Origin of the sequence: Massilia sp. UYP32 (assembly GCF_050434365.1) — a bacterium.
GTDB lineage: Bacteria > Pseudomonadota > Gammaproteobacteria > Burkholderiales > Burkholderiaceae_D > Telluria > Telluria timonae.
Genome location: NZ_JBNDIK010000015.1, coordinates 57,672 through 113,550 on the forward strand (window position 1 = coordinate 57,672; position 55,879 = coordinate 113,550).

The window sequence follows — 55,879 nt, forward strand, 5'->3', positions numbered from 1 at the left end:
GCGCTGACGTCGACGACGTCGAAGCTCTTGCCGTAATCGGTCGAGCGCAGGATGGCGGTGCGGCCGCCGTTCAGGTAGGCGATCCCGGCCAGCAGCCACACATTGGCGGCGTTGTCGGGGTCGATCGCCAGCGCGTCGATGCCCAGCAAGCCCGTCTGGTCCTCGCCCACCCAATCGAGCAGCGGCGTCCAGCGGCCCTCCGTGGCGCGCCACAGGTAGGCGCCGCCGACGTCGGTGCGGGCGTAGGCGATGCCCGGTTCGCTGCGGCTCGGCACGATCGCGGTCACGAAGCCGCCGCCGCCGATGGCGACGCTGTCCCAGACATAGCCCGCGCCGTTCGGGACGACGGGGGCGGCCAAGGCTGCGGCGGCGACGCACACGGCCGCAACCACACCCAGGACCCTGCGCCAACCCATGCCGGGTCGGCGGGCGATCGTGGTACGCATCATGTCTCCTGCCTGTATTTATTATTGGCTTGCTGGCAACCATGCTAATCAATACAGGGGGCGCTTGCAACAAAAATGTTCGCGCTAACAGAAAACGTTATCATTTGGGCTGATTGTTTTATCGCCGATCCCGCAGCAGCGTCTGATTGCGTATGACATCAACGACCCAACCACTTCCAACCAGGAGACCCACAATGAATATCAGCGGCGAAATGATCATCGGCCACCAGATCCTGCGCGGCGGCGCCGGCGCCGTGCGCGCCTACGACCCCGCAAAGAAGCAAGACCTGGAGCCCGAGTTCGGCCTGGCGACGCCGGCCGACCTGGCGCGTGCCTGTGAACTGGCCGATGCCGCCGTCGAGCCGTATCGCGCCCTGCCCCTGGAGCAGCGCGCACGCTTCCTGGAGACGATCGCCCAGCGCATCCTCGACCTGGGCCCGACGCTGATCGAGCGCGCGTCGCAGGAAAGCGGCTTGCCGGCGGCCCGCCTGGAGGGCGAACGTGGCCGCACCGTGAACCAGCTGCGGCTGTTCGCCAAGGTGGTCCGCGACGGCCACTTCCTGGAAGCGACGCTGGATTCGGCCCTGCCCGAGCGCACGCCGCCGCGCCCAGACCTGCGCATGCGCAAGATTCCGCTCGGCGCGGTCGCCGTCTTCGGCGCCAGTAACTTCCCGCTCGCGTTCTCGGTGGCCGGTGGCGACACCGCATCAAGCCTGGCCGCCGGTTGCCCGGTCGTGGTCAAGGCCCACAACGCCCACCTCGGCACGTCGGAACTGGTGGGCAAGGCGGTGCTGCAGGCGGCGCTCGAATGCGGCATGCCGGAAGGCGTGTTCTCGCTGCTGATCGGCGAAGGCAACGGGATCGGCGGCGACCTCGTGAGCCATCCGGCGATCCGCGCCGTCGGCTTCACCGGCTCGCGCGCGGGCGGCCTGGCACTAAGCCAGATCGCCGCGAAGCGCAAGGAACCGATTCCCGTGTACGCCGAAATGAGCAGCATCAACCCGGTCTACCTGCTGCCGGGCGCGCTGGAGGCCGGCGGCGCAAAGCTGGCCGGCGCCTTCGTCGATTCGCTGACCCTGGGCGTCGGCCAGTTCTGCACCAACCCGGGCCTGGTGATCGGCCTGGCCGGCCCGCAGTTCGACGCCTTCCGCGACGCCGCCGCCGCCGCGCTCCAGCTCAAGCCCGCCGGCACCATGCTCACGGCCGGCATCCATCAAGCCTATGACAACGCCATCGGCAAACGCGCGGGCGTGGGCGGCGTGCAGCTGGTGGCGAACGGCAGCCAGGAAGGCCCGGGCTGCGCCGCGCGCGCCGCCCTGTATCAGTGCGACGCCGCGACCTTCCTCGCCAACCCGGCGCTGGAAGAAGAGATCTTCGGACCGGTTTCCTTGATGATCGCCTGCCGCAACGAGGACGAGATCCTGGCCGTGACGCGCCACCTGGAAGGCCAGCTGACCGCCACCGTGCACGCCGTCGACAGCGACCATGCGCTGGCCGGCGCCCTGCTGCCGCTGCTGGAGCGCAAGGTGGGCCGCATCCTGTTCAACGGCTTCCCGACCGGCGTCGAGGTGTCGTACGCGATGGTCCACGGCGGGCCGTTCCCGGCGACCTCGGATGCGCGCAGCACCTCGGTCGGCGCGACCGCGATCGAGCGCTTCCTGCGGCCGGTGTGCTACCAGGACGTGCCGGCCGGCCTGCTGCCGGACGCGCTCAAGGACGGCAATCCGCTCGGCCTGGTGCGCCTGGTGGATGGTGAAGTGAAGCTCGCGTAATCACCAACGACGTGGCCGCGTGTCAGCGGGTATTGCTGCGCGTGGCCACGTCCAGCCACACGGCCAGGGTCAGGATCAGGCCCTTGACGATCATCTGCCAGTAGGCGTCGACGTCGAGCATCGACATGCCGTTATCCAGGCTGGCCATCACCAGCGCGCCGACCAGGGCGCCATGCACGGTGCCGGCGCCGCCGCGCATCGAGGTGCCGCCGATGAAGCAGGCCGCGATCACGTCCAGCTCCGCCGACACGCCGGCCGAGGGCGAACCGGCCGCCAGGCGCGCGGTGTTGATCAAGCCCGCCAGCGCGCACATCAGCCCCATGAGGCCGAAGATCCACAGCTTGACCTTGCGCACGTCGATGCCGGACAGGCGGGTCGCCTCCATATTGCTGCCCACCGCATAGATGCGGCGGCCGAACACGGTCTGGCGCGCGATGTAGCTGAACACGCCCAGCAGGGTCAGGAGGATCAGCACCGGCAGCGGAATGCCTTCATAGCTGTTGAAGGTCGAGATCAGGCCCACCAGCACCACGCCAACGAGAAGCACGCGAAACACCGAACGCCACAGCGCGATCACCGGCAAGCCGTGGCGCGCCTGGTTGACCCGCTGGCGCCAGGCCAGCACGCCGGCCAGCGCGAACAGCAGCACACCCAGCCCGATGCCCCATGCCGGCGGCAGATAGGCCTGCCCGATCTGCTCGAAGCCGGGCGAGACCGGCGCCACGGTGGCGCCGTCCGTCAGGCCCAGCACCACGCCGCGGTAGGCCAGCATGCCCCCGAGCCCGACGATGAAGGAGGGTATGCCGGCATAGGCGGTGAGATAGCCGTTGAGGAAGCCGCACAGGAGGCCCGCGCCCAGCACCACCGCGATCGACAGCGGCAGCGGCATGCCGTGGGTGACGTCGAGCACCGCCGCCATCCCGCCCAGCAGGCCCAGGAGCGAACCGATCGACAGGTCGATCTCACCGGCGATGATGACGAACACCATGCCGCAGGCCAGGATGCCGGTGATCGACATCTGGCGCATCAGGTTCGAGACGTTGCGCGCCGAGGTGAAGCCGCCCTCGGTCATCCAGTGGAAGAAGGTCCAGATCAGGGCGACCGCCACCAGCAGCGCCAGGATCTTGTATTGGGTGAACAGCCGCTTGAGTGTCGTTGTATCCATGGGTGTTATTTGCTTGTCAGGCCTGGCCCAGGGCGGCGGCCAGCACCGTCTCCTGGCTCAGGCCATCGTTGAGAAAATCGCCGCGCAGCCGGCCTTCCTGCAGCACCAGCACGCGGTCGGACACGCCCAGCACCTCGGCCAGCTCGGACGAGACCATGACGATGGCGATGCCCTGCGCCGCCAGCTCCAGCATCAGGCGGTAGATCTCGAACTTGGCGCCGACGTCGACGCCGCGCGTCGGCTCGTCGAGGATCAGCACCTTGGGGCCGGTCAGCAGCATCCTGGCCAGCACCGCCTTCTGCTGGTTGCCGCCCGAGAGCGCCGTGATCGGCAGCGCGGGGCTGGCCGTCTTGAGCGCCAGGCGAGCGATCTGCCCGCCAATCGCGCTGGCCTCCTCGCCGTCGTCGATGCGGCTCAGGTGCGCGTAGCGCTGCAGCACCGACAGCGTGATGTTCTCGCCCACCGACAGGTCGCGCACGATCCCGTGGTGCTTGCGGTCCTCGGGCACCAGCGCGAAGCCGGCGCGGATCGCCTTCAAGGGGTCGGAGGTGTCGACTTGCCGGCCATCGAGCCAGACCTCGCCCTCGTGGCGGCCCGGATAGGCGCCGAAGAGCGCGGTCACCAGCTCGGTGCGGCCGGCGCCGACGATGCCGGCGATGCCGAGGATCTCGCCGCGCCACACCTGGAACGAGACGTCGTCCACCTTCTTGCGGCGCGGGTTCTCCGGGTCATAGCAGGTGATGTGGCGCGCCTCCATCACCACTTCGCCGATGGCATGTGGCAGCGACGGATACATCTGGTTCATCTCGCGCCCGCACATCTGGGCGATGATCCGGTCCACGCTCATCTCGGGCATCGGCGTGGTGGCGATATGCTTGCCGTCGCGGATGACGACGATGGTGTCGCAGATGGCCGCCACCTCCTCGAGCTTGTGCGAGATGTAGACGCAGGCCACGCCGCGCGCCTTCAGGTCGCGCACGGTCTCGAGCAGCACATCGATCTCGGAAGCGCTGAGCGAGGCCGACGGCTCGTCCAGGATCAAGAGGCGCGCGTTCTTGTTCAGCGCCTTGCCGATCTCGATCAGCTGCTGGTGGCCACCGCCGTAGTGCTTCACCGGCAGCACCACGTTCACGTCCGGCAGGCGCAGGCCGCGCAGGATTTCCTCGGCGCGCCGGTTCATGGCCGGGTAGTCGAGCCGGCCGCCCGGCAAGGTGATCTCGTTCCCCAGGAAGATATTCTCGGCCACCGACAACTCGGGCACCAGCATCAGTTCCTGGTGGATGATGATGATCCCGGCCTCTTCGGTCTCGCGCACCGAGCGCGCACGCAGGGGCTGGCCGTCCCACAGGATCTCGCCATCCCAGCTGCCGTGCGGGTAGACCGCCGACAGCACTTTCATCAGGGTCGACTTGCCGGCCCCGTTCTCGCCGCACAGGCCGACGCACTCGCCCGGCCGGATCGCCAGGTCGATGCCGTCCAGCGCCGGCACCCCGTCGAATCGCTTGGCGATTCCCTTCATTTCAAGCAGATAGCCCGACATCGCACCACTTCCCAAGGCGTGAAAAAATCCCCGCACCGCCGAAGCAAGTACGGGGAAAGGAGAGATTCGCGCTTATTTGCCGGCCAGCTGGCCCTGGGTATAGAAGCCGTCCTTCACCAGCAGGTCGACGTTCGACCTGGTCAGCAGGATGGGCTTGAGCAGGACGGTGCTGACCTGCTTGTAGCCGTTATTGAGCTGGGCGTTATAGGCCGGCTTCTCATTGCGCACCAGCTGCACGGCGAGGGTGGCGGCGCTGGTGGCGATGGTCTTGAGCGGCTTGTAGACCGTCATCGCCTGGCTGCCGGCGATCACGCGCCGCACCGCGGCCAGGTCGGCGTCCTGGCCCGACACCGGCACCTTGCCGGCCAGCTTCTGCGCGGCCAGCGCCTGGATCGCGCCGCCGGCGGTGGCGTCGTTGGACGCGACCACGGCGTCGATCTTGTTGCCGTTGGCGGTGAGCGCATTCTCGACGATCGACATCGCCTCGGAGGCGCTCCAGTCCTTGACCCACTGGCGGCCGACCACCTTGATGTCGCCCTTGTCGATCAGCGGCTGCAGCACCTTCATCTGGCCTTCGCGCAGGATCTTGGCGTTGTTGTCGTTCGGCGCCCCGCCCAGCAGGTAGTAATTCCCCTTCGGTGTCAAGCCGACGATCGACTGCGCCTGCAGCTCGCCCACCGCCTTGTTGTCGAACGAGATGTAGGCGTCGACGTCGGCATTGAGGATCAGGCGGTCGTACGACAGCACCTTGATTTTCGCCTTCTTCGCTTCGCGGATCGCGTTGTTCAACACCGTGGCGTTGTAGGGGACGATCACCAGTACGTCAACGCCGCGCGAGATCAGGTTCTCGATCTGGGCGATCTGGCGCTGCTCGCTGGCGTCGGCCGACTGCACGTAGACCTTGGCGCCGAGCTTTTCGGCCGCGCCGATGAAGTAATCGCGGTCGCGCGTCCAGCGCTCCAGCCGCAGGTCGTCGATCGAGAAGCCGATCTTGGGGTTCCTGGCGTCGGCCATGCTCGGCGCCGATGCGAACAGCAGCGCGCTGCCGAGTGCGATGGCGATGCCCATCTTCGTGAAGCCTTGTTTCATCGTTGTCTCCTTTATTGTCGGCGCGCTCGCTTGCGCGGCGCGCCGTATTGACATTCCATTCGAGTCAGGCGCCGTACCAGCCCGCGTCGACGAAGTATTCGCGGCCGCTGCAGCGGCGCGCATTGTTCGACGCCAGGAACAGCGACAGCGCCGCCACGTCCTGCATTTCGACTCTCGCCGGCAGGCATTGGCCGGCCAGGATACGGTCTTCTTCGGCAGGGGTATGCCACAACGCTTGCTGGCGCGGGGTGCGCACGGCGCCCGGCACCACGGTGTTGACGCGGATATGGTCAGGCCCCAGGTCACGCGCCAGGGCGCGACTGAGGCCCTCGATCGCGGCCTTGGCCGTCATGTACAGCGCCAGCTCGGTGTGCGGCAGGTGCCAGGAAATCGAGCCGACATTGAGGATCACGCCGCCCTGCTGGCGCCGCATCGAACCGGCTGCCGCCTGGGCGCAGAAGAACTGGTGACGCAGGTTGACCGCCATCCGGTCTTCCCAGTACGCCGGCGTCACGTTTTCGATGCGGTGGCGGTCGTCGTTGGCGGCGTTATTGAGGAGGATGTCGATGCCGCCGGCCTCCTGCTCGATGGCGACGAAGCTCGCGGCGAGCGCATCGAGGTCGGTCAGGTCGCAGTGCAGGAAACGCGGCGCATGCGGCGCGGCGTGAAGCGCTGCGGCCAGCGCCTGGCCCGCGGCATCCGCGATGTCGAGGAACCAGACCCGCGCTCCCTGGCCGGCGAAGGCCCGGACCAGTTCGCTGCCGATCCCCGAGCCGCCCCCGGTGATCACGACCCGCTTGTCGCGCAGGTCCGGATAGGTCGCGTAGACCTGCGTCGGGGCGCCCGGCGTAGGGTCGGCATGTGCCGTCATGGTCGTCTCCAGATTATTCTGAGTATGATGGATGCGAAGAACAGCCCCTTAACAGGAGTGTTAGCGCAATCATCCCAGTCTAATGGGCGCCTTCGACGGTTGTCAACGAATTATTGAAATGGATTTCACAGCCCCGGGATGTGCCGGATATCAGCGCGCTTTCGCCACCGACGGCAGGCGTGCCGGCGGACGGATGCGCGGGGCGGCGTCGGACTGGCGACGCACCAGCTCGAAGTCCATGTGGGTCTGTTCCGGCTCGGCCGGTTCGTCTTCGCGCAGCGCGCGCACCCGGCGCACCAGCGCCTGCACCGCCTCGCGCGCCATGCCGGCGATCGGCTGGCGCACGGTGGTCAGTTCCGGCCAGATCGTGGTGGCCATGGCGGTATCGTCGAAGCCGGTGACGGTGAGATCGCCCGGCACGTCCAGGCCCAGCCGGTGCGCGACCGCCACCGTGGCCGCCGCCATGTCGTCGTTGCTGGCGAAGATCGCCGTCGGCCGTTCCGGCAACCCCAGCAACTGCTCGGCCGCGTCCAGGCCCGAGCGGTAGGTGAACATGCCCTGCACCACCAGCTCGTCGGAGGCGTCGGCGCCCTTCTCGGCGATCGCCGCGCGGTAGCCGTCCAGGCGGCGCGCGCTGGCGGTCTGGTTCGGATGGCCGACGATGAAGCCGATGCGCTGGTGGCCCAGCGCGATCAGGTGCCGCGCCATGTAGCGCGCCGCCTCGTAGTCATCGATGCTGACGGCGCCGACGCCGGGGGCCGGCGAGCCGCAGGCCACGACCACCGCAGGGATTCCCGCCTTGGCCACGCACTCGAGCACGGCCACGCTGTCGCACAGCGGTGGCGGCAGGATCACGCCATCCAGGCCGTTATTGATCAGGCGCTGCGTATGCTCGATCTCGTGGTTGCCGGCCTCGCACTTCTCGACGAACAGCTGGACATTGTTGAGGCCCGACTGGTTGAGCAGGCCGACCAGGAATTCGCTCAGGTAGGCGGCGCTCGGATTGCTGTACAGGAAACCGACGCGGATCGGCTTGGAGCCTGCCAGGTTGCGCGCTTCCTGGTTCGGGGTGTAGTTCAGCGCCGCGACCGCCTCGGCCACCTTGCGCCGCGTGCTTTCGCGCACCAGGCTCTTGCCGTTCATGACCCGCGACACGGTCATCGCGGACACGCCGGCGAGCCTGGCCACGTCCACCATGGTGGGCTTGCCCTGCTCCATCGATTCGCGGACGGCCTCGATGCTCGTTTTGCTCATGTCGGTGAATTTCTTTAGAAGTTAGTAATGTTGGCCGATGTTAGCATAGTTACGGATTTGCCATCGGGACCTGTTCCGATTTTGCCGGTAAGGGTTGATTCCTAAGCGAAACAGGGAGAATGTGCGCGGCGTTTGCGCTAACATGCGCGCCACGAGTTGCGATCATATCGCTAGCCGCGCTGCGCCGCGAGCGCCTCGCTGGCCGCCGCCCGACCCTCTTCCATATGGCGCGCGATCGACAACGCCGAAAAATCATAGTCGCGCGCCGCCGTCTCGCATTCGCTCCCCTTGCGCACGATCCGGGTGATGCTGGGCGCGGCATCCTTGTCGCCCATCAGCTGGATATAGGTGGGCCACTGGCGCACCTGCTCGGCCTGCTCCGGCGAGGTGGCGTAGGCCAGGATGCCCTCGACCAGCTTGCGAAAGTCGCGCACCAGCGATTGCTCGGCGCTGTCGCGCCGGATGCGTTCGGCGAACACGATCTCGTCGCGCCGCCCCAGCACTTCCATCAGGCTGGTGGGCAGCAAACCTGTCTCTGGGTACAGGTCGACGATGAAAATGCGCTTGCGCGCCGTGCCCGAATGCTCCAGCAGCAGTTCGAGCGGCGAATTGCTGATGATGCCGCCATCCCAGTAGTGCTTGCCGTCGATGGTGGTCCAGGGAAAGCCCGGCGGCAGGCTGCCGCTGGCCAGGATGTGGTCGGCGCTCAGGTCGTCGACGTAGCTGTCGAAGATTTCCAGGCGCGCCGTCTCGACATTGACCGCGCTGACCAATAGTCGTACCGCACTCGATTTCAGCGCCCCGAAATCGACGTAGCGTTGCAACAGTTCCTTGACCGGGGTCGGGTCGTAGAAGCTGGTCCAGGAGAGCGGCTCCATGCCCGCGAACATACTCGTCAACATGCCGCTCCAGCGCGGCCTGAAGAAGGCCGGCACGCCGAAAGCGAGCGTCTGCCACGAACCGAGCAGGCGCCGCGCCCGGTCGTCGAGCAGCGCGTGCGCCGCCTGCGGCACGTCGAGCGACAGGCGGCGCCAGAAATCCTCCAGCGCGGCGGCGGCATGGCCCGGATTGGCGGCCATGATGACTCCATTGAAGGCCCCGATCGACACCCCGGCGATGACGTCGGGCTGGATGCGCGCGTTCGAGCGCCCGCGCCACGCCGCATTCGAAGGCGCCCAGCGCGCCGCCGCCCTGCAGGATCAGCGCGGTCTGGCTGGGAATGCGGGTGATGGAGAAATCGGGCTCGTGCAGGCGCTTGCAGGCCCAGCCGATATTGGTGCGGTAGCGGATCAGCGACTCGATCGCGCGCGTCTCGATCGCCGGCCGCCCCGTGGAAAACAGGGCGCGCGGCACCTCGTGGTCCAGATACAGGCAGGCCCAGGAGCGGGTCTCGGGGCGGCCCAGCCGGGCATGCTGGTGGCCGGCCTCGGGATGGCCCAGGAACTGGAAGCCCTGGCCGAACAGCTCGCAAGAGAAATACGGCACCTCGTCATAGCGCAGCCGCATGCCGAGCATATTGCGCGCCGCAAGCCGCCCCTGCTTGACCGCATTGTCCCAGTGCTCGATGCGGTGGCGCAGGCGAAACACGGGGTCGGTGAAATTGGCGACGTCGCCCGCCGCCCACACCAGCGGATGCGAGGCTTGCAGGTACTGGTCGACGCACACGCCGTCGTCCAGCGCCAGGCCGCTGCCTTCCAGCCAGCCGAGGTCGGGCGCGACACCGATGCCGACGCCCACCAGGTCGCACGGCAGCCGGCGCCCGCCCTCGGTGACGACCATCTCGACCTGCCGCTCGCCATGGAAGGCGGCGACCGTATCGGCCAGCACTTCCACGCCCTGGCCGGCGTACAGCGCGCGCAGGTAGTCGCTGATGCCGTGGTCGTGCAGCTTGTCGAACAACATGCCGTGGCGCGCCAGCACGGTCACCTGCATACCCTTGCGCGCGAAGGCCGCCGCCATCTCGAGGGCGATGAAGCCGCCGCCGACCACCACCGCCCGCGCCGCGCCCTCCATCGCGCCGCGCAGAAGCCGCGCGTCGCTGGCCGTGCGCAGGTAGTGGATGCCGGGCAGCCCGGCGCCCGGCACCGCGAGATGCACGGGACGCACGCCGGTGGCGACCAGCAGCCGGTCGTAGCGGATGGCGCCGGCGAGGTCGGTGCGCACCAGCTGGGCGTCGGCGTCGAGGCTTGTGGCGCGCACGCCGGACAGCAGGGTCACGCCATTGTCGTGGAAGTATTCAAGCGGCAGCACCGTCGCCAGTGGCGGCGCGGCGTCGCCCTCGAGGAAGCGGGTCGAGAGCTGCGGCCGGTGATAAGGCGGGTCGCGCTCGTCCGCCACGATGACGATGGCGCCTTGCGCGCCCTCCTGGCGCAGCGTCTCGGCGGCAGTGGCGGCGGCCAGGCCGCCGCCGAGCAGCAGATAGCTCGCATGCCGCCCGTGGCCCTGCGCGGCCGGCTCCCCGGACTGTGACTGATCGGCCATCGGCCATCCTTTCGCAAACGGCGTCGATGCGGTTTGGACCGCGGCCGGGCTGCGGCGTTCGCTCGACCTCGAACGAAGATGGTTCCATGCTGACAACGCGCCACGCGAGGCATGACGCGCAGGCGCCATCTCGCTATAATCTCGTCCTTCGCCCCAAAGGAAAACCCATGTCCCTGCTTGCCCACGAGCTCGAATTGCTCTCGCCCGCCAAGACCGCCGAGATCGGCCGCGAGGCAATTCTCCACGGCGCCGACGCCGTGTACATCGGCGGACCGGCCTTCGGGGCGCGCCACAACGCCAGCAATCCGCTGGAAGACATCGCCGCGCTGGTCAAGTTCGCCCACGGCTACCGCGCGCGCATCTTCGTGACCATGAACACGATCATGCACGACAGCGAACTCGACCTGGCGCGCAAGCAGATCTGGCAGCTGTACGAGGCCGGCGTGGATGCGCTGATCATCCAGGACCTGGGCCTGCTCGAACTCGACCTGCCGCCGATCCAGCTGCACGCCAGCACCCAGTGCGACATCCGCGGCGCCGAGAAGGCGAAATTCCTGGGCGACGTCGGCTTTTCGCAGCTGGTGCTGGCGCGCGAGCTGACGGTCGAGCAGATCCGCAAGATCCACGCCGCCACCGACACGCCGCTCGAATACTTCGTGCACGGCGCGCTGTGCGTGGCCTATTCGGGCCAGTGCTATATCTCGCACGCCGACACCGGCCGCTCGGCCAACCGCGGCGACTGCTCGCAGGCCTGCCGCCTGCCCTACACCCTCTCCGACGGCCAGGGCCGCGTGGTCGCCTACGACAAGCACCTGCTGTCGATGAAGGACAACGACCAGAGCCGCAACCTGGAAGCGCTGGTCGATGCCGGCATCCGCTCGTTCAAGATCGAGGGGCGCTACAAGGACATGGGCTACGTCAAGAACATCACCGCCCACTACCGCCTGCTGCTGGACGAGCTGCTCGAGCGCCGTCCGGAGTTCGCGCGCGCCGCCAGCGGCCGCACCCGCGTGATGTTCACGCCCGACGTCGACAAGAACTTCCACCGCGGCCACACCGAATACTTCGCCCAGGGCCGCCTGCCGGACATCGGCGCCTTCGATTCGCCCAAGTATGTTGGCGTGGAACTGGGCATCGTGGCGCGCCTGAACGGCGACAGCTTCGACATCGTCACCAATGCGCCGATGGCCAATGGCGACGGCCTGAACTACATGAACAAGCGCGCCACCTGCGGCATCCAGGCCAACCGCGCCGAAAAGCTCGGCGAGGAACCGGACGGCCAGCGCTGGCGCGTGTTCCCGAACGAGCCGATGCCGACCCTGGCCGGCCTGAAGGTGGGCACGGTCATCCACCGCAACCGCGACCACCAGTGGGAAGCCACGCTCAGTAAGAAGTCGTCCGAGCGCAAGGTGGCGATCGACCTGATCCTGAGCGAAGTGCCGGGCGGCCTGCGCCTGGACGTCGTCGACGAGGACGGCATCGCCTCCAGTGCCGAGGCCATGCTCACACTGGAGCCGGCCCAGCAGGCGGCCCAGGCCGAAGCCGGGCTGCGCGCCAGCCTGGCCAAGCTCGGCAACACGATGTTCGAGGCCGGCCACGTCGCGCTGCAGCTGAGCCAGCCGTGGTTCGTGCCGAGCGCCGCCATCAACGCCCTGCGCCGCGACGCCATCGCCGCGCACGAGGCGGCGCGCCTGGCGGCCTGGGAGCGCCCGCAGCGCAAGGCGCCGGCGGAACCGCCGCCGGTCTATCCGGAAACCCAGCTCAGCTACCTGGCCAACGTCTACAACGACAAGGCGCGCGCCTTCTACCACAAGCACGGCGTGCAGCTGATCGACGCGGCGTATGAAGCGCACGAGGAAGCCGGCGAGGTTTCCTTGATGATCACCAAGCACTGCCTGCGCTTCTCGTTCAACCTGTGCCCGAAGCAGGCCAAGGGCGTGCAAGGCGTGCAGGGCCAGGTGAAGGCCGAGCCCATGACCCTGGTCAGCGGCGACGAGAAGTACACGCTGCGCTTCGATTGCAAGCCGTGCGAGATGCACGTGGTGGGCGCCATGAAGACGAACATCCTCAAATCGCCGCCGCCGTCGAACGTGGCCTACACCCCGCTGACCTTCCATCGCCAGCGTCCGCGCGAGCAGGCGCCGAAAGCGTAGAAACGTCGTTCCCGCGAAGGCGGGAACCCAAGTGCTGCAACGTCGTCGCAGCGCTGACAGAAATGTGGTTCCCGCCTTCGCGGGAACGACGGCCGGGCTGCTCATCGCTTGATGGTATTGCCCCGTTACACCATTTTCACTTCCGGAGGATCGTGCAATCCGCGGCGACTTTTCGGCATGGGCGGCGCGGGCGTGCGCGTCCATACTGGCTCCACTGTCCACACAACGGAGCCCACCATGAAAGACCAACTGTCCAAAGTCGTCCTGATCACCGGCGCCAGCAGCGGCATCGGCGAAGCCACCGCCCGCCATCTCGCCGCGCTCGGCCACCGCGTGGTGCTGGGTGCGCGCCGCACCGAACGCCTGGTGGCGCTGGCGGCCGACATCCGCGAAGCCGGCGGCAAGGCCGACGTCGCCCAGCTCGACGTGACGAGCCTGGAAAGCATGCGCGAATTCGTCGACTTCGCCCTCGAGCGCCATGGCCAGGTCGACGTGTTGATCAACAATGCGGGCGTGATGCCGCTGTCGAAGCTCGATGCGCTCAAGATCGACGAATGGAACCGCATGATCGACGTGAACATCCGCGGCGTGCTGCACGGGATCGCCACCGTGCTGCCGGGAATGCAGGCGCGCCGCAGCGGCCAGTTCATCAACATCGCCTCGATCGGCGCCTACACCGTCAGCCCGACGGCGGCCGTCTACTGCGCCACCAAGTTCGCGGTGGCCGCCATTACCGAGGGCCTGCGCCAGGAAGTCGGCGGCGACATCCGCGTAACGCTGGTCTCGCCCGGCGTGGTGGAGTCGGAACTGGCCGATTCGATCTCGGACCCGCTGGCGCGCGACACGATGCGCGAATTCCGCAAGGGCGCCATCAAGCCGGAAGCGATCGCGCGCGCCATCGCCTTCGCCATCGAGCAGCCGGCGGACGTCGACGTCAGCGAAATGATCGTGCGGCCGACGTCCAGCCCCTACTGATCCGAAGCCGAGTCAGGACGGGATCTTGAGTCCCTTCCTGACCGAGGGGCGCGCCAGGAAACGCTCCAGCGCGTCCCTCACATTGCCGAAGTCTTCGGCGCCGATCAGGTCTTCCGCCTCGTAGAAGTTCAGCAAACCATTAATCCAGGGGAATACCGCGATGTCGGCAATGGTGAAGTCGTTGCCCGCGATCCAGGTATGCTGCGCCAGCTGGGCGTCGATCACGCCGAGCAGGCGGCGCGATTCGGCCACGTAGCGGTCGCGCGGGCGCTTGTCCTCATAATCCTTGCCGGCGAACTTGACGAAGAAGCCGAGCTGCCCGAACATCGGCCCGACACCGCCGATCTGGAACATCACCCACTGGATGACGCGGTAGCGACCCGCCGCATCGTGCGGAATCAGCTTGCCGCTCTTCTCGGCCAGGTAGAGCAGGATCGCGCCCGATTCGAACAGCGCCAGCGGCTGCCCCTCCGGGCCGTCCGGATCGAGGATGGCGGGAATCTTGTTGTTCGGGTTCAGCGACAGGAAGGCTGGCGAGTTCTGCTCGTCCTTGGCGAAGTCGACCTTGTGCGCCTCGTACGGCAGGCCGATCTCTTCGAGCATGATCGGGATCTTGACGCCGTTCGGGGTCGGCATCGAATACAGCTGCAACCGCTCGGGATGGGCGGCCGGCCATTTCTGGGTGATGGGAAAAGCGGAAAGCTTGGTCATGTCGTTGGCGCCTCATCGAGCACCGCCGTGGCGGCAGAGTTCTACGATACCAAAGATTCAATGCGCCCGCTGCGCACTTGGCTGCAGCGGGCGGCATCGCATCGATCAGCCGAACAGCTTGTTGGCGGTCTTGGCGATGAGTTCGCCCTGGTGGCGGGCGCCGCCCAGGTCCTTCTCGCTCGGCTGGCGCTGGCCCTGGCCACCGGCGATGGTGGTGGCGCCATAAGGGCTGCCGCCAACGATCTCGTCCAGCGTCATCTGCTCCTGGTAGCTGTACGGCAGGCCGACGATGGTCATGCCGAAGTGCAGCAGGTTGGTGATGATCGAGAACAGCGTGGCTTCCTGGCCGCCGTGCTGGGTCGCGGTGGAGGTGAAGGCGCCGCCCACCTTGCCGTTCAGGGCGCCACGCGCCCACAGGCTGCCGGTCTGATCGAGGAAGGCCGCCATCTGGCCCGGCATGCGGCCGTAGCGGGTCGGCGCGCCGACGATGATGGCGTCGTAGTGCTCCAGGTCGGCGACGGTGGCGACCGGCGCGGCCTGCTCGAGCTTGAAGTGGGCGCCCTTGGCGACGTCTTCGGGGACGGTCTCGGGAACCCGCTTGACGTCGACGGTCGCGCCCGTGCTGCGCGCGCCCTCGGCGACGGCGTTCGCCATCGTCTCGATGTGGCCATACGTCGAGTAATACAGTACCAGTACTTTTGCCATCGACTGCCTCCATGTGTGGGATTCGGGACGGCCATTGTAGCGACAATGGCCGAATGCCCGTTTTCGGGACCACATGGATTGTGCAGGCGCGAGCGCCTCTCGCGCACTAGGGCTTAAGAAGGATCAGATCCAGTAGATGAAGGCGGCCAGCGCGACGACGAGCAGCACGCGGGTGATGTTGTAGGCGGTCTTGTTCCAGGCCTTGAAGCGGCGGCGGTACTGCCCGGCATAGAAGGAAATGCGGAACAGCTTGCTCACCAGGCCGACCTGGTCGCCGGTTTCATTCGGCGAGGCGGCGGCAGTCATCACGGTGCGGCCGAACCAGCGGTTGAAAGCCTGCATCCAGCGGTAGCGCATCGGGCGCTCGACGTCGCAGAACAGGATCACGCGGTCGCTCTCGCTGCCGTTGATCGCCCAGTGGATGAAGGTTTCGTCGAACACGACGCCCTGGCCGTCGCGCCAGCTGTGGCGCTCGCCGTCGACGTCGATGAAGCAGCGGTCATCGTTCGGCGTGGCCAGGCCCAGGTGGTAGCGCATCGAGCCGGCGAACGGGTCGCGGTGCGGGTTGAGCTTGCCGCCCGGCGGCAGCTCGGCGAACATCGCCGCCTTGACCGAAGGGATCGATTGCAGCAGCGCGTAGGTCTGCGGGCACAGGCGCTCGGCCGACGGGTGGCTGGCGTCATACCACTTGAGGTAGAAGCGCTTCCAGCCGTTCTTGAAGAAGGAATTGAAGCCGGCGTCGTCGTTCTGCTCGGCCGCCTTGATCTTCTTGAGCGCCAGCAGGTTCTCGGCTTCGGCGCGGATGATCGGCCAGTTCTCTTGCAGGCGGGCCAGTTCGGGGAACTCGCTCACCGGGATGAAAGGCGTGTTCGGCACCTTCGAGAACTTGTGCATGAAAATATTGATCGGCGCCATGAACGACGAGTGGTCGAAGATCTGGCGACGGAACGGCAGGCGCACGCGCCCGCGGAAATGGATGTGCAGGATAGACAGAATATAGAAACCCACAACGACCCACTTCATCACATCCTCCATCGCAGCCATGGGAGTGGCTGACCTTCTTGATCAAGGACGCAGGATACCACATCGGCTGCTGGGCCGTGGCGGCCCCGCCGACTCGCTGGAGAGGGAGGGTGGCGCCGGCGCACGGGCCGCATGGCCCGCCTGCCGGCGCTGGCGGTGGCAATACCCGCCAGGAAAATGTCAGTGCAGTACCGACGTCATCGCATAACCTTTTTCGGCGATCTGGCCGTTGAGGTTATCGATGTCGAAATCCGCGATCTGGTCGGCATTGTCGTCGACCTCGAAAGCGCGGGCTTCGATCTCCCAGTCGGTATTGGTGGCTTCTTCGGGAATGTTCTTCGCTTCGGGCACGGCCAGGTACGAGAACTTGCCGTCGTGTTCGGCTCTGCGGTAAATATCCAGGCGCATAGTCATTTTCCTCTATTCAATGCGCGCTTTCCGGATGAAAGCACGCAGCTCCACAGTAGAAGATCAAGTGGCCATAGTCTGTTATCTGCCGAACACTCTGCCGAATACCCGAGCAGGCGCGTCAGCGCGCCGGATTATGTCCAAGCACCCGCGCGGGCAGCATGACGATCGCGCGCAGCAGGCCGAACACGGCGTCGACGCCGATGCCGAGCAGACGGAACGGCAGCAACAGCAGCCACACCACAGGATACAGCACCAGGGCAAGCAGCGCGATTGGCCAGCACAGGAACAGCAGCACCAACCATACCAGGAAACTCAGCATTGTCTTTCTCCATGAAGAAGCAGCATGGTGAATGTATGCCGAAAGAGGTAATGGGGACAGCGGCGTGCGATAAACGGGGGAAACGGCGGCCCGAACGGTCGCCGGAAAGGATGAGCGGACCGACCGGTCCGCCCATGGTTGCCGCATCAGGCGAAGGTGGCCGCTTCCTCGACCGCCGGCGCGTGCGCCCCGGTTTCCGCCTGCTCGGCCACGACCTCGACCTTGATCGACGCTTGCAGCGACGGGATCGAGCCGCCGGCGCGGTAGGCGAAGGAGATGCGCAGCAGGTCGCCGGCCTTGACCTCGACCGGACGGTACAGCGGCAGGGTCATGTAATGGTTGAGCCAGTCGATGGTGGTCGCCTGTTCCTGGACGATGGCCAGCACGTTCTTGGTTACGAAACGCATCGCGTTCAGCGTGCCGCCCTGCTCCACCAGCAGCGAGCCTTCCCAGGCGATCAGGCTGTCGACCGGCTGGCTGAAATCGAGGATGCTGTACACGGCGGGTTGGGCCAGCTCGACCGTGCCTGGCTGGACCACGCCGGTTTCCTGGAACTGCACGATCGGGGCGTAGAAGCCGTCGAAGTCATACGCCTGCTGGATCGGCTGGGCCGCCATGATCACGGCTTCGGGCATGAACAGCGGCAGCGGGCCGCCGAACTTGGCCAGGTAGCGGCGCTTGAACGATTCGATTACTTCGACCTGCTTTTCGCGCAGCATGCCGACGTGGATCATCTCGCAGATCACGACGTCGACCGGCTCCGGCGGCAGGTAGTCGAAGGCGTCGGCATGGATCACTTCAACCTTGTGGCCGTTCGGGTTCATCGCCAGGAAGCGGCGCGCTTCCTGCACCATGTCCGGGTTGAACTCGACGCAATACACTTTCGAGGCGCTCTGGGCCGCGAAGAAAGACAGCACACCGGTGCCGCCACCCAGCTCCAGCACTTTCGCGCCGGGGAACACGGAATAATGGATGGCATTCTTGAAGCTGTGCATCCGGTTCTGGTCCATCAGCATATTGTGATGGTAGTGGACTGGAATGAACTGCCCCAGGTAGCAGCTTTCGATTTCGCGTTCGTTGAGCATGGGTATCCTTGTTGGTCGGTGGTCGTTAAACCGTAGACACATTATGGATACCATTGCCCATGCGCAATTGGTCGAGCTAAGCGCGTTTTACCGTCCAATTCACGAGCGAATTGTCACGCGGACAGGATCAGCGGGCTGGAGCAGTGAGCTCCCTGGCCAGTTCGTCGCGGCCCGCCTGCCTCGCGATCTGGGCCGCGGTATGCCCTTCCGTGTTCTTCAGCGCGGTATTGGCGCCGCGGGCGACCAGCAGGCGCGCCGTCGCGTCCTTCCCTTCGCGCGCCGCCAGCATCAGCGGCGTGAAGGCGCCGCTGGGACGCGGCGACACGGCGTCGAGCTTGGCGCCATGCTCGATGAGCAATTGGGCGATCTTGTCGTCGCCGCTGGCGGCGGCGTAGTGCAGCGCGGTCCAGCCCGGCTGGTTGACCTTGGCGCCTTTTTTCAGCAGCGCGCGGACGACCTCTTCATCGCGCTTGAAGGCGGCCATCATCAGCGCCGTGTTGCCATTGACCGCCTTACGCTCGAGGTCGGTGCCCGGATGGCGCAGCAGTTCAAGGATCACCTCGCGCGCGCCTTCGCGGATCGCCAGCACCAGGGCCGGCTCGCCGCCCAGGGGATTGAGTTCGTTGGCATTGACGACCGCGCCGACCATCTTGCGCACCGTGCCGGCGTCATCCATCTGCACGGCGCGAAAGAAGGAACTCACCTGCTGCGGCGTGGGCGGTTCCACGGCGTGGGCGCCGGCGATCGCGGCAAACAGGACACTGGTGGCAAGCAGGCGGCGGATCGGCACGGGTCAGCTCCTGGCGGTCTGGAACAGATTGAAGAAATTCTCGCTGGTGCGGTCGGCCACCTCGCGCAGCGAGACGCCCTTGAGCGTGGCGATGTACTCGGCCACGTGGGCCACATAGCCCGGCTCGTTCATCCTGCCGCGGAACGGCACCGGCGCGAGATACGGCGAGTCGGTCTCGATCAGCATGCGCTCGAGCGGCACGGCTTGCGCCACCGCCTGCAGTTCCTTGGCGCTTTTGAAGGTGACGATGCCCGAGAACGAGATGTAGAAGCCCTGGGCCATCGCGGCTTCGGCCACCGCCAGCGATTCGGTGAAGCAGTGCATCACGCCCGCAACGCCTCCCGCATCCGTACCGGCGCCCTCTTCCTTCATCAGGCGGATCGTATCTTCGCTGGCGGCGCGGGTATGGATGATCAGCGGCTTGCGCGTCTCGCGCGAAGCGCGGATATGCACGCGAAAGCGTTCGCGCTGCCATTCCAGGTCGCCCTCGAGCCGGTAGTAATCCAGGCCGGTTTCGCCGATGGCGACGATCTTGGGGTGGTTGGCCAGCTCGACCAGCTGCTGGACGGTCGGCTCCGGCGTGTCCTCGTAGTCGGGATGGACGCCGACCGAGGCGAAGATGTGGGGGTGTTGCTCGGCCAGGGCGAGCACGTGCGGGAAGTCAGGCAGGTCGACCGACACGCACAGGGCGTGCGTCACCTTGTTCTCGGCCATCTTGGCCAGGACTTCAGGCATGCGGGCTGCCAGTTCCGGGAAATTGATGTGGCAATGGGAATCGATGTACATCCTGCCATTGTAAAGGCAGGCGTCGGGGAGCGCCATGCGGGCCACTCACCGGACAGGAGCATCACTCGTTGCTCCTGACAAGGGCGGGGAATGCGGTTGTCGAAGCGGGAAGCGTGGATAACTTGCAACAACGTGAAAAATTGAATCGTGCGCGCAACAAAATTCGTCGCTTACCTTAGTATGTGCAATATCATTTTTTTAACAGCCAAGGAAATATTGTAATGAAGACCGTCTCACTTCGCCTCCTGTCCAGCCTGGTCCTGATGGCCGCGTCTTTCTCGGCCTCGGCCGGTCCGACCGTTGGCAAAGCGCTTGAAATCAATGGCGTATTCAATGAAAAAGTTGGTCCTGCGCCGCAATGTGCGTCCACCCTCGGCGGCAAGCTTGCCGGCCACGGTCAGACGGCCGAAGGCACGCCAGTCGCGTTCGTCGGCGGAGACTGCTTCGCCCAGTCCGGCACCACATTCACCTTCAGCAATGGCAAGTTCATCCTGCTGTATCCGAACGGCGACCAGATTTTCGCCAACTACGGTGGCCAGTTCGTTCCCACCGGCGCAGGCACTGCCTACGTCATGAACGGCGGCACCTTCACCATCACCGGCGGCTCCGGCACCTATGCTCGCGCAACCGGCGGCGGCTATTTGAGCGGCACCGAAGACTTGTCCAACGGGGCCGGTACGATCAAGTTATCGGGTCATGTGTACTACAAGCCGAAAAAGTGATCGCTGAAGCAGCACCAGGCTGCGCCGACACGGCGTCGTAACGGCCCGAAAAAAAGAGCGGTATGCATCCCGCTCTTTTTACATCAGTCTACGACGCGCTTGCCCAGGATGATCAGGTCGCGCTCGATCCCGTCGAGATTGGCTACACGTGGGAAATTGGCCCAGGTTTCGAAGCCGTATTTGCGGAACAGTGCCAGGCTTGGCTGGTTATGCCCGAAGATGAAGCCCAGCAAGGTATGCACCTTGACCTCGGGCGCGAACGCCATCGCCAGCTCCAGGCAGTAGCGGCCAAGTCCCTTGCCGCGCGCGCTTTCGGCGATATAGATCGAGACCTCGGCCGTGCCCGAATACGCCGGACGGCCATAGAAGTTCGAATACGACAGCCAGCCCAGCACTTCGGGATGCTCGCGCTTGTCCTCGGCATCGTGAATCACCCACAGCGGACGACGGTCCGGCGTATGGTCGTTGAACCACGCTTCGCGCGATTCGACCGTAATAGGTGCGGTGTCGGCGGTGACTTCGCGCGAGGCGATGGTGGAATTGTAGATGTCGACGATGACCGGCAGGTCGTCGCGTCGAGCCAGGCGATGAACGTAGGATGGCATGAAACGAAAGGTGGTGGTTACAGGGTATGGGTTGCGCGCGACGACCGCAGCGCCGCGCCGAGGATTTCTTCGATGCGGGCCTTGGCGCGCTGTCCGGCCTCGTCGGCCGGGAAATGCACGCCGATGCCCTGCGCCTTGTTATTATTGGCCCCGCTCGGCGTGATCCAGGCCACGGTCCCGGCGATCGGGTATTTGTTCGGGTCGTCCATCAGCGCCAGGATCAGGTAGATCTCGTCGCCGATTTTATAAGGTTTGTTGGTGGGCACGAACATGCCGCCGTTTTTCAGGAACGGCATGTAGGCCGCGTACAGCGCCGCCTTTTCCTTGATCGCCAGCGACAGCACCGAAGGCCGCGGGGCCTGGGCTGCATTCGTCTCTGGCTGGGTGACGCTCATCGTGGTCCTTTCATGTGCAGCACGCAGTGTACTCAAGCAGCATATCTTCGACAAACAATTTTGCCGACAAAGGATGATCCGCCACAGCCCGCCGCTCGTTCACGGCCTTGATGACGCGCAGCAGGCCCGGCGCATTGACGCGACCGGCCAGTGCCGCCAGCTCCTTCTGGTAGCGCGGGTAGTAGCGGATATTGCCCGACAATTTGTACGAAAACACATCGTACAGCCAGCGTTGGGTCCAGGACACCAGGGCCGGCAACTCGGCCTTGGCCAGCTTCTCGGCGGCGCGCAGCGCGGAATCCGGCGCCGGCCGCGCCAGGAATTGCAGCAGCGCCTCCATGTCGTCGCGGCTGCCGTTGCTCGATTCGGCCAGGGCCGCCAGCGGCGCGCCGCCCTGCTCGCGCAGCCAGCTGTCGGCGTCCGGCACGCCCTGCTCCTTGAGCCAGGCCAGTGCTTCGTCGTGCGACGGCATCGGCAGCGCGAACTTGCGGCAGCGCGACAGGATCGTCGGCAGCAGGCGGTCGAGGCTGTTGGACGACAGCAGGAACACGGTGCCAGGCGGCGGCTCTTCCAGGGTCTTGAGCAGCGCATTCGACGCCGGCATGTTCAGCGCCTCGGCCGGATACAGCACCACCACCCGCAGGCCCTGGCGGTGGGTCGAGATGTTCATGAAATCCGAGAGGTTGCGGATCTGCTCGATCTTGATCTCTTTCGACGGCGCCTTGGTCGATTTCGACTTGGCGCCCGCTTCGCCGTCCTCGCCGTCGGCCGGCAGATCGTCTTCGAATACCTCCGGCCGCACGCGGCGGTAATCCGGGTGATTGTGCTGCACGAACCAGCCGCAGGACGCGCAGGCCCCGCAGGCATGGCCGTCGGGCCGCGGGCTCTCGCACAGCAGGGTCTGGGCAAACGTCTCGATGAAGTCGGCCTTGCCAGTGCCGGCCGGGCCATGGAACAGGATCGCATGCGGCATGCGCGCGCGCATCTGCTGCAGCTGGGACCAGGCGGCCCCTTGCCACGGGTACATCGTCACAACAATTTCTCCAGAACTTGGGCCAGGCTGGCCTGGATATCGGCAATGCTCCTGGTCGAGTCGACCACGACGAAACGCTCGGGGAATTGCTCCGCGCGGCGCAGGTATTCGGCGCGGCATTTCGCAAAGAAGTCGGCCTGCTCGCGCTCGAACTTATCCAGCGTGCGCGTCGCGTCCAGGCGCTGGCGCGCCACTTCGAGCGGCACGTCGAACAGCAGGGTCAGGTCGGGCTGCAGTTCGGGATGCACCCAGGCTTCCAGCGCTTCCATCTTGGCGCGCGGCAGGCCGCGGCCGCCGCTCTGGTAGGCGAAGCTGGCGTCGGTGAAGCGGTCCGACAGCACCCACTTGCCTGCGGCCAGATTGGGCGCGATGACTTGCGCGATGTGCTCGCGCCGGCTGGCGAACATCAGCAGCGCCTCGGTTTCCAGGTGCATCTTTTCGTGCAACAGCAAATCGCGCAGCTTTTCGCCGAGCGGCGTGCCGCCCGGTTCGCGCGACGAGACGATCTGCTTGCCGCGCGACGCCAGATAATCGGTGACGAAGCCGATGTGGGTCGATTTCCCGGCCCCATCGATGCCTTCGAATGTAATGAACTTGCCCTGCATGTGCTGCCTTACTTCTGGGGACCTCGAAAAACCTGCTGCGCGTTGCATTTTCGGTCTGCGATGCTCGCTGTACTCAAGTACAGCTGCGCTTCTCAACCGAAACTGCCGCCGCTCGCGACGGTTTTTCGAGGTCCCCTTGTGTTAGTGGGATTCGGTAAGCGGCTGATTCATGATGCCACGCTGGAAACGGTTGACCGCCCGGTTATGGTCCAGCAGGTTGTTCGAGAAGTGGCTGGTGCCGTCGCCGCGCGCGACGAAATACAGCGCCGGCGTCTCGGCCGGCGCGAGCGCCGCGTTCAGCGACTGCAAACCGGGAAGCGCGATCGGCGTCGGCGGCAGCCCGCTGCGCGTATAAGTATTGTAAGGGGTATCGGTCAGCAGGTCCTTCTTGCGGATCTGGCCCGCAAAGGCCTCGCCCATGCCGTAGATCACGGTCGGGTCGGTCTGCAGGAGCATGCCGGTGCGCAGGCGATTGACGAACACGCCGGCGATCATATTGCGCTCGCTCTTCTGGCCGGTTTCCTTCTCGACGATCGAGGCCATGATCAGGGCTTCGTACGGCGTCTTGTACGGCAGCTCCTTGTTGCGCTTTTCCCAGGCCGCATTCAGGTGGTCCAGCATCGCCTGGTGCGCGCGACGATAGATCTCGATTTCCGACGAGCCCTTGGCGAACAGATAGGTGTCCGGGAAGAACAAGCCTTCCGGCTCCTTGAACTCGTTCGAGATCTTGCCCATCAATTCCTGGTCGGACAGCTTGACCGTGTCGTGCTTGAGTCGGTTGTGCGAACCGATCGCCTGGCGCATCTGGCGGAAGGTCCAGCCCTCGATGATGGTGATCGCTTCTTGTGCGAACTCGCCGCGCACCAGCTGGGTCAGCAGGCGGCGCGGACTGGTGTTCGGTTTCAATTCATAGCTGCCGGCCTTGATGCGCGCGGCGTCGCCCGTCAGGCGCGCCAGCAGCACGAACATGGTCGGGTTGATCGGCACGCCGGCCGCCACCATCTGCTGCGCGCTCGCTGCGACGCCGCTGCCGGGATTGATCGTGAATTCGATCGGTTCACCGCTGGTCGTGAGCGAGTGCTTGGTCCACCAGGAAAATCCGCCTGCGGCTGCCAGCGTGACCACGACGCCGGTAACGAGTAATTTTTTTATGAATGCCATGTGGTGTGTGCGGGTACAACCGTGGATGCTGGTGCGGATTGCGGCGCTCCCGGCGCGATTTCCCCGACAACTCTATAATGAGGCCGTAATGATAAAGCCTAATTGCCAAAATATTTCGGATTTTCATGAGTAACTGGACTGATCACCTCGCCACGCATGGCGCCCGCTTCCATCTCGACGAAGCCACCCAGGTCGAGGATTTCGGCCAGCCCCTGGATATCGACGCACTCGCGGCCGGCTTTGTCGCCACCGTGACCGACCAGGGCTTGACCGCCGTCGCCGGCGAAGAAGCCGCGAAATTCCTGCACGCCCAGCTCACCAACGACGTCGAGCACCTGCAGCAGGACGAAGCCCGCTTCGCCGGCTTCTGCACGCCGAAAGGCCGCCTGCAGGCGAGCTTCCTGATGTGGCGCGACCCTGACGCCGTGTATTTGCAGCTGCCGCGCGCGATCCAGGCGCCGCTGCAAAAGCGCCTGTCGATGTTTGTGCTGCGCAGCAAAGCGAAGCTGCGTGACGCCACCGACGAAGCGCCGTTCGCGGCCGTGCTCGGCCTTGGCGGCGCCAGGGCGCAAGCGGCGCTCGGCCGCTTCGTCAATACGTTACCAGGCGCGCCGATGGGCAAGACCAGCGGCGAGTTCGGCACCGTGCTGCGCCTGAACGACGCCTTCGGCGCGCCACGCTACCTGTGGCTCGCCTCGACCGAGGCAGCGAGCGCTGCCCTGCCGGTATTGAAGGAAGAACTGGCTCTGGGCGGCAACCAGGCCTGGCGCCTGGCCACGATCCACGCCGGTGAGCCGCAGGTAAGCGCCGCCACACAGGAGCAGTTCGTGCCGCAGATGGTCAACCTCGAACTGCTGGGCGGCGTCAACTTCAAGAAGGGCTGCTACCCGGGCCAGGAAATCGTCGCGCGCACCAAATACCTGGGCAAGATCAAGCGCCGCACCGCGCTGGCCGGCATCGAGAATGCCGCCGCGCGCGCCGGCGACGAAGTCTTCTCGGTGGCCGACCCCGACCAACCCTGCGGCATGGTGGTCAACGCCGCGCCGAACGGCCGTGGCGGCGCCGATGCCCTGGTCGAGATCAAGCTGGCCGCGCTGGATCAAGAGGTGCGCCTGGGCTCGGCCGGCGGCGCGCTGCTGCGCTTCCTGCCCATGCCCTACAGCCTCGACGCGATCGACGACTAGCGATGGTCGACTTCTACGTCTACTACAAGGTGCGCAGCATCGATGCCGCCCGGCTGGCGCCGCTGGTGCATGCCATGGCGCGCCGCCTGGAGCAGGATGCCGGCGTGCGGGTAGCGCTCAAGCGCCGCCCCGAAGACAAGGACGGCCTGCAGACCTGGATGGAAGTCTATCCGGGCGTGACGGAGGGCTTCGAAGCGGTATTGGCGCAGGTCGTCGACGATGCCGGCATCTCGCCGTATCTCGCCGGGCCGCGCCGCCTTGAAATGTTCACGGACCTGCCATGTGCCTGATCGTCTTTGCCTGGCACGTCGTCCCGGGCGTGCCCGTCATCGCGGCCGCCAACCGCGACGAGTTCTATGACCGCCCCGCCACGCCGGCCGGCCCCTGGCCGCAGGCGCCGCACGTGATCGCGGGCCGCGACCTGCAGGGCGGCGGCAGCTGGATGGGCGTGTCGCTCACCGGCCCCAACGGCCCGCGCTTCGCGGCGCTGACCAATATCCGCGGCCCGCAAGAGCGCCGGCTGGATGCGCCGTCGCGCGGCGCGCTGGTGGCCGACTACCTGCGCGGCGAGCTCGATGCGTCGGCCTACGTGGCCGAACTGGCGGCGCGCCCCGACCTGTACAACGGCTACAACCTGGTGCTGGGCGACGGCGAGACCTTGTACTGGTACTCGAACCGCGGCAAGGACGATCCGCGCAACGGCCAGCCGCTGGAGCGTGGCCGCATCTACGGCATCTCGAACGGCCTGCTGGACACGCCCTGGCCCAAGGTGCTGCGCACCAAGGCGCAGTTCGCGAGCCTGCTGTGCCAGGGGGCGCCCGAGGATGCGTACTTCGAGATGCTGGCCGACACCACGCGCGCGCCGGACGTACGGCTGCCCGAGACCGGCGTGCCGATCGAGATGGAGCGCATGCTGTCGCCGGTGTGCATCGAGTCGCCCGGGTATGGCACGCGCACCTCGACCGTGGTCAAGCTGTATCGCGATGCGGCGCCGGAGTTGCATGAGCGGGTGGTGCAGCCTGGCGCCGTCGCCGCGGCATGAACGCGATGTGGCTGCTCGACGGCCTTGGCGGGAATCCAAGTATTTACCGGCGACCTTTCATGCCGGCCTTCAAAATTTCCTTCAAATGCGGCGTCGCTGCATACGGGTCGGCCGGCTGCCGTGCATGCACCAGCGCGTCCATGCGCTCGGCCACCGCGCCCAGCGCCTGCGGGTGCGAGAACACATAGAAGCGCTCTTCGCGGATCGCGTCGAACGTCAGGCGCGCGACGTCCGCCGCCGACACCTTGCCGGAGCCGACCGCTTTTTCGGTGAGCGCCTGCGCCGCCATCTGGCTCGCGGTCATGATTTCGTCGGTGCGCAGTTCGTCCGGCCGGTGGCGGTGCGATTGCGCGATCGCGGTCGGGATGAAGTACGGGCACAGCACCGAAGTCCCGATCGGCGCGTCGACCAGCTTGAGGTCGTGGTACAGGGTTTCGGTGAGCGACACCACCGCATGCTTGGAAACATTGTAGATGCCCAGCGCCGGCGAATTGAGCAGGCCCGCCATCGAGGCGGTATTGACGATCCAGCCGCGATAGCCGGGATCCTGCGCGGCGCACTCGAGCATCGTGCGCGTGAACGCGCGCACGCCATGGATCACGCCCCACAGGTTGACGCCCAGCACCCACTCCCAATCTTCCTCGGAGTTCTCCCACACCAGGCCGCCGGCGCCGACGCCGGCATTGTTGAACACCAGGTGCACCACGCCGAAGCGCGCCATCGCCGAATCGGCCAGTTCCTGCACGTGCTCGCCCTTGCGCACGTCGCACACCATGGCCAACACCTCGGTCTGCTTCGCCAATTCGTCCGCCGCCTTCTCGAGGGCCTTGGGCTGGACATCGGCCAGCACCAGCTTCATGCCCAGGCTGGCGGCCAGGTTGGCGAACTCGCGCCCCATGCCGCTGGCGGCGCCCGTGATGGCCGCAACCTTTCCGTGAAACTCGTCCATTTTTGCCCCTCCCTAAACTAGACCGCCGTCACCCCGCCATCCACCGCCAGCACCTGCCCGGTGATGTGCTTGCCGGCATCCGAAGCGAACAGCACCACGGCGCCCTTCAGGTCTTCATCGTCGCCCAGGCGCTTCAATGGGGCCGCGGCCGCCAGCCCGTCGACGCCATAGGCGGCGAGCACGCCCTTCGTCATCTTCGACGGAAAGAAACCCGGCGCGATCGCGTTGACCGTGATGCCGTAGCGCCCCCACTCGCCGGCAAGCGTACGGGTGAAATTTACCACCGCGCCCTTGGACGTGTTGTACGCCAGCGTCTGCATCGCATCGGGCGGGTTGCCGGCCAGGCCGGCGATCGACGCGATATTGACGATGCGGCCGTAGCGGCGCGGGATCATCGACAGCTTGCCGACCGCCTGCGACACCAGGAAGACCGAGCGCACGTTCAGGTTCATCACCTTGTCCCACGCCTCGAGCGGATAGTCCTCGGCCGGCGCGCCCCAGGTGGCGCCGGCGTTATTGATCAGGATGTCGACGTGGCCGAGGCGCGCGATCGCCGCCTCGACCAGCGCCTGCGCCTGGCCCGGGTCGGACAGGTCGCCCGCGAAGCAGCTGGCTTCGACGCCGAGCGCGTGCAGCTGGGCCACGGTGGCGTCGAGCTCTTCCTGCTTGCGCGACGAGATCACCAGGCGCGCGCCCTGCTCGCCGAGCGCCTGCGCCATTTGCAGGCCGAGCCCGCGCGAGCCGCCGGTCACGATGGCGGTCTTGCCCTTCAGTGAAAACAGCTCCTGGGTGGTGCGCATGCGGTCTCCTGGTTGTCGTTATCGGAAAGCTGTGCGGCTCAGACCTCGTAATCCATGCACTGGCGGCCTTCGCGGATGGCGCCGATGAACGGCACCACGGCCTGGTGGGTTGGGTGCTTGATGTAACCCTCGAGCGCGGCGCGGTCGGCGAACTCCGAATACAGCACCACGTCATAGGTTGCTTCGAGGTCGGGCTGGGCCAAGGTCACCTCGAAGGTCAGGATGCCCGGCACGACCGTCGCACACTCGTCCAGCCGGCGCTTCATCTCGCGCGCATTGGTCGCGCGATCGGCGCCTTCGGCCTGTTCCTTCAGTTTCCACATCACGATGTGCTTGATCATTCTGTTTCCTGTTCTATTCATTGAGGGTGAGTGCCTTCCCGGACGTTGCCGTAGAGGGAAGCCGGTCGAGCATAGCATAGCGGCAGCACGACCGTTCGCGAAGAAATATCGATTTCATAATGGGGATTAAATAGGATGATTCTCTCCTATCAACGGGCAGTAGTCCGACACGGAAAAGCGGAGCACGAGAATGCGCTTGTAAGCCATGCGTAAGCTGGATGCAAGATTCGCGTAAGGTTTCGGGAGCACAGTGGAGTTAGCTGACCAACAATCAGCATTTCCGGTTACACAAAATTAATTACGGAGACACCCATGGCTATCACACCCGGCAATACTGTCGGAGGACAAGCTGCACCGACCTCCGCCGGACTTACCAAGGAAGAGCGCAAGGTCATCGCCGCCTCTTCCCTCGGCACCGTTTTCGAATGGTACGACTTCTATCTCTACGGTTCGCTCGCTTCCATCATCGCCAAGCAGTTCTTCATCGGCGACCCCAGCACCACCTTCATCTTTGCCCTGCTCGCCTTCGCCGCCGGCTTCATCGTGCGCCCGTTCGGCGCGCTGGTGTTCGGCCGCCTGGGCGACATGATCGGCCGTAAGTACACCTTCCTGGTGACGATTTTGCTGATGGGCGCCTCGACTTTCCTGGTCGGCATCCTGCCGAGCTACGCCCAGATCGGCATCGCGGCGCCGATCATCCTGGTCACCCTGCGCATCCTGCAAGGCCTGGCGCTGGGCGGGGAATACGGCGGCGCCGCCACCTACGTGGCCGAGCACGCGCCGCACGGCAAGCGCGGCCTGTTCACGGCCTTCATCCAGACCACGGCCACGATCGGCCTGTTCCTGTCGCTGCTGGTGATCCTGGGCACCCGCACCCTGACCGGCGAAGAGGAATTCCAGGCCTGGGGCTGGCGCATTCCGTTCCTGATCTCGGTGATCCTGCTCGGCATCTCGGTCTGGATCCGCCTGTCGATGAACGAGTCGCCGGCCTTCGCCAAGATGAAAGCCGAGGGCAAGACCTCGAAGGCGCCGCTGTCCGAAGCCTTCCTCAAGCCGAAGAACGCCAAGATCGCCCTGCTGGCCCTGATCGGCCTGACGATGGGCCAGGCCGTGGTGTGGTACACCGGCCAGTTCTACGCCCTGTTCTTCCTGACCAAGACGCTCAAGATCGACGATCCGACCGCGAACATCCTGATCGCGATCGCGCTGCTGCTGGCGACGCCGTTCTTCATCATCTTCGGCGCGCTGTCGGACAAGATCGGCCGCAAGTGGATCATCCTCGGCGGCTGCGTGATCGCCGCCGCCACCTACTTCCCGATCTTCAAGGCCATCACCCACTACGGCAACCCGGCGCTCGAAACCGCGATCAAGACCTCGCCGGTCGTCGTCGTCGCCGATCCGAACACCTGCAGCTTCCAGATCGACGCCACCGGCACCAAGAAATTCCCGTCCTCGTGCGACATCGCCACGCGCATGCTGACCGCCGCCTCGGTGAGCTACAACCGCGTCGACGCGCCGGCCGGCACCGTCGCCACCATCAAGATCGGCGACACCGAGTACCGTTCGTTCAACGCCGTCATGACGCCGGATAACCTCAACTTCGACAAGGCCTCGCTGGCCAGCGAAGCGGCGCTCAAGTCCGAGGTGACCGGCGCCCTGAAGGCCGCCGGCTATCCGGACAAGGCCGATCCAACGCAGATCAACAAGCCGATGCTGGTGGTCTTCCTGTTCATCCTGGTGCTGTACGTGACCATGGTGTACGGCCCGATCGCGGCAATGCTGGTCGAGATGTTCCCGACCCGCATCCGCTACACCTCGATGTCGCTGCCGTATCACATCGGTAACGGCTGGTTCGGCGGCCTGCTGCCGACGACGGCCTTTGCGCTGGTGGCGTTCAAGGGCGATATTTATTACGGCTTGTGGTATCCGATCGTCATCGCGCTCATCACCTTCGTGATCGGCGCACTGTTCGTGCGGGAGACCAAGGACAACAATATCTACGCCAACGACTGAGACCGCGAGCGCAGAAAGAATAATGCCGCTGGCTATCCAGCGGCATTTTTTTTCGAACCGACCGACTCCCGCAGGCTACTCTCAGCCGTTGAAGCCCTGCCCCAGCGACGCCAGGCGCGCCAGCAGCGGCGCCGGCTGCCACGCCTCGCCCTGGCGCCCGCGGGCGAACCCTTCGACCGCCTCCAGCACCTTCGGCAAACCGACACTGTCCGCGTACAGCATCGGTCCGCCCCGGTGCAAGGGGAAGCCATACCCGCTCAGGTACACCATGTCGACGTCGGAAGCGCGCAGCGCGATGCCCTCCTCGATGATCCGAGCGCCTTCGTTCACCAGCGCATACACCAGGCGCTCGACGATCTCCTCGTCGGCAATGGCACGCCGCGACACGCCGATGTCGGCCGAATGGCGCACGACCATGTCGTTCACCGCCTCGGACGGCAATGCCTTGCGTTCGCCCGCGCGGTAGTCGTACCAGCCGGCGCCGGTCTTCTGTCCGAAACGCCCCTGTTCGCACAGCAGGTCCGGCAGCTTCGAATAGGTGAAGCCCGGCGACTCGAGCGCGCGGCGCTTGCGGATGTGCCAGCCGATGTCGTTGCCGGCCAGGTCGCTCATGCGGAACGGCCCCATCGCGAAGCCGAAGGCCTCGATCGCGCGGTCGACCTGCTCCGGCAGCGCGCCTTCTTCGAGCAGGAAAACCGCCTGGCGCAGGTACTGCTCCAGCATGCGGTTGCCGATGAAGCCGTCGCACACACCGGAGACCACGCCGATCTTCCTGAGCTTTTTGGACAGCGCCAGCGCCGTGGCCAGCACGTCCTTGCCGGTCTTGGCGCCGCGCACGATCTCGAGCAGCTTCATCACGTGCGCGGGGCTGAAGAAATGCAGGCCAATCACGTCCTGGGGGCGGCGCGTGAAGGCGGCGATCCGGTTGACGTCGAGCGTCGAGGTATTGGTGGCCAGGATCGCGCCCGGCTTCATCACCTTGTCCAGCTCGCGGAACACGAGTTCCTTGACGCCGATGTCCTCGAATACCGCCTCGACCACGATGTCGGCCTGGGCGATGGCGTCATACGACAGCGTGCCGGTCACCAGCGCCATGCGCTGCTCGAGCTGCTCGGGCTTCAGCTTGCCCTTGCTCACGCCGCTCTCATACAGCTTGCGCATCGCGGCCAGCCCCTGGTCCAGGGCGTCCTGCTTCGTTTCGAGGAGCGTCACCGGAATGCCGGCGTTGGCGAAGTTCATGGCGATCCCGCGGCCCATGGTGCCGGCGCCGACCACCGCCGCGCTCGCGATGCCGCGCAACGGCGTATCGGCCGGCACGTCCGGCACCTTGCCGGCCGCGCGCTCGGCGAAGAAGGCATGGCGCAGCGCCTTCGATTCGCTCGTCGTGGTCAGTTGAATGAAACGCTCGCGCTCGAAACGCAAGCCGTCCTCGAACGAATCGGCCGTCACCGAGGCGGCCACCGCTTCGACGCAGGCGCGCGGCGCGGGGAACGGGCCGGCGGCGGCATCGACCTGGGCCCGCGCGGAGGCCAGGAAACCGGCGGCGTCGGGGTGCTCGACCACGCGGTCGCGCACCTTCGGCAGCGGACGCAGGTCGGCGATGCGCTCGGCGTAGGCGATGGCGGCCGGCAGCAGCTCGGCGCCCGCCTGGAACACCTCGTCGAACAGCGGCGTGCCGGCCAGCTTTTCGGACGGCATCGGGATCCCGCCAAGAATCATGCCCAGCGCCTTTTCCAGGCCGAGCACGCGCGGCAGGCGCTGGGTGCCGCCGGCGCCCGGGATCAGGCCCAGCTTCACTTCGGGCAGCGCGATCTGGGCGCCCGGCAGCGCCACGCGGTAGTGGCACCCCAGCGCCAGCTCCAGGCCGCCGCCCATGGCCACGCTGTGGATCGCCGCCACGACCGGCTTGGAAGAGCCCTCGACCACCCGGATCAGCGAGTGCAGGGTCGGCTCGGTGAGGGCCTTCGGAGAATTGAATTCGCGGATGTCGGCGCCGCCCGAGAAGGCCTTGCCGGCGCCGGTGAGCACGATCGCCTTGACCGCCGGATCGCTTTCGGCCGCCTGCACGCCCTGCACGGCGGCGCTGCGGGTCGCGAGCCCCAGGCCGTTGACCGGCGGGTTGTTCAGGGTGATGACGGCAACGCTGCCGTGGACCTGGTAGTCGGCGCTCATGTCTCTCGTTCTCCTTGTAGGTGGTGCTGGATGAGCCATCCACTATACCGCAGAAAATGCACGAGCGTACTATTCAGGCAACGGCCGGCCGGGATCAGAAATCGCGCTGCTGGCGCGCCCGCTCGATCTTCTGGTCGGTCTTGTACTGGCTCAGGGCGTAGACGGCCCAGATGGCGGCCGGCAGCCAGCCGATCAGGGTGATTTGCAGGATCAGGCAGATGATGCCGGCGATCGGGCGGCCGATGGTGAAGAAGGTGAGCCAGGGAAGAATGAGGGCGATGAGCAGGCGCATGGAGAATCCTGTGAGCGAAAGTTGTCAAAAGTGATAACAGTCTACCTGTCCGTGCGCGCTCGCCGCGCCCTGTTGGCGCCGCCCGCACCGCATGCGGCCGATACCTGCCATCGCGTCAGGCAGCCGGCAACCGATGTCCCGCATACGTCTCGCGCAATTTGTTCTTCTGGATCTTGCCGGTCCCGCCCACCGGCAGGCTGTCGGCGAACACGACGTCGTCCGGCGTCCACCACCGCGCCACCTTGCCGGCGAACCAGCCCAGCAGCTCCTCGCGGCTGACCTCCATGCCGGGGCGGCGCACCACCACCAGCAAGGGCCGCTCGGCCCATTTCGGATGCTGCACGCCGATGCAGGCCGCCTGCAGCACCGCCGGGTGCGACATCGCCACGTTTTCCAGGTCGATGGTGCCGATCCACTCGCCGCCCGACTTGATCACGTCCTTGCTGCGGTCGGTGATCGCCAGGTAGCCATCGGCATCGATGGTGGCCACGTCCCCGGTCGGGAACCAGCCGTCCTCCAGCACGTCGCCGCCCTCGCCCCGGAAGTACCCGGACACCACCCACGGCCCCCGGACCAGCAGGTGGCCATAGGTCGCGCCGTCCCACGCCAGTTCGGCGCCGTCGTCGTCGACGATCTTCATGTCGACGCCGCAGATCGCGTGGCCCTGCTTCCTCAGCACCGCGCGCTGCGCATCCTGCGGCAAGCCGGCATGCCTGGCCAGCGGGGTGCAGGCGGTGCCGAGCGGCGACATCTCGGTCATGCCCCAGGCGTGCACCACCTGCACGCCCAGCCGGTCGATGAGCAGGTCCATCAGCGCCGGCGGACAGGCCGAGCCGCCGATCACGGTGCGGCGGAAGGTCGAGAACCGCAAGCCGCCGTCCAGCACGTGGTTCACCAGGCCGAGCCAGACCGTGGGCACGCCGGCCGAGAAGGTCACGCCCTCGGCCTCGAACAGCGCATACAAGGACTTGCCGTCCAGCGCCGGCCCCGGGAACACCAGCTTCGCGCCCACCAGCGGCGCCGAGTACGGTAAACCCCAGGCGTTGACGTGGAACATCGGCACCACCGGCAGCACCACGTCGGCGCTCCCGATGCCGAGCGCGTTCGGCAGCGCCGACGCATAGGCGTGCAGCACGGTCGAGCGGTGCGAGTACAAGGCGCCCTTCGGGTTGCCGGTCGTGCCCGAGGTGTAGCACAGGGACGCCGCCGAACGCTCGTCGAACTGCGGCCAGTCGTAGTCGCCTGAGGCAGCCCCGATCAGCTCTTCGTAGCACAGCAGGCCGGGAATCGCGCCGGCGGGCGGCATGTGCTCGCGAGCGCACAGGGCGACATACGCCTTGACGGTCTTGCACTGGCGCGCCATCGCCTCGATCGCCGGCAGGAACGTGAGGTCGAAGAACAGGACGCGGTCTTCGGCGTGGTTGACGATATAGGCCACCTGCTCGGGATGCAGGCGCGGATTGATCGTATGCAGCACCGCGCCCGAACCGGACACGCCGTAATACAGTTCCAGGTGCCGGTAGCCATTCCAGGCCAGCGTCGCGATGCGCTCGCCCATGCCGATCCCCAGCGCCGCGAGCGCGTTGGCCAGCTGGCGCGCACGGCGTGCGCAATCGCGGTAGGTATAGCGGTGCAGGTCGCCCTCGACGCGGCGCGAGACGATCTCGGTGGCGCCGTAATGGCGCGCCGCGAACTCGAGGATGCCAGAAATCAGCAGCGGTTGATCCATCATCTGGCCTTGCAACGGACTCATTGGGTGCATTGGGTCTCCGTGATCAGAATGGCAGCGTGGAAAGTGTCGTCCCCGCATCCTGCGCCCGTCAACCGGATTCGATGATGCACCGCATCAACCCCTTGAGCCAGATCGGCAATGAGCGGTTACCGGATGTAACGCCGGCCCACACCGCACCGGTGCGCGAATAGAATCGGCCGGGTGCGGTAAAATCCCGCCAATCTTGACCACTTTGCCACGGACACTGCCATCACTGCCGACGAACTTCCACTGAACAATTCGTTCAGCGAATTGCCACCGGCGTTCTACACGCGCCTCATGCCAACGCCGCTGCCCTCGCCACATTTCATTGCGGCGAGCAGCCCTGCTGCCGCCCTGATCGGGCTGGATGCGGCCGATCTCGCGCGCCCCGACTTCGTCGACGTGTTTACCGGCAACAAGGTCGCGGCGCGTTCGCAGCCGTTGTCCGCCGTGTATTCCGGCCACCAGTTCGGCGTCTGGGCCGGCCAGTTGGGCGACGGCCGCGCGATCACGCTGGGCGAGATCGCCACGCCGAACGGCCCGATGGAGCTGCAACTGAAAGGAGCCGGCCGCACGCCGTATTCGCGCATGGGCGATGGCCGCGCCGTGCTGCGCTCGTCGATCCGCGAATTCCTGTGTTCCGAGGCCATGGCCGCGCTCGGCATTCCGACCACGCGCGCGCTGATGGTGACCGGCTCGCCGCAACAGGTGGCGCGCGAGACCATGGAAAGCACCGCCGTGGTGACGCGCATGGCGCCCACCTTCGTGCGCTTCGGCTCGTTCGAGCACTGGGCCTCGCGCGGGCGCGAGGCCGAGCTGAAAACGCTCGCCGACTACGTCATCCGCCAGTTCTACCCGGAATTCCTGGGCGCCGCCAATCCGTACAAGGAGCTGCTGGCCGAAGTCACCCGCCGCACCGCGCGCATGATCGCGCACTGGCAGGCGGTCGGCTTCATGCATGGCGTGATGAACACCGACAATATGTCGATCCTGGGCCTCACGCTGGACTACGGCCCGTTCGGCTTCATGGAAGCGTTTGATGCCAAGCACATCTGCAACCACACCGACCAGGGTGGCCGCTACTCCTATGCCAACCAGGTCCCGGTTGGCCACTGGAACTGCTATGCGCTGGGCAATGCCCTGCTGCCGCTGATCGGCGAGCCCGAAGTGGCCGAAGAGGCCCTCGACGTCTACCGCCCCGAGTTCGGCCGCCAGCTCGACACCCTGCTGCATGCCAAGCTCGGCCTGAAGGAGACGCGCGACGGCGATGCGGCGCTGTTCGACAATATGTTCACGCTGCTGCAGGACAACCACGCCGACTTCACGTTGTTCTTCCGCCGCCTGGGCGAGCTGAAGCTCGAGGAGCCGGCCGCCGACGAACCCCTGCGCGACCTGTTCATCGACCGCGCCGCCTTCGACGCCTGGGCCGCCGAGTACCGCGCCCGCCTGCGCCAGGAAGGAAGCAGCGACGCGGCCCGGCGCGAGGCCATGCACGGGGTCAATCCGAAATACATCCTGCGCAACTACCTGGCGCAGATCGCCATCGAACAGGCGCAGAACGGCGACTTCGGCGGCGTGCACAAGCTGCTGGCCGTGCTGGAACGCCCGTTCGACGAGCAGCCCGAGAACGCATCCTATGCGGCCCTGCCGCCGGACTGGGCGGCCCACCTCGAGGTGAGCTGCTCGTCCTGAGCCCGCCCCGGGCCTCATTTGCGCCTGGCCTCTCACACCACGAAAGAGAATCATGACCGACAAAGTGACCAAGACCGACGCCGAGTGGCGCGAGCAGCTCGACCCGATCGAATACCAGGTGACGCGCCACGCCGCCACCGAGCGCGCCTTCACCGGCAAGTACTGGGACCACCATGAACACGGCATCTATCACTGCGTGTGCTGCGACACCCCGCTGTTCGAATCGGACACCAAGTTCGACTCGGGCTGCGGCTGGCCCAGCTACTTCACGGCCCTCGACCCGGAAAATGTGATCGAGAAAGTCGACCGCAGCCACGGCATGGTGCGCACCGAAGTCATCTGTGGCGTGTGCGACGCCCACCTGGGCCACGTGTTCCCGGACGGCCCGCCGCCGACCGGCCTGCGCTACTGCATCAACTCGGCCGCCATGCGGTTCGAACCGATCTGAGGGTGGCGCAGTGAAGAAATTTCTGTTCGATCTGTTCCCGGTCATCCTGTTCTTCGGCGTCTACAAGTACGGCGACAGCAACCAGGACTGGGCGCACCGCATGGCCGTCGAATACCTGGGCGCCCTGATCGCCGGCGGCGCGGTGCCGCCGGCGCAATCGGCGATCCTGCTGGCGACCGCGGTGGCGATCGTCGCCACCGCGCTGCAGGTCGGCTACCTGCTGGTGCGGGGCCGCAAGGTCGACAATATGCTGTGGCTGTCGATGGCCGTGATCCTGGTTGCCGGCGGCGCCACGATCTATTTCCATGACGACCTGTTTATCAAATGGAAGCCGACCATCCTGTACTGGGCCTTCGCCGTCGCCCTGCTGGTGGCGCAGGTGTTCTACAAGAAGAACCTGATGCGCTCCGTGATGGAGGCCAATATCAAGTTGCCCGATCCGGTGTGGAACCGGCTCGGCTACAGCTGGATCCTGTTCTTCGCCGGCATGGGCCTGCTGAACTTGTTGATGGCTTTCGTGGTCTTCCGTAACGATACCAGCGCCTGGGTCAGCTTCAAACTGTTCGGCTTTACCGGCATCATGTTCGGATTCATCGTGATCCAGATGATGATGCTTTCAAAATACATCAAGGAGGAAGAAGCATGACCACTGCAACCAGCAAAGACGACCGCGAAGCACGCCTGCGCGCAATCCTCGAGGCCGAGCTGGCCCCGGCGTCGCTCGAGATCATCGACGACTCGCACCTGCACGCCGGCCATGCCGGCGCGGCCTCCGGCGGCAGCCATTACACGGTCAAAATCGTGTCATCCCGCTTTGAAGGCCTCAAGCTGGTCATGCGCCATCGTCTTGTGTATGATGCCGTTCACGATATGATCAACAAGGCGGAAATCCACGCGCTCGCCATCAACGCGACCGCGCCTTCCGAGCTGTCCTGAGTGTCGGCTTCAGGCAGTTTTAAGTAATGTGCCCGACAATTGTCACTGCTAGTCACAAGAATTAATCTAATCTCGTCCAGCAACTATCCCCGCTACAGGAACACACATGACCTTTAAGCCAGCTCGCCTGCTGTTAACCCTTGTCGCCGTCGCATCGGCTCCCGCTTTCGCCCAGAACCTCGCAGTGGTGAACGGCAAGGCGATCCCTTCGTCGCGCGCCGATGCCGTCGTCAAGCAGGTCGTGGCCCAGGGCCAGGGCCAGGATTCGCCGCAACTGCGCGAAGCCGTCAAGAACGACCTGATCGCCCGCGAAGTGCTGATGCAAGAAGCCGTCAAGCAAGGCTACGACAAGAAGCCCGAAGTGCGTGAAGCGCTGGACAATGCCCGTCAGTCGATCGTCGTCAACGCCCTGGCCCGCGAATACATCACCAAGAATCCGGTGAGCGACGCCCAGATCAAGGCCGAGTACGACAAGTTCAAGGCGCAGACCGGCGACAAGGAATACCATGTGCGCCACATCCTGTTCACGACCGAAGACGAAGCCAAGGCGGCCATCGGCAAGCTGAAAGGCGGCGCCAAGTTCGAAGACCTGGCCAAGACCTCGAAGGACACCGGCACCGCCAACAACGGCGGCGACCTGGATTGGGTGACCCCGAACGCCCTGCCGCCGGAATTCTCGGCCGGCTTCACCAAGCTGCAGAAAGGCGCGATCACCGACGTGCCGGTCAAGACCAACGCCGGCTTCCACGTGATCAAGCTGGACGACACCCGTGCGGTCAAGCTGCCGTCGCTGGAAGAAGTCAAGCCGCAGATCGCCGACACCCTGGCGCAAGAGAAGCTGCGTGACTACCAGGAGCAAATGGTCAAAAAGGCAAAGGTGCAGTAATATGTGCTGTCGCCGGCGCTGAGCATGCGCCGGCTTTCGTCGCCTGCGGCGATACTTTTCGTGTTTATATAGGATCTCAACAATGATTTTGAAGCCAGCCCGCCTGTTGTTAGCCATGACCGCATTGGTTGCCCTGCCTGCACTCGCGCAAAACGCTGCAACCGTCAATGGCAAGGCGATCCCGCAAGCGAGGGTCGACCAGCTGGTCAAGCAAGTCGTCGCCCAGGGCCGCGCCACCGATTCCCCTGAGCTGCGCGATGCGATCAAGAAAGACCTGATCAGCCGTGAAGTGTTGATCCAGGAAGCCGACAAGCAGAACATCGGCAACCGCGCCGACGTCAAATCGGCCATCGACAACGCCCGCCAGAGCATCATCATCAATGCGATGCTGGCCGACTACGTCAAGAAGAACCCGGTCAAGGATGCCGAGATCAAGGCCGAGTACGACAAGCAAAAGGCCATGATCGGCGACAAGGAATACCACGCCCGCCACATCCTGGTCGATTCCGAAGCCGACGCCAAGGGCATCATCGCCAAGCTGAAGGCCGGCGGCAAGTTCGAAGAGCTGGCCAAGCAGTCGAAGGACGGCAGCGCCCAGAACGGCGGCGACCTGGGCTGGGCAAGCCCGGCGACCTACGTGCCTGAGTTCTCGAAAGCCATGGTCGCCCTGCAAAAAGGCGCCATCACCGAGACCCCGGTCAAGTCGCAGTTCGGCTTCCACGTCATCAAGCTGGAAGACGTGCGCGCGACCAAGGTTCCGCCGCTGGAAGAAGTCAAGCAGCAAGTCGCGGAAGGCCTGCAGCAGCGTCAGCTGGCGGCATACCGCGAAAGCCTGGTCAAGAAGGCCAAGGTGCAGTAATCGCTGTCCAGCCGTCTCGAAGAGCGCTCCTGCGGGGGCGCTCTTTTCTTTTGTGCGAGTACGAATGCGCTCATCTGTTCCCGTTTTCCGGCGCGCGACCGCCGCCGATATCCCGCAGATGTCCCGCATCCGTTTATCGGTGTTCGAGAACCGGTTGCGCGACCCGGCGCGGGTCACGCCACGGATGTATCAAGATTTCCTGGAAAAGGATGGCCGCGGCTGGATTGCGCAGGTCGATGGCGTCACCGTCGCGTTCAGCTATGCCAACCGGCTCGATGGCTCGATCTGGGCGCTGTTCGTCAATCCCGCGCACGAGGGAAAGGGGCTGGCGAAAGCCCTGCTCGGACTGGCGACGGCGTGGCTGTTCGAGCTGGGCTTCGCCGAGATCACGCTCGACACGGGCGCCGGCACGCGGGCCGACCTGTTCTATGCGCGCCAGGGCTGGACCAGGGACGACGCCGGCGCCGCCGACGTACGTTACACCCTGGCGCGTCCAATGCCCTGACTGCCCGCCCTATCCCTGCTTGTCGACTTCGGCCAGGCGCTTGCGCAGCAGGTCGGCATGCATGGCGTCGCGCGGCTTCTCCAGCAGCGCCTTCAATGCCAGGCGCTGGGCCGTACGCAAGGCTTCGTCCGCCGCGACCGGCACGTCGGGGATGACGCCCGTGCCTTCCCAGTTCGATTTGCTGATCGGATTGACCGCCCGGCCGCTCGGAATGAAGACCGAGAGATGGGGATGCAGGCGACGCATGCCGCCCGGGTGGGCGCCGCCGCCGGTCGTCTCGCCGACGAGCGTTGCACGCTTTAGCTGCTGCAAGTTGTAGCCGAATTCCTCCGCAGCCGAGAAACTCTTCTTGCTGGTGAGGACATAGATCTTCTTCTGCCCCCCGAAGCGCTTGCCCGGCACCTCGTCCTGGGTCCAGAACGACTCGCGGAGCCCACCCTCGCGCCAGACCAGGTCGTTGAGGTGGGTGCGCTTGTCGAACAGATAGCTCGACATGAAGGCGACCGTTTGCGCGTCGCCCCCGCCGTTACTGCGCAGGTCGACGATCAGGGCATCGGTGTCGGCGACCACCTGCATCGCGGCGCCGATGATGTCCCTGGCGAAGTCGACCGACGCGAACGTCCGCAGGTCGATATAGCCGATGTTCCCCGGCGGTGTCTCGATCTTGCGCACGCCGAAGTTCGAGGCCCTGTCGTGCTCGAACATCATCTTTTCCATCTCGGGCGTCGGCTCGGGAGGAATGTCCGGGAGCGGCTGGACACTGACCCTGACCCTCAGATGGCCATCCCTGGTTGGCTCGCGCAGGTCGGCGCTCAGGACGCGCGCCAACTCCTCCAGCGTAGCTATGTCAGCATACGCGCCGCTCTTCTCCTTCGCCTCCAGGCGCTCGACGACCAGTTTCGCCTTGTCCGGAAAAACGTATTGCTCGTCCATCGCCTGGGCCAGCCCGCGGACGATGCCGGCGCGAGTCGCGGCGTCGACCCGGATACCGTCGGGAGCCGCGTTCGCGGCAGTGGAAAGCACCACGATCAGTGCGCATAAGGGACGAACGACGAACGTATTCATGGTCTTCAATCCTTGTTGAGTTCGACACAGTGTATATCGTGCCGGCGAAAAAAACGCCTCAGGAGAGGCGTTTATGATTGCTGCATCAAACGGTCAGACCTGACGCTCGATCCATGACCTTCACCGTTATTGACGGATGAGCGGCATCAGTTCTTCCACCTACAGTTCCAACCTGCTTGTCGTTAAGATAAAAATTGAAGTTGGTCCCTGATGAGCTACTATTTTGTTTTGGCGCCAACACTAGCCCGATGACGATACTGACGATGAGAAGGACCGAGATGCCTAATGCGCTGAGACCCGCCCACCGGGAACTAGGCTCGCCTCTCTTGACATCTTCCCAGACGCCTTTCACGACGTTCGCAGCAGCGGTATCGACTATACGGATCCCACGCTCAATCTCCGGATAATGCTTCAACACGGTCTTATAGTCGCCGTGCGCCAGCTGACGCGTTGCGAATGCCGCAAGCAGCAGGATCGAGCCGAAATCGGTACAGGATTCTCGCAGTTTCTCTTGCGCTGTCGTTAACGCAGCGACGGTAACTTGCTCAGCGGACGGGATTTTTTTAAATTTCTGCCTTCGGTTCCAACGCGATTTCCGATGCCTCGGAACCTCGCCAATTCGCGCATCCGCCAAGCTCAAGCACCAGCACAGGAAGCGGAAAACTTGCGCGTCTTTCGTCCCTTGTGGGAACTTACTCTGCCAGGATTCGGACACCGCCCTCTCGGCGATTAAATAAGACTCGTGTTCTGCTGGGTTCAAGTGAAGGATAATGGTGTTGTACGACACCCTCAGCTTGGACCAATACGGAAGGAGTTCGCTGGCAAGCTCTTCCTCAAGTGACTTTGAAGGAGTTTTAGCCGGTACCGGGGCGGGGGTCGCTTTTGACTTGATCGAAATCCTTCCGACAATCAAATGGATGCTGCCGCCAAACTCCGCGACCGCCAACCGGAGTGATTCAACCCATGCCTTCCTGAACTCGGTAACCTTGGCTGCTTTGTCAGAGTAATATTTGAGCGCGGCGAACAAAGCCGTCACTGCCGCGACAAATGTTGCTGTAGCCGCAGGGATATTCGACGCGATAATCGATAAAACAGACATCCGGATCTCCGGCTAAAATCCAGATTATTTCATAGAAGCATACTCGAACCACTGCCAGAAATGTCAGTAGATAAAATTACCCACCTTGAATAAGCGCCAGAATGCCAAATCCCCGTGATTTCCGGAATTCGAAATGAGACGGTCAGCGGGCCAAATAAAAACGCCTCCGAAGAGGCGTTTTCCATATCAGTTAAACCGATCAGCCAACCCACTTGCGCGCATTGCGGAACATGCGCATCCACGGCGACTCGTCACCCCACGATTCCGGCGCCCACGAATGCGTCGCGGCGCGGAACACGCGCTCGGCGTGCGGCATCAGCACGGTGAAGCGGCCGTCATCGGTGGTGACCGAGGTCAGCCCGCCCGGCGAGCCGTTCGGGTTGAACGGATAGACCTCAGTCGCCTGGCCGCGGTTGTCGACGAAGCGCATCGACTGGTTGACGGCGCTCAGGTCGCCGGTCAGCGAGAAGTCGGCGAAGCCTTCGCCGTGGGCGATGGCGATCGGCGCCTGGGTGCCGGCCATGCCCGCGAAGAAGATCGACGGCGAATCCAGCACCTCGACCATGCCGAAGCGCGCTTCGAACTGTTCCGACTTGTTGCGGGTAAACTTCGGCCACGCATGCGCGCCCGGAATGATGGATTTCAGGTTGCTCATCATCTGGCAGCCGTTGCAGACACCGAGGCCGAAGGTGTCCTGGCGCTGGAAGAACTTCGCGAACTGCTCCGAGAGCTGCGGGTTGAACAAAATGGTCTTGGCCCAGCCCTCGCCCGCGCCCAGCACGTCGCCATACGAGAAGCCGCCGACGGCGATGATGCCGTGGAAGTCGTCCAGCTTGGCGCGGCCGGCGATCAGGTCGCTCATGTGGACGTCGATCGCGGCGAAGCCGGCCTGGTGCATCACCCATGCAGTCTCGATGTGCGAGTTGACGCCCTGCTCGCGCAGGATCGCCACGCGCGGGCGCACGCCGGTCGCGATGAACGGCGCCGCGACATTGTCCGCCAGGTCGAAGGTGATCTTCGGCTGCATGCCTGGGTCGGTTTCGTCCAGCAGGCGGTCGTATTCCGAATCGGCGCACGCCGGGTTGTCGCGCAGGCGCGCGATGCGCCAGCTGGTCTCGCTCCACAGGCGGTGCAGGCTGCTGCGCGACTCGTTGTAGATCACTTTCGCATCACGGGTGAACTCGATCGCGCCGCGGTCGTTGAGCTTACCGATGATGTGGCTGCAGGCGCCCAGGCCCTGGTCGCGCAGCACGTTCATCACCGCGCTCTTGTCGTCCGCGCGCACCTGGATCACGGCGCCCAGCTCTTCGGAAAACAGCGCGCGCAGGGTCATCTCGTTGCGGCGCTCGGCCACCTGGCCGGCCCAGTTCTTGGCGTCGCCCCAGTCGGACGCGTGCTCGCCTTCCATGGTCAGGATGTCGAGGTTAACCGACACGCCGGTGCGGCCGGCGAAGGCCATCTCGGTCAGCGTGGCGAACAGGCCGCCGTCCGAGCGGTCGTGGTAGGCCAGCAGCTTGCCGTCCTTGTTCAGCTGCTGGATCGCGACGAAGAAGGCTTTCAGGTCTTGCGGCGAATCGACGTCCGGCACCGAGTCGCCCAGTTGCTGGGTGACTTGCGCCAGGATCGAGGCGCCCAGGCGGTTCTTGCCGCGGCCCAGGTCGATCAGGATCAGGGAGGTTTCGCCGCTGTCGGTGCGCAGTTGCGGGGTCAGCGAACGGCGCACGTCGGTAACCGGCGCGAACGACGACACGATCAGCGACACCGGCGAGATGACGGCCTTGTTCTGGCCTTCGTCGTTCCAGGTGGTGCGCATCGACAGCGAATCCTTGCCCACCGGGATCGACACGCCCAGCGCCGGGCACAGTTCCATGCCGACCGCCTTGACGGTGTCGAACAGCGCCGCATCCTGGCCAGGCTGGCCGCAGGCGGCCATCCAGTTGGCCGACAGCTTGATGTCCGAGATGTCGTCGATGGCGGCGGCGGCGATGTTGGTGATCGCCTCGCCGACGGCCATGCGGCCCGAGGCGGCGGCGTCGATCACGGCCAGCGGGGTGCGCTCGCCCATCGCCATCGCCTCGCCCACGAAGCCTTCGAAGGCCATCGCGGTGACGGCGCAGTCGGCGACCGGCACCTGCCATGGGCCGACCATCTGGTCGCGCACGCTGGTGGCGCCGACAGTACGGTCGCCGATGGTGATCAGGAACGATTTATCGGCCACGGCCGGGTTCAGCAGCACGCGACGCGCGGCTTCCGGCAGCTCGATGCCGGTCAGGTCCACCGGCGGGAAGACGTGCTGGACGTGTTCGACGTCGCGCAGCATCTTCGGCGGTTTGCCGAGCAACACATCCATCGGCATGTCGACCGGCGAATTACCTTCTTGCTGGTCGATCAGCTTCAGCTGGCGCTCTTCGGTGGCGGTGCCGACCACGGCAAACGGGCAGCGCTCACGCTCGCACAGCGATGCAAATTTTGTAAGGTCATCAGGCGAAATTGCCAACACATATCGCTCTTGCGACTCGTTTGACCAAATTTCCTTTGGCGCCAAGCCACTCTCTTCCAGCGGCACCTTGCGCAGGTCGAAAATCGCGCCGCGCTTGGCGTCGTTGACGATTTCGGGGAAGGCGTTCGACAGGCCGCCGGCGCCGACGTCGTGGATCGAGATGATCGGGTTGTCCTCTCCCAGCTGCCAGCAGCCGTTGATGACTTCCTGCGCGCGGCGTTCCATCTCTGGATTGCCGCGCTGGACCGAGTCGAAGTCCAGGTCGGCGGTGTTGGTGCCGGTCGCCATCGACGAGGCGGCGCTGCCGCCCATGCCGATGCGCATGCCCGGGCCGCCGAGCTGGATCAGCAGGCTGCCGACCGGGATCTCGTCCTTGTGGGTGTGCCGGGCCGAGATGTTGCCGATGCCGCCGGCGATCATGATCGGCTTGTGGTAGCCGTAGACCGCGTTCGCGGCGCCGACGTTCTGCTCGTAGGCGCGGAAGTAGCCGCCCAGGACCGGACGGCCGAATTCATTGCTGAAGGCGGCGCCGCCGATCGGACCGTCGATCATGATCTGCAGCGGCGAGGCGATGCGCTCCGGCTTGCCGTAGACGGCGTCAAGACGCTCGCCCTTGGTCACGTCCGATGCGTTTTCCCACGGACGCTGGGCGCCGGGCAGCAGCAGGTTCGACACCGTGAAACCGGTCAGGCCCGCCTTCGGCTTGGCGCCGCGGCCGGTCGCGCCCTCGTCACGGATCTCGCCGCCGGCGCCGGTCGAGGCGCCCGGGAACGGAGAGATCGCGGTCGGGTGGTTGTGGGTCTCGACCTTCATCAGGGTGTGCACCAGCTCGGTCGACGCGCCGTATTCCTGGCCGTCGCGCGGGAAGAAGCGGGTGACGGTGGCGCCTTCGATGATCGACGAGTTGTCGCTGTAGGCGACCACGGTGCCGCGCGGATTCAACTGGTGCGTGTTCTTGATCATGCCGAACAGCGATTTGTCCTGCTTGACGCCGTCGATGATCCAGTCGGCGTTGAAGATCTTGTGGCGGCAGTGCTCGCTGTTCGCCTGGGCGAACATCATGAGCTCGACGTCGGTCGGGTTGCGCTGCGCCTTGGTGAAGGCGTCGTGCAGGTAGTCGACTTCGTCTTCCGACATCGCCAGGCCGAGTTCGGTGTTGGCGCGCACCAGCGCGTCGCGACCAGCGCCCAGCACATCGATGCTTTCCAGCTGCTTGCCTTCGAGTTCGTTGAACAGGTGCTGGGCGTCGTCGGCGCTGCGCAGCACCGATTCGGTCATGCGGTCGTGCAGCAGCGCGCTGACCGCTTCCAGTTCCTCGCTGCTGAGCTTCTTGGCGGCGCCGATGCTGCTGCCCAGGATGCCGCTCTTGAGGACCACGGTGTAGCCGACGCCGCGCTCGATGCGGTGCACGTGAGCCATGCCGCAGTTGTGGGCGATGTCGGTCGCTTTCGAGGCCCACGGCGAAATCGTGCCCAGGCGCGGAATGACGAAGAACTCCTCGGTCACGCCCTCGTACAGCGTTTCGGCCGCCGGCTCGCCATAGGTGAGCATGGCCGACAGACGTTGCGTATCGTCAGTGGAGAGCGGTGCGCTGGTGTCGATGAAGTGGTAGAAGCGTCCCTGGACGGCGGCGATCGACGGGGCGACGGCTTGCAGTTGGCTCAGGAGGCGTTGGCTACGGAAGGCGGACAGGGCATTGGAACCCGGCAGAATCAACATGGCTTGGACAGTCGTTGATGCAGCGTGGCTGCTAGGGTGGAAGATAGCCCGCTATTATACAGTGTTGCACTATGGTCGGGCCCTCGGCCGACTGACAATATGGCACTGCAGTTTCCTTGATCGGATTGAAACTTGCCGGTATCTTTACGGTAGACAATATTTAAACGCGCCCCCTTCCGCGTGGCGCCGGATGACCTGGACGAGAGCGACGATGCAAGAGAATGGAAACCTGGCGGTGCTGGTGGTCGACCCGAACCCGGGAATGCGCACCAGCCTGCAGAACATGCTGAACCTGGCGGGCATCAACAAGGTCGAGTATGCGATCAACGCCAACACGGCCATCCGCGAGCTGCAGCGGCGCGCCTACGACGTCATCCTGTGCGAGTACGACCTGGCCGGCGGCAGCGGCGAAGGCCAGGACGGCCAGCAGTTGCTGGAAGACCTGCGCCACCACCACCTGATCTCGGCGTCGACGATCTTCATCATGCTCACCTCCGAGGGCGTCCACGACAAGGTGGTGAGCGCGGCCGAACTGACGCCGACCGACTACGTCCTCAAGCCCTTCACGGTGGAGATGCTGAGCGGGCGCATCAAGCGCGCACTGGAGCGCCGCGCCGCCCTGCTCCCGGCCTGGCAGCTGGCGGCCCAGGGCAAGCCGCGCGAAGCGATCGCCGCCTGCCGCGACGGCGCTGGCGCCCAACCGCGCTACGGCGCCGACTTTGCCCGCATCCGCGCCGAATTGCACACGAGCCTGAACGAGCACCACGAGGCCGCCGCCGTCTACCGCGAGGTGCTGGCCGAGCGTCCTCTCGGCTGGGCGGCATTGGGCATGGCGCGCACCCTGTTCGCGCTCGACCAGGTGGACGACGCCCGCACCATCCTCGAAGAACTGCTGGCCGCCAATCCGCGCCTGATGGCCGGCTACGACCTGCTGGCGCGCTGCCTGGAGGCGAGCCACGAGCCGGAGCTGGCCAAGAAGGTGCTCGAAGACGCGGTGGCGATCTCGCCGCACGTGGTGCGGCGCCTGCGCAAGCTCGGCGAAGTGGCGCTCGCGGCGGGCGACGTCGATGGCGCCGAAAAATCGTTCCGCCAGGTGGTGACCAAGGCCCGCTATTCGGAGTTTCGCAATCCCGAAGACCACGTCAACCTGGTCAAGGCGCTGGTCACGCGCGACGACCTGCTCGGCGCGACCGGCGTGGTGCGCGACCTGGAGCGCTCGATGCGCGGCAACCCGGCGGCGGACGCCTGCCGCGCCTATGCCAACTCGCTCGTGCTCGACAAGAGCGGCAACGCCGGCGCCGCGATCGCCGAGCTGCAGGCGGCGGTGACGGCGGTGCGCGCCGGCGGCGCGACCTCGCCCGGCCTGCGCATGGACCTGGCCAAGGCGTGCCTGGATCACCAGCTGGACGAGCAGGCCTCGAACGTCATGCTGACGGTGATGAACGAGTCGAACAGCGGCGTCTCGGTCGACCAGGCGATGCACGTGTTCGTCAATGCCGGCCGCACCGACATGGTCGAGGGCATGGGCCAGCAACTGCGGGCGCAGGCGCAGATCCTGCTCGGCGTGGCCGACGAGAAGCGCAATATGGGCGACGTGCGCGGCGCGGTGCAGACCCTGCTCGAGGCGCTGCACATCGCGCCGCACAATCTGCAGGTGATGGTGGCCACCGCCGGCGGCATCCTGCGCCAGGTGAACGAGCTGGGGTGGGATCACCCGCTGGGCGACACGGCGGCCCAGCTGCTGGAAGGGATTCGGGCGCAGGATGCGCAACATCCAAGGTTGGTGGCGTTGAGCGATGAGTATCAGGCGGCGCGCAGGAAGTATGGTATTGCCACTGTCTAGATCACGTCACGGGTCGGGCATGCCGCGATAACTGGATGGGACCGCCATTCCCGGCCAATGGCGGTCGTCCTTGACCAGACCGTGACACATGCTGGTCGAGACGATCTCGCCACTGGCCAAGTCCCGGCACGCCCACATATTGCCACGGTGATTGAAGTTGTCCCAGGCAACGCCGACCACGGCGAGCGGTGCGGCAGCGCCGGGCGCCCGGACAAGCGCATTGGCCGCAGACGGCATTGCAGGCTTCGTACTGCCACACGCACCCAACAGGCCGCATACGGCGAGCAGAGCGAATCGTGGAATGGATCGATGCGACATGCATTTCCTCTATGCCCGGAAGCATTTATCGGTTCGGCTGAGTTCAAATCATCGCCTTCCCGGCCCGCCGCCCCTATCGTCGTAGCAATTCCTTACAACTGCGCCGCCAACGCCCGTCCGGCAAGGGACTAGAATGAATCATCGTCCCACGATGAGGGTCTGCCATGAACTTGCAGATCAAAGGCGCGGCGAAACGCCTGACTTTTTCGCTCTTGCTGGCATGCGGTCTCGGAGGCTGCGTGGCCTACGGACCTCCGTATGCGACCTACGATGGCGCCTACGTGCCCGCTTATGGCTACTCCAGCTATTCGGCCTACCCCGCCTACCCCGCCTACCCCTATTACGGCGCGTATCCCTACAGCAGCCCTGCCTACGCCTATCCGCCAGTCACGCTCGGCCTGGGCTTCTCGTACTACGACCGCGGCCCGCGCCACTACGGGCACGGCCATCACCACGGCAGGGGCCACTATCATGGCGGCCACGGGTGGCGCGGCCACCATGGCGGACATGGCGGCCACCGCCACGGCGGCCACGGTCGCGGTCACCAGCGGCGCTGAGCAAACCGAGCAAATCGGATCAGGCAGGTTCCCCGTACCCGCCCCCGCCCGGCGTCTCGATCACGAACACGTCGCCCACGCCCATATCGGTCTTGCCGATATGGCCCAGCTCTTCGACCTGGCCGTCGGCACGTTCGACGCGATTGCGCCCGCACTCTGCCTCTTGTCCACCGGCCATCCCGAACGGCGCGTGAATCCGGTTGTTCGACAGGATCGCCGCCGTCATCGGCTCCAGGAAGCGCACCTTGCGCACGCCGCCATTGCCGCCATGCCAGCGACCCGCTCCGCCCGATCCGTGCCGGATCTCGTAACTCTCCAGCCGCACCGGGAAGCGGAATTCCAGGATCTCGGGATCGGTCAGGCGCGAGTTGGTCATATTCGTCTGCACGACGTCGGTGCCATTGAATCCTTCGCCCGCGCCCGAGCCGCCCGAAATGGTCTCGTAGTACTGGTAGCGCGCGTTGCCGAAGGTGAAGTTGTTCATCGTACCCTGCGCCGCCGCCATCACGCCCAGCGCGCCATACAGCGCGTTGGTGATGCAGGTCGAGGTCTCGACGTTCCCCGACACCACCGAAGCCGGGTAATGCGGATTGAGCATCGAGCCGGGCGGGATGATGACCTTCAACGGCTTCAGGCAACCGGCGTTCAGCGGAATCTCGTCGTCCACGAGCGTGCGGAACACGTACAGCACCGCCGCCATGCACACGCTCGACGGCGCATTGAAGTTGTTCGGCAGCTGGCCTGACGTGCCCGTGAAATCGACTTCCGCGCTGCGCGTGGCCTGGTCGACCCGGATTGCGACATCGATGTGGGCGCCGTTATCGAGCTCGTAGTGGAAGCTGCCGTCCTTGAGCGCCGAGATCACGCGCCGCACGGCTTCTTCCGCATTGTCCTGCACATGGCCCATGTAGGCGCGCACGACGTCCAGGCCGAAGTGCGCGACCATCTTGCGCAGCTCCTCGACGCCCTTCTGGTTCGCCGCCACCTGGGCGCGCAGGTCGGCCATGTTCTGGTCGGCATTCCTCGCCGGGTAGCGCGCGCCCTGCAGCATCGCGCGCGCTTGCGTCTCGCGCAGGACGCCATCGAGGCCGTCGACCAGCTTGAAATTGTTGATCAACACGCCCTCTTGCTCGATGTGATCCGAGTCGGGCGGCATCGAGCCCGGCGTGGTGCCGCCGATATCGGCGTGGTGGCCGCGCGAGCCGACGTAGAACAGGATGTCGTTGCCCGCTTCGTCGAACACCGGCGAGATGACGGTCACGTCCGGCAAGTGGGTGCCGCCGTTATAGGGATCGTTGAGCACGTAGACGTCGCCCGAGCGCATCCGGCCCGCGTTCTCGCGCATCACGGTCTTGATGCTCTCGCCCATCGAGCCCAGGTGCACCGGCATGTGCGGCGCGTTCGCGACCAGGTTGCCGTCGTGATCGAAGATCGCGCAGCTGAAGTCCAGGCGTTCCTTGATGTTGACGGAATAGGCCGTGTTCTGCAGCCGCAAGCCCATCTGCTCGGCGATCGACATGAACAGGTTGTTGAAGATCTCGAGCATCACCGGATCGGCCGTGGTGCCGATCGCGCGCCGTTCCGGCAGCGCTTCCACCCGTTGCAGCACCAGGTGATTGTAGCTGGTGACCTGCGCCTGCCAGCCCGGCTCCACGATCGTGGTCGCATTGTCTTCGGCGATGATCGCCGGGCCGCGCACCACGTGTCCGGGCTGCAGCGTGCGGCGGGCGTAGATGCCGGTGTCGTGCCACTGCGCGCCGCTGTACATGCGCACGGTTTCCTGCGGCGCCGGCGCGGCATCGGATGTCATCGCGTTTGCCGGCTGCTCCGGCGGCGCATCGGACTGCCCGATCGCTTCCACCGACACGGCTTCGACGATCAACGCACGCGACGGCATCAGGAACGAATAGCGGCGTTTATACGCCTGCTCGAACTGCGCCTGCATCGACGCCACGTCGTCGAACTGCACGACCAGCGCCGAATCGGTGCCCTCGTACCGCAGGTGCACGCGCTCGACCAGGGCGATGCGCCCCGGCTCCACGCCTTGATGCAGCAACTGGCCGCGCGCGGACTCGCCGAGCGCCGACAGGCGCGCCGCCAGCGCCTCGCGCGCCGCATCCGACAGCTTCTCTTCGACCGCCTGCTCGCGCATCGCGGTCTGGTCGGCCAGGCCCATGCCGTAGGCCGACAGCACCCCGGCCAGCGAGTGGATGAACACGGTCTTCATGCCCAGCGCATCGGCCACCAGGCAGGCGTGCTGGCCGCCGGCGCCGCCGAAGCTGGTGAGCGCGTAGTCGGTGACGTCGTGGCCGCGCTGCACCGAGATCTGCTTGATCGCATTGGCCATATTGCCGACGGCGATCTGGATGAAGCCCTCGGCCACGGCTTCCGGCGCTGGACGTTCGCCGGTAGCGGCGCCGATCTGGTCCGCCATCTCGTCGAAGCGTGCCCGCACCGCATCCGCATCGAGGGCTTCGTCCCCGCCCGGTCCGAACAGGCGCGGGAAGTAATTCGGCTGCACCTTGCCCAGCATCACGTTGCAGTCGGTGACAGCGAGCGGTCCGCCGCGGCGATAGCTGGCCGGCCCCGGATTGGCGCCGGCGCTGTCCGGCCCCACGCGATAGCGGCTGCCGTCGAAATGCAGGATCGAGCCGCCGCCGGCCGCCACGGTATGGATGCTCATCATCGGCGCGCGCATGCGCACGCCCGCGACCTGGGTCTCGAACACGCGTTCGAACTCGCCCGAGAAGTGCGACACGTCGGTCGAGGTGCCGCCCATGTCGAAGCCGATCACGCGCTCGAAGCCGGCCAGCCGGCTGGCGCGCACCATGCCGACGATGCCGCCGGCCGGGCCTGAAAGAATGCTGTCCTTGCCCTGGAAGGCGCGCGCATCGGTCAGGCCGCCGTTGGACTGCATGAACTGCAGGTTCACGCCCGGCAGCTCGCCCGCTACCTGGTCGACGTAGCGGCGCAGGATCGGCGACAGGTAGGCGTCGACCACGGTGGTGTCGCCCCGCGCGACCAGCTTCATCATCGGGCTGACCTCGTGCGAGCTTGATACCTGGGTAAAACCGATCTCGCGCGCGATGCGCGCCACTTGCGCCTCGTGCGTCGTGTGGCGGTAGCCGTGCATGAACACGATCGCCAGCGAGCGCAGGCCGGCGTCGAAGGCCTGCTGCAGGCCGGCGCGCGCGGACGTCTCGTCCAGCGGCAGCACGACGTCGCCGTGGGCGCCCATGCGCTCGTCGATCTCGATCACCTGCGCATACAGCAGCTCGGGCAGCACGATGTGGCGGTCGAACAGGCGCGGCCGGTTCTGGTAGGCGATGCGCAGCGCGTCGCGGAAGCCCCGCGTGATGGCCAGCGCCGTCGGCTCGCCCTTGCGCTCGAGCAGCGCATTGGTGGCCACCGTGGTGCCCATCTTGACGGCTTCGACGCTTGCCGCCGGCAGCGCTTCGCCCGCCGCCACGCCCAGCAGGTGGCGGATGCCGGCCACGGCGGCGTCGCGGTACTGTTCGGGATTTTCGGACAGCAGCTTGTGCGTGACGAGTTGTCCGTCCGGGCGCCGCGCCACGATGTCGGTGAAGGTGCCGCCTCGGTCGATCCAGAACTGCCAGTCCATGCCTTGCTCCTGCTGTAACGGGGGAAACGCCTATTGTAGATCGGACGGCGCGACAACGTTGGCGGAAATGCACGACAATCAAACCTGTCCCTCACGACCAGACACGAGCATGGAACGACATCTTTACACGGTCGCGCAACTGCGCGCCATCGAACAAGCAGCCTACGCCGGCCTGGCGCCGGGCATCCTGATGCAGCGCGCCGGCAAGGCTGCGGCCGACTTCGCCCTCGAGCTGCTGGGCGACCGGCGCGACCGGCCGGTGCTGGTGCTGGCCGGCCCCGGCAACAATGGCGGCGACGCGCTCGAAGCCGCGGCCAACCTGGCCGAGGCCGGCGTCGACGCCACCGTCCTGCACTTGCCCGGCCGGCGCGACGCCTCGGCCGAGACGGCGGCCGCCTACGAGCGCGCCCGCGCCGGCTCGGTCGGCTGGATCGACATGCTGCCGCCCGGCGCCGAATGGGGCCTGGTGATCGACGGCCTGTTCGGCATCGGCCTCGAGCGGCCGGTCGACGGCGACCACCGCGAGCTGGTGGTGGGGCTCGAGACGATCCGCTGCCCGATCCTGGCGCTCGACGTGCCGAGCGGGCTGGACGCCGACACCGGCGCCGTGATCGGCCCGGACGGCATTGCGGTGCGCGCCACGCACACGATCACCTTCCTCGCCGACAAGCCCGGGCTGCACACGGCCGATGGCCGCGACCATGCCGGCCAGGTACGGGTCGACATGCTCGGCGTCGGCGTCGATGTGCTGCCGCGCGCCACGGCGCGCCTGAACGGCCTGCCGCTGTTCGCCGCCCGTTTCACGGCGCGCCGCCACAACACCCATAAAGGCAGCTTCGGCGACGTCGCCGTCGTGGGTGGCGCCCATGGCATGGCCGGCGCGCCGGTGCTGTCCGCGCGCGGCGCGCTGTATGCCGGCGCCGGCCGCGTCTTCGTCGCCGCGCTGGGCGCGCCGCCCGGCTACGACAGCAGCCAGCCCGAGATCATGTTCCGCGCGGCCGACGACTTCGATTTCCCTGGCCGCACCCTGGTGATCGGCCCGGGCATGGGCGACTCGGCCAATGCGATCCGCCTGCTGGCCAAGGCCCTCGACAGCGACAGCCCGCTGGTGATCGACGCCGATGCGCTGAACCTGATCGGCGCCAGTCCCGACCTGCAATCGCGCCTGGCGCAGCGCACGGCGCCGGCGGTCTTGACGCCGCATCCGCTCGAAGGCGCGCGCCTGCTCGGGATGACGGCGGCGGTCGTGCAATCCGACCGGCTGGAAGCGGCGCGCGAAATGGCGCTTCGCACCAATGCGACGGTGATCCTGAAGGGCTCGGGCACGGTGATCGCGCGGCCCGACGGCGAGGTGCTGGTCAACCCCACGGGCAACGCGGGCCTGGCGACGGCGGGCAGCGGCGACGTGCTGGCCGGGATCTGCGGCGCCTTGCTGGCGCAGGGTTGGCCGGGATGGGAGGCGGCAGCCGCGGCCACCTGGGTGCATGGCGCTGCCGCCGATGCGCTGGTCGACGAAGGCATCGGCCCGATCGGCATGACCGCCGGCGAATTGCCGGCGGCCGTGCGCAAGGTAGTGAACCGGCTGGCGAAGGATGCCGCCGGCGGTTGACGGTGTTATTCGACCAGGCGGCCGGCCGCGATGGTGATGGTCCGGCCGCAACGCGCGGCCATGCCCGGGTCGTGGGTCACCAGCACCAGCGTCGAGCCGCGTTCGCGATTGAGCTCGAACATCAGCTGGATCACGGATTCGCCGGTGGCGGCGTCGAGGCTGCCGGTCGGTTCGTCCGCGAACAGCAGCGGCGGCTCGGTGACGAAGGCGCGCGCCAGCGCGACGCGCTGCTGCTCGCCGCCGGAGAGGAACTTGGGATAGTGCTTCAGGCGGCTCGACAGGCCGACGCGCCCCAGCATCTCGGTCGCCTTCTCGCGCGCCTTGGGGTCGCCGCGCAGTTCGAGCGGCAGCATCACGTTCTCGAGCGCGGTCAGGTGGGCCAGCAGCTGGAACGACTGGAACACGAAGCCCAGCTTGGCCTTGCGAAAGGCGGCGCGGCCGTCCTCGTCGAGGGCGAAGATGTCGGTGCCATCGAGCAGCACGGTGCCGGACGATGGCGTGTCGAGACCGGCCAGCAGGCCGAGCAAGGTCGACTTGCCGGAGCCGGAAGCGCCGACGAGCGCGAGCGTCTCGGCCGGTTGCACGGTAAAATCGACGTTTTGCAGGATGGTGAGCTCGCCGCTGGCGTCGGCCACCTTCTTCGACAAACCGCTTACCTGGATCGCGGGCGGACGGCCTGCATGAACGCCGGCGTCGCTGACGCCGTTTTTGAATGCCTCGGGATGATCACGCATGCTAGCTTTTCTTAAAAATTTGACTGTCGTCGCTTTCCTCACCTTGGCCGCGACGGCGAGCGCCTATTCTGCACCAAAAACGGTGCTCGTGGTGGGCGACAGCCTGTCGGCCGAATACGGCATCGCGCGCGGCGCGGGCTGGGTGGCCCTGCTGGAGCAGAAACTGCAACGCGAGAAAATCGCAGCGAAGGTGGTCAACGCCAGCATCAGCGGCGAGACCACCAGCGGCGGCCGCGCGCGCCTGCCGGCCCTGATCAAGCAGCACCGGCCCGACATCGTCGTGATCGAACTGGGGGCCAACGACGGCCTGCGCGGCTTGCCGGTGCCGTCCGCCGAAGCGAATCTGCGCGCCATGATCGCCATGGCGCAAGAGACCAGGGCGCGCGTGCTGCTGGTCGGCATGCGCATGCCGCCGAACTACGGGCGTGCATACACCGAACGCTTCTTCAATATGTTCGAGAGCGTCGCCAAGTCCACCAGGTCGCCGCTGGTGCCGTTCATGCTCGAAGGCGTGGCCGACAAGCCGGCGCTGTTCCAGCAGGACCGGCTGCATCCGACGGCCCAGGCGCACCCGATCATCCTCAATAACATCTGGCCGCAGTTCGCGGCGCTAATCAAGAAATAAGCTTTCAATGAGCATGAAGTATCCGGAAGTCCTGGGGTTCGACGCCCTGCTGCCGCAACTCGACGGATTCGATGCGATCATCGACGCGCGCAGCGAGGCCGAGTACGCCCTCGACCACATTCCCGGCGCGATCAATTGCCCGGTCCTGAACGACGAGCAGCGCATCCAGGTCGGCACGCTGTACAAGCAGGTCGGCGCGTTCGAAGCCAAGAAGGTCGG

Annotated in this window: 52 protein-coding genes and 1 pseudogene (2 of these 53 only partly in view); 20 read left to right on the forward strand and 33 right to left on the reverse strand. The window is 65.7% G+C overall.

What is annotated here, in order from left to right; translation table 11 throughout:
• Window positions 1-449 carry the 5' end (the start) of an exo-alpha-sialidase gene (locus tag ABIB42_RS13415; protein WP_429248461.1) on the reverse strand. Its footprint begins 1,741 nt before the window's first position, so 449 of the gene's 2,190 nt are visible here — the first part of the coding sequence; its start codon is at window positions 447-449; the stop codon falls past the left edge of the window.
• 191 nt (window positions 450-640) lie between these two features.
• Here ABIB42_RS13415 and ABIB42_RS13420 point away from each other — a divergent pair, with 191 nt between their 5' ends.
• Window positions 641-2,218, forward strand: a complete 1,578-nt coding sequence (locus tag ABIB42_RS13420) for an aldehyde dehydrogenase (NADP(+)) (protein ID WP_429248462.1) — start codon at window positions 641-643, stop codon at window positions 2,216-2,218.
• Between the two features lie 22 nt (window positions 2,219-2,240).
• Here the strand turns inward: ABIB42_RS13420 and ABIB42_RS13425 are convergent, their stop codons facing one another.
• From ABIB42_RS13425 to ABIB42_RS13455, 7 genes and pseudogenes are all read right to left on the reverse strand, one after another.
• Window positions 2,241-3,383 (reverse strand): sugar ABC transporter permease, encoded by a 1,143-nt coding sequence (locus ABIB42_RS13425; RefSeq protein WP_273036143.1) that lies wholly within the window; start codon window positions 3,381-3,383, stop codon window positions 2,241-2,243.
• Window positions 3,384-3,399: 16 nt separating this feature from the next.
• Complete coding sequence (gene xylG, locus ABIB42_RS13430) at window positions 3,400-4,923, reverse strand: D-xylose ABC transporter ATP-binding protein (RefSeq protein ID WP_429248463.1); 1,524 nt, start codon at window positions 4,921-4,923, stop codon at window positions 3,400-3,402.
• A gap of 72 nt (window positions 4,924-4,995) precedes the next feature.
• Window positions 4,996-5,991 (reverse strand): D-xylose ABC transporter substrate-binding protein, encoded by a 996-nt coding sequence (gene xylF / locus ABIB42_RS13435; RefSeq protein WP_429248513.1) that lies wholly within the window; start codon window positions 5,989-5,991, stop codon window positions 4,996-4,998.
• 85 nt (window positions 5,992-6,076) lie between these two features.
• Window positions 6,077-6,883: an SDR family NAD(P)-dependent oxidoreductase gene (locus ABIB42_RS13440; protein ID WP_429248464.1), complete on the reverse strand. Its 807-nt coding sequence runs from the start codon at window positions 6,881-6,883 to the stop codon at window positions 6,077-6,079.
• Window positions 6,884-7,033: 150 nt separating this feature from the next.
• The gene (locus ABIB42_RS13445) at window positions 7,034-8,137 is read right to left on the reverse strand and encodes a LacI family DNA-binding transcriptional regulator (RefSeq protein ID WP_429248465.1); all 1,104 of its coding nucleotides are present in this window, start codon (window positions 8,135-8,137) and stop codon (window positions 7,034-7,036) included.
• A 170-nt stretch (window positions 8,138-8,307) separates the two neighbouring features.
• A complete protein-coding gene (locus ABIB42_RS13450; RefSeq protein WP_429248466.1) occupies window positions 8,308-9,246 on the reverse strand; it encodes a patatin-like phospholipase family protein in 939 nt (312 codons plus the stop codon).
• 484 nt (window positions 9,247-9,730) lie between these two features.
• Window positions 9,731-10,747 (reverse strand): annotated as a pseudogene (locus ABIB42_RS13455) (NAD(P)/FAD-dependent oxidoreductase); the annotation flags it as partial.
• 38 nt (window positions 10,748-10,785) lie between these two features.
• Between ABIB42_RS13455 and ABIB42_RS13460 the strand changes: the two are divergent.
• Both ABIB42_RS13460 and ABIB42_RS13465 read left to right on the forward strand, forming a co-directional pair.
• On the forward strand, window positions 10,786-12,771 hold the full coding sequence (locus ABIB42_RS13460) for a peptidase U32 family protein (protein ID WP_429248467.1): 1,986 nt from the start codon (window positions 10,786-10,788) through the stop codon (window positions 12,769-12,771).
• A 237-nt stretch (window positions 12,772-13,008) separates the two neighbouring features.
• Window positions 13,009-13,746, forward strand: a complete 738-nt coding sequence (locus ABIB42_RS13465) for an SDR family oxidoreductase (RefSeq protein WP_429248468.1) — start codon at window positions 13,009-13,011, stop codon at window positions 13,744-13,746.
• 12 nt (window positions 13,747-13,758) lie between these two features.
• On the opposite strand, the gene ABIB42_RS13470 is transcribed toward ABIB42_RS13465, so the two are convergent.
• The 8 genes from ABIB42_RS13470 to ABIB42_RS13505 form a co-directional block, all read right to left on the reverse strand.
• Window positions 13,759-14,457, reverse strand: a complete 699-nt coding sequence (locus tag ABIB42_RS13470; RefSeq protein ID WP_005671068.1) for a glutathione binding-like protein — start codon at window positions 14,455-14,457, stop codon at window positions 13,759-13,761.
• 105 nt (window positions 14,458-14,562) lie between these two features.
• Window positions 14,563-15,162, reverse strand: a complete 600-nt coding sequence (gene wrbA, locus ABIB42_RS13475; RefSeq protein WP_184236378.1) for an NAD(P)H:quinone oxidoreductase — start codon at window positions 15,160-15,162, stop codon at window positions 14,563-14,565.
• A gap of 123 nt (window positions 15,163-15,285) precedes the next feature.
• Window positions 15,286-16,185 (reverse strand): lipid A hydroxylase LpxO, encoded by a 900-nt coding sequence (lpxO, locus tag ABIB42_RS13480; protein WP_005671070.1) that lies wholly within the window; start codon window positions 16,183-16,185, stop codon window positions 15,286-15,288.
• Between the two features lie 180 nt (window positions 16,186-16,365).
• Window positions 16,366-16,593: a DUF6139 family protein gene (locus tag ABIB42_RS13485; RefSeq protein WP_005671071.1), complete on the reverse strand. Its 228-nt coding sequence runs from the start codon at window positions 16,591-16,593 to the stop codon at window positions 16,366-16,368.
• A 121-nt stretch (window positions 16,594-16,714) separates the two neighbouring features.
• Entirely contained in the window at window positions 16,715-16,915 is a 201-nt protein-coding gene (locus ABIB42_RS13490; RefSeq protein WP_005671072.1) for a hypothetical protein, read from the reverse strand.
• A 146-nt stretch (window positions 16,916-17,061) separates the two neighbouring features.
• Window positions 17,062-18,000 (reverse strand): methyltransferase domain-containing protein, encoded by a 939-nt coding sequence (locus tag ABIB42_RS13495; protein ID WP_429248469.1) that lies wholly within the window; start codon window positions 17,998-18,000, stop codon window positions 17,062-17,064.
• A gap of 127 nt (window positions 18,001-18,127) precedes the next feature.
• A complete protein-coding gene (locus tag ABIB42_RS13500; protein WP_429248470.1) occupies window positions 18,128-18,790 on the reverse strand; it encodes an ankyrin repeat domain-containing protein in 663 nt (220 codons plus the stop codon).
• Window positions 18,791-18,793: 3 nt separating this feature from the next.
• Window positions 18,794-19,576: a TatD family hydrolase gene (locus ABIB42_RS13505; protein WP_429248471.1), complete on the reverse strand. Its 783-nt coding sequence runs from the start codon at window positions 19,574-19,576 to the stop codon at window positions 18,794-18,796.
• A 221-nt stretch (window positions 19,577-19,797) separates the two neighbouring features.
• Between ABIB42_RS13505 and ABIB42_RS13510 the strand changes: the two genes are divergently transcribed.
• Entirely contained in the window at window positions 19,798-20,298 is a 501-nt protein-coding gene (locus ABIB42_RS13510) for a hypothetical protein (RefSeq protein ID WP_429248472.1), read from the forward strand.
• Window positions 20,299-20,381: 83 nt separating this feature from the next.
• Here ABIB42_RS13510 and ABIB42_RS13515 read toward each other — a convergent pair whose 3' ends face one another.
• The 5 genes from ABIB42_RS13515 to mltG all read right to left on the reverse strand — a co-directional run bounded on the left by ABIB42_RS13515 (window position 20,382) and on the right by mltG (window position 24,097).
• On the reverse strand, window positions 20,382-20,903 hold the full coding sequence (locus ABIB42_RS13515) for an N-acetyltransferase family protein (protein ID WP_429248473.1): 522 nt from the start codon (window positions 20,901-20,903) through the stop codon (window positions 20,382-20,384).
• A 17-nt stretch (window positions 20,904-20,920) separates the two neighbouring features.
• Window positions 20,921-21,298, reverse strand: coding sequence for a PilZ domain-containing protein (locus tag ABIB42_RS13520; RefSeq protein WP_071362970.1), 378 nt, complete (start codon window positions 21,296-21,298; stop codon window positions 20,921-20,923).
• Between the two features lie 10 nt (window positions 21,299-21,308).
• A complete protein-coding gene (locus ABIB42_RS13525; RefSeq protein ID WP_429248514.1) occupies window positions 21,309-22,325 on the reverse strand; it encodes a DNA polymerase III subunit delta' in 1,017 nt (338 codons plus the stop codon).
• 2 nt (window positions 22,326-22,327) lie between these two features.
• Entirely contained in the window at window positions 22,328-22,936 is a 609-nt protein-coding gene (tmk, locus tag ABIB42_RS13530) for a dTMP kinase (RefSeq protein WP_208277471.1), read from the reverse strand.
• Window positions 22,937-23,077: 141 nt separating this feature from the next.
• Window positions 23,078-24,097, reverse strand: coding sequence for an endolytic transglycosylase MltG (gene mltG, locus ABIB42_RS13535; RefSeq protein ID WP_429248474.1), 1,020 nt, complete (start codon window positions 24,095-24,097; stop codon window positions 23,078-23,080).
• A 125-nt stretch (window positions 24,098-24,222) separates the two neighbouring features.
• Between mltG and ABIB42_RS13540 the strand changes: the two genes are divergently transcribed.
• The 3 genes from ABIB42_RS13540 to ABIB42_RS13550 are packed head-to-tail and all read left to right on the forward strand — an operon-like array spanning window position 24,223 to window position 26,323.
• A complete protein-coding gene (locus ABIB42_RS13540; protein WP_429248475.1) occupies window positions 24,223-25,281 on the forward strand; it encodes a YgfZ/GcvT domain-containing protein in 1,059 nt (352 codons plus the stop codon).
• A gap of 2 nt (window positions 25,282-25,283) precedes the next feature.
• Window positions 25,284-25,571, forward strand: a complete 288-nt coding sequence (locus ABIB42_RS13545; protein WP_429248476.1) for a DUF4936 family protein — start codon at window positions 25,284-25,286, stop codon at window positions 25,569-25,571.
• Window positions 25,562-26,323 (forward strand): NRDE family protein, encoded by a 762-nt coding sequence (locus ABIB42_RS13550; RefSeq protein ID WP_429248477.1) that lies wholly within the window; start codon window positions 25,562-25,564, stop codon window positions 26,321-26,323. The genes ABIB42_RS13545 and ABIB42_RS13550 overlap by 10 nt, the downstream gene beginning before the upstream one ends.
• A gap of 43 nt (window positions 26,324-26,366) precedes the next feature.
• Here the strand turns inward: ABIB42_RS13550 and ABIB42_RS13555 are convergent, their stop codons facing one another.
• The 3 genes from ABIB42_RS13555 to ABIB42_RS13565 are packed head-to-tail and all read right to left on the reverse strand — an operon-like array spanning window position 26,367 to window position 28,413.
• Window positions 26,367-27,272: an SDR family oxidoreductase gene (locus tag ABIB42_RS13555; RefSeq protein WP_005671089.1), complete on the reverse strand. Its 906-nt coding sequence runs from the start codon at window positions 27,270-27,272 to the stop codon at window positions 26,367-26,369.
• A 17-nt stretch (window positions 27,273-27,289) separates the two neighbouring features.
• Window positions 27,290-28,072 (reverse strand): SDR family oxidoreductase, encoded by a 783-nt coding sequence (locus ABIB42_RS13560; RefSeq protein WP_184236396.1) that lies wholly within the window; start codon window positions 28,070-28,072, stop codon window positions 27,290-27,292.
• A gap of 38 nt (window positions 28,073-28,110) precedes the next feature.
• Complete coding sequence (locus tag ABIB42_RS13565; RefSeq protein WP_005671092.1) at window positions 28,111-28,413, reverse strand: Dabb family protein; 303 nt, start codon at window positions 28,411-28,413, stop codon at window positions 28,111-28,113.
• Window positions 28,414-28,725: 312 nt separating this feature from the next.
• Between ABIB42_RS13565 and ABIB42_RS13570 the strand changes: the two genes are divergently transcribed.
• Window positions 28,726-30,426, forward strand: coding sequence for an MFS transporter (locus ABIB42_RS13570; protein ID WP_005671094.1), 1,701 nt, complete (start codon window positions 28,726-28,728; stop codon window positions 30,424-30,426).
• Window positions 30,427-30,507: 81 nt separating this feature from the next.
• On the opposite strand, the gene ABIB42_RS13575 is transcribed toward ABIB42_RS13570, so the two are convergent.
• The 3 genes from ABIB42_RS13575 to ABIB42_RS13585 form a co-directional block, all read right to left on the reverse strand.
• Window positions 30,508-32,598 carry a 3-hydroxyacyl-CoA dehydrogenase NAD-binding domain-containing protein gene (locus tag ABIB42_RS13575; protein WP_429248478.1) on the reverse strand — a complete coding sequence of 697 codons (2,091 nt, stop codon included), beginning with the start codon at window positions 32,596-32,598 and terminating at the stop codon, window positions 30,508-30,510.
• A gap of 94 nt (window positions 32,599-32,692) precedes the next feature.
• Window positions 32,693-32,890, reverse strand: coding sequence for a YqaE/Pmp3 family membrane protein (locus tag ABIB42_RS13580; RefSeq protein ID WP_005671099.1), 198 nt, complete (start codon window positions 32,888-32,890; stop codon window positions 32,693-32,695).
• Between the two features lie 115 nt (window positions 32,891-33,005).
• Window positions 33,006-34,652, reverse strand: a complete 1,647-nt coding sequence (locus ABIB42_RS13585) for a 3-(methylthio)propionyl-CoA ligase (protein WP_429248479.1) — start codon at window positions 34,650-34,652, stop codon at window positions 33,006-33,008.
• A 219-nt stretch (window positions 34,653-34,871) separates the two neighbouring features.
• Between ABIB42_RS13585 and ABIB42_RS13590 the strand changes: the two genes are divergently transcribed.
• The 7 genes from ABIB42_RS13590 to ABIB42_RS13620 all read left to right on the forward strand — a co-directional run bounded on the left by ABIB42_RS13590 (window position 34,872) and on the right by ABIB42_RS13620 (window position 39,969).
• The gene (locus ABIB42_RS13590) at window positions 34,872-36,335 is read left to right on the forward strand and encodes a protein adenylyltransferase SelO (RefSeq protein WP_429248515.1); all 1,464 of its coding nucleotides are present in this window, start codon (window positions 34,872-34,874) and stop codon (window positions 36,333-36,335) included.
• A 52-nt stretch (window positions 36,336-36,387) separates the two neighbouring features.
• Window positions 36,388-36,783 (forward strand): peptide-methionine (R)-S-oxide reductase MsrB, encoded by a 396-nt coding sequence (gene msrB, locus ABIB42_RS13595; RefSeq protein ID WP_005671103.1) that lies wholly within the window; start codon window positions 36,388-36,390, stop codon window positions 36,781-36,783.
• 10 nt (window positions 36,784-36,793) lie between these two features.
• Window positions 36,794-37,429: a septation protein A gene (locus ABIB42_RS13600; protein WP_429248480.1), complete on the forward strand. Its 636-nt coding sequence runs from the start codon at window positions 36,794-36,796 to the stop codon at window positions 37,427-37,429.
• Window positions 37,426-37,719, forward strand: a complete 294-nt coding sequence (locus ABIB42_RS13605) for a BolA family protein (RefSeq protein WP_184236407.1) — start codon at window positions 37,426-37,428, stop codon at window positions 37,717-37,719. Before ABIB42_RS13600 ends, ABIB42_RS13605 begins: the two co-directional genes overlap by 4 nt.
• Before the next feature lie 106 nt (window positions 37,720-37,825).
• Window positions 37,826-38,605: a peptidylprolyl isomerase gene (locus ABIB42_RS13610; RefSeq protein ID WP_312488946.1), complete on the forward strand. Its 780-nt coding sequence runs from the start codon at window positions 37,826-37,828 to the stop codon at window positions 38,603-38,605.
• 82 nt (window positions 38,606-38,687) lie between these two features.
• Window positions 38,688-39,464: a peptidylprolyl isomerase gene (locus ABIB42_RS13615; protein ID WP_071362983.1), complete on the forward strand. Its 777-nt coding sequence runs from the start codon at window positions 38,688-38,690 to the stop codon at window positions 39,462-39,464.
• Between the two features lie 118 nt (window positions 39,465-39,582).
• On the forward strand, window positions 39,583-39,969 hold the full coding sequence (locus ABIB42_RS13620) for a GNAT family N-acetyltransferase (protein WP_429248481.1): 387 nt from the start codon (window positions 39,583-39,585) through the stop codon (window positions 39,967-39,969).
• Window positions 39,970-39,978: 9 nt separating this feature from the next.
• On the opposite strand, the gene ABIB42_RS13625 is transcribed toward ABIB42_RS13620, so the two are convergent.
• From ABIB42_RS13625 to purL, 3 genes are all read right to left on the reverse strand, one after another.
• Window positions 39,979-41,034 carry a S41 family peptidase gene (locus ABIB42_RS13625; protein ID WP_429248482.1) on the reverse strand — a complete coding sequence of 352 codons (1,056 nt, stop codon included), beginning with the start codon at window positions 41,032-41,034 and terminating at the stop codon, window positions 39,979-39,981.
• Between the two features lie 85 nt (window positions 41,035-41,119).
• Complete coding sequence (locus tag ABIB42_RS13630) at window positions 41,120-42,133, reverse strand: hypothetical protein (protein ID WP_429248483.1); 1,014 nt, start codon at window positions 42,131-42,133, stop codon at window positions 41,120-41,122.
• A gap of 199 nt (window positions 42,134-42,332) precedes the next feature.
• Entirely contained in the window at window positions 42,333-46,352 is a 4,020-nt protein-coding gene (gene purL, locus ABIB42_RS13635; RefSeq protein WP_429248484.1) for a phosphoribosylformylglycinamidine synthase, read from the reverse strand.
• A gap of 211 nt (window positions 46,353-46,563) precedes the next feature.
• Here purL and ABIB42_RS13640 point away from each other — a divergent pair, with 211 nt between their 5' ends.
• Window positions 46,564-48,195: a tetratricopeptide repeat protein gene (locus ABIB42_RS13640; RefSeq protein ID WP_429248485.1), complete on the forward strand. Its 1,632-nt coding sequence runs from the start codon at window positions 46,564-46,566 to the stop codon at window positions 48,193-48,195.
• Between the two features lie 6 nt (window positions 48,196-48,201).
• On the opposite strand, the gene ABIB42_RS13645 is transcribed toward ABIB42_RS13640, so the two are convergent.
• Window positions 48,202-48,513: a hypothetical protein gene (locus ABIB42_RS13645; RefSeq protein WP_429248486.1), complete on the reverse strand. Its 312-nt coding sequence runs from the start codon at window positions 48,511-48,513 to the stop codon at window positions 48,202-48,204.
• A 164-nt stretch (window positions 48,514-48,677) separates the two neighbouring features.
• Here ABIB42_RS13645 and ABIB42_RS13650 point away from each other — a divergent pair, with 164 nt between their 5' ends.
• Complete coding sequence (locus ABIB42_RS13650) at window positions 48,678-49,070, forward strand: hypothetical protein (RefSeq protein ID WP_429248487.1); 393 nt, start codon at window positions 48,678-48,680, stop codon at window positions 49,068-49,070.
• A gap of 19 nt (window positions 49,071-49,089) precedes the next feature.
• On the opposite strand, the gene ABIB42_RS13655 is transcribed toward ABIB42_RS13650, so the two are convergent.
• Complete coding sequence (locus tag ABIB42_RS13655) at window positions 49,090-52,692, reverse strand: hydantoinase B/oxoprolinase family protein (protein WP_429248488.1); 3,603 nt, start codon at window positions 52,690-52,692, stop codon at window positions 49,090-49,092.
• 109 nt (window positions 52,693-52,801) lie between these two features.
• Between ABIB42_RS13655 and ABIB42_RS13660 the strand changes: the two genes are divergently transcribed.
• Entirely contained in the window at window positions 52,802-54,301 is a 1,500-nt protein-coding gene (locus ABIB42_RS13660) for an NAD(P)H-hydrate dehydratase (protein WP_429248489.1), read from the forward strand.
• 5 nt (window positions 54,302-54,306) lie between these two features.
• On the opposite strand, the gene ABIB42_RS13665 is transcribed toward ABIB42_RS13660, so the two are convergent.
• Complete coding sequence (locus ABIB42_RS13665; protein ID WP_429248490.1) at window positions 54,307-55,035, reverse strand: ABC transporter ATP-binding protein; 729 nt, start codon at window positions 55,033-55,035, stop codon at window positions 54,307-54,309.
• On the opposite strand from ABIB42_RS13665, the gene ABIB42_RS13670 reads away from it, so the two are divergent.
• Window positions 55,034-55,660, forward strand: a complete 627-nt coding sequence (locus ABIB42_RS13670; RefSeq protein ID WP_429248491.1) for an arylesterase — start codon at window positions 55,034-55,036, stop codon at window positions 55,658-55,660. The genes ABIB42_RS13665 and ABIB42_RS13670 overlap by 2 nt on opposite strands.
• 13 nt (window positions 55,661-55,673) lie before the next feature.
• A protein-coding gene (gene mnmH, locus ABIB42_RS13675) for a tRNA 2-selenouridine(34) synthase MnmH (RefSeq protein WP_429248516.1) crosses the window boundary here: on the forward strand, window positions 55,674-55,879 show its 5' portion. 850 nt of this gene lie beyond the right edge of the window; only the first 206 of its 1,056 coding nucleotides appear in the window; the start codon lies at window positions 55,674-55,676; its stop codon lies beyond the right edge, outside the window.

What these genes read in the sequence shown, in the direction of transcription:
- ABIB42_RS13420 (WP_429248462.1), top strand. Translation starts at nt 641, where the DNA reads ATGAATATCAGCGGCGAAATGATCATCGGCCACCAGATCCTGCGCGGC.
- ABIB42_RS13425 (WP_273036143.1), bottom strand. Translation starts at nt 3,383, where the DNA reads ATGGATACAACGACACTCAAGCGGCTGTTCACCCAATACAAGATCCTG.
- xylG (WP_429248463.1), bottom strand. Translation starts at nt 4,923, where the DNA reads ATGTCGGGCTATCTGCTTGAAATGAAGGGAATCGCCAAGCGATTCGAC.
- xylF (WP_429248513.1), bottom strand. Translation starts at nt 5,991, where the DNA reads ATGGGCATCGCCATCGCACTCGGCAGCGCGCTGCTGTTCGCATCGGCG.
- ABIB42_RS13440 (WP_429248464.1), bottom strand. Translation starts at nt 6,883, where the DNA reads ATGACGGCACATGCCGACCCTACGCCGGGCGCCCCGACGCAGGTCTAC.
- ABIB42_RS13445 (WP_429248465.1), bottom strand. Translation starts at nt 8,137, where the DNA reads ATGAGCAAAACGAGCATCGAGGCCGTCCGCGAATCGATGGAGCAGGGC.
- ABIB42_RS13460 (WP_429248467.1), top strand. Translation starts at nt 10,786, where the DNA reads ATGTCCCTGCTTGCCCACGAGCTCGAATTGCTCTCGCCCGCCAAGACC.
- ABIB42_RS13465 (WP_429248468.1), top strand. Translation starts at nt 13,009, where the DNA reads ATGAAAGACCAACTGTCCAAAGTCGTCCTGATCACCGGCGCCAGCAGC.
- ABIB42_RS13470 (WP_005671068.1), bottom strand. Translation starts at nt 14,457, where the DNA reads ATGACCAAGCTTTCCGCTTTTCCCATCACCCAGAAATGGCCGGCCGCC.
- wrbA (WP_184236378.1), bottom strand. Translation starts at nt 15,162, where the DNA reads ATGGCAAAAGTACTGGTACTGTATTACTCGACGTATGGCCACATCGAG.
- lpxO (WP_005671070.1), bottom strand. Translation starts at nt 16,185, where the DNA reads ATGAAGTGGGTCGTTGTGGGTTTCTATATTCTGTCTATCCTGCACATC.
- ABIB42_RS13485 (WP_005671071.1), bottom strand. Translation starts at nt 16,593, where the DNA reads ATGCGCCTGGATATTTACCGCAGAGCCGAACACGACGGCAAGTTCTCG.
- ABIB42_RS13490 (WP_005671072.1), bottom strand. Translation starts at nt 16,915, where the DNA reads ATGCTGAGTTTCCTGGTATGGTTGGTGCTGCTGTTCCTGTGCTGGCCA.
- ABIB42_RS13495 (WP_429248469.1), bottom strand. Translation starts at nt 18,000, where the DNA reads ATGCTCAACGAACGCGAAATCGAAAGCTGCTACCTGGGGCAGTTCATT.
- ABIB42_RS13505 (WP_429248471.1), bottom strand. Translation starts at nt 19,576, where the DNA reads ATGTACATCGATTCCCATTGCCACATCAATTTCCCGGAACTGGCAGCC.
- ABIB42_RS13510 (WP_429248472.1), top strand. Translation starts at nt 19,798, where the DNA reads ATGAAGACCGTCTCACTTCGCCTCCTGTCCAGCCTGGTCCTGATGGCC.
- ABIB42_RS13515 (WP_429248473.1), bottom strand. Translation starts at nt 20,903, where the DNA reads ATGCCATCCTACGTTCATCGCCTGGCTCGACGCGACGACCTGCCGGTC.
- ABIB42_RS13520 (WP_071362970.1), bottom strand. Translation starts at nt 21,298, where the DNA reads ATGAGCGTCACCCAGCCAGAGACGAATGCAGCCCAGGCCCCGCGGCCT.
- ABIB42_RS13525 (WP_429248514.1), bottom strand. Translation starts at nt 22,325, where the DNA reads ATGTACCCGTGGCAAGGGGCCGCCTGGTCCCAGCTGCAGCAGATGCGC.
- tmk (WP_208277471.1), bottom strand. Translation starts at nt 22,936, where the DNA reads ATGCAGGGCAAGTTCATTACATTCGAAGGCATCGATGGGGCCGGGAAA.
- mltG (WP_429248474.1), bottom strand. Translation starts at nt 24,097, where the DNA reads ATGGCATTCATAAAAAAATTACTCGTTACCGGCGTCGTGGTCACGCTG.
- ABIB42_RS13540 (WP_429248475.1), top strand. Translation starts at nt 24,223, where the DNA reads ATGAGTAACTGGACTGATCACCTCGCCACGCATGGCGCCCGCTTCCAT.
- ABIB42_RS13545 (WP_429248476.1), top strand. Translation starts at nt 25,284, where the DNA reads ATGGTCGACTTCTACGTCTACTACAAGGTGCGCAGCATCGATGCCGCC.
- ABIB42_RS13550 (WP_429248477.1), top strand. Translation starts at nt 25,562, where the DNA reads ATGTGCCTGATCGTCTTTGCCTGGCACGTCGTCCCGGGCGTGCCCGTC.
- ABIB42_RS13555 (WP_005671089.1), bottom strand. Translation starts at nt 27,272, where the DNA reads ATGGACGAGTTTCACGGAAAGGTTGCGGCCATCACGGGCGCCGCCAGC.
- ABIB42_RS13560 (WP_184236396.1), bottom strand. Translation starts at nt 28,072, where the DNA reads ATGCGCACCACCCAGGAGCTGTTTTCACTGAAGGGCAAGACCGCCATC.
- ABIB42_RS13565 (WP_005671092.1), bottom strand. Translation starts at nt 28,413, where the DNA reads ATGATCAAGCACATCGTGATGTGGAAACTGAAGGAACAGGCCGAAGGC.
- ABIB42_RS13570 (WP_005671094.1), top strand. Translation starts at nt 28,726, where the DNA reads ATGGCTATCACACCCGGCAATACTGTCGGAGGACAAGCTGCACCGACC.
- ABIB42_RS13575 (WP_429248478.1), bottom strand. Translation starts at nt 32,598, where the DNA reads ATGAGCGCCGACTACCAGGTCCACGGCAGCGTTGCCGTCATCACCCTG.
- ABIB42_RS13580 (WP_005671099.1), bottom strand. Translation starts at nt 32,890, where the DNA reads ATGCGCCTGCTCATCGCCCTCATTCTTCCCTGGCTCACCTTCTTCACC.
- ABIB42_RS13585 (WP_429248479.1), bottom strand. Translation starts at nt 34,652, where the DNA reads ATGCACCCAATGAGTCCGTTGCAAGGCCAGATGATGGATCAACCGCTG.
- msrB (WP_005671103.1), top strand. Translation starts at nt 36,388, where the DNA reads ATGACCGACAAAGTGACCAAGACCGACGCCGAGTGGCGCGAGCAGCTC.
- ABIB42_RS13605 (WP_184236407.1), top strand. Translation starts at nt 37,426, where the DNA reads ATGACCACTGCAACCAGCAAAGACGACCGCGAAGCACGCCTGCGCGCA.
- ABIB42_RS13610 (WP_312488946.1), top strand. Translation starts at nt 37,826, where the DNA reads ATGACCTTTAAGCCAGCTCGCCTGCTGTTAACCCTTGTCGCCGTCGCA.
- ABIB42_RS13615 (WP_071362983.1), top strand. Translation starts at nt 38,688, where the DNA reads ATGATTTTGAAGCCAGCCCGCCTGTTGTTAGCCATGACCGCATTGGTT.
- ABIB42_RS13620 (WP_429248481.1), top strand. Translation starts at nt 39,583, where the DNA reads ATGTCCCGCATCCGTTTATCGGTGTTCGAGAACCGGTTGCGCGACCCG.
- ABIB42_RS13625 (WP_429248482.1), bottom strand. Translation starts at nt 41,034, where the DNA reads ATGAATACGTTCGTCGTTCGTCCCTTATGCGCACTGATCGTGGTGCTT.
- ABIB42_RS13630 (WP_429248483.1), bottom strand. Translation starts at nt 42,133, where the DNA reads ATGTCTGTTTTATCGATTATCGCGTCGAATATCCCTGCGGCTACAGCA.
- purL (WP_429248484.1), bottom strand. Translation starts at nt 46,352, where the DNA reads ATGTTGATTCTGCCGGGTTCCAATGCCCTGTCCGCCTTCCGTAGCCAA.
- ABIB42_RS13640 (WP_429248485.1), top strand. Translation starts at nt 46,564, where the DNA reads ATGCAAGAGAATGGAAACCTGGCGGTGCTGGTGGTCGACCCGAACCCG.
- ABIB42_RS13645 (WP_429248486.1), bottom strand. Translation starts at nt 48,513, where the DNA reads ATGTCGCATCGATCCATTCCACGATTCGCTCTGCTCGCCGTATGCGGC.
- ABIB42_RS13650 (WP_429248487.1), top strand. Translation starts at nt 48,678, where the DNA reads ATGAACTTGCAGATCAAAGGCGCGGCGAAACGCCTGACTTTTTCGCTC.
- ABIB42_RS13655 (WP_429248488.1), bottom strand. Translation starts at nt 52,692, where the DNA reads ATGGACTGGCAGTTCTGGATCGACCGAGGCGGCACCTTCACCGACATC.
- ABIB42_RS13660 (WP_429248489.1), top strand. Translation starts at nt 52,802, where the DNA reads ATGGAACGACATCTTTACACGGTCGCGCAACTGCGCGCCATCGAACAA.
- ABIB42_RS13670 (WP_429248491.1), top strand. Translation starts at nt 55,034, where the DNA reads ATGCTAGCTTTTCTTAAAAATTTGACTGTCGTCGCTTTCCTCACCTTG.
- ABIB42_RS13665 (WP_429248490.1), bottom strand. Translation starts at nt 55,035, where the DNA reads ATGCGTGATCATCCCGAGGCATTCAAAAACGGCGTCAGCGACGCCGGC.